We start from the raw sequence: 57,671 nt of genomic DNA, 5'->3' as shown, positions 1-57,671 counted from the left end.
GGTACACGTGTAATGGACTCGAGCGTGTCGGTGAGCAGTGTGTCGCCAGAAGATTTAGCCATTAGCTCACCTCGTTCATCAGCCGAAGCGTTCCGTATTATTCCGGGCATGAAGGTTGAATCGACTGGTGGTGAAGGTAACGCCAACATTGCGGTACGCGGTTTGCCTGTTGCCTCAGGTGGAGCTAAGTTCTTGCAAATTCAAGAAGATGGCTTACCTATTTTACAGTTTGGTGATATTGCATTTGGTAATGCGGATATTTTCTTACGTATTGATTCTACAACACAAACTATTGAATCAATCCGTGGTGGTTCAGCATCAACAGCTGCCAGTAATGCACCAGGCGGTATTATTAACGTCATCAGTAAAACAGGTACCAGTGATGCTGGCAGTATTTCGTCTACTGTGGGTCTAGATTACGATACTTTGCGTACTGATTTTGAATACGGCACCAGCATTAATGACTCGATGCGTTTTCACATCGGTGGCTTTGTGCGCACCGGTGATGGTCCGCGTGATCCTGGTTACACCGCAAACAAGGGTGGCCAAATTAAAGCTAACTTAACCAAAGAGTTTGATTCTGGTTATGTGCGTTTATATGTAAAGCACTTAAATGATAAAAGCATTGGTTATTTGCCGATGCCAATGTATTCCGATGGCAGCTCAATACCTGGATTTGATGCTCAATCTGATACGGTTCATTCAGCTAACATGTTATCAACCCTACGCTTGGATGCTAACGGCAATATTAGCCGTGGTGATATGCGTGATGGTATGAATCCGATTGTTAACTCGGTGGGACTAGAAGCCTCATTTGATTTAGGTGACGATTGGTTAGTGGAAAACCGTTTCCGTATCTCGGATGTGAGCGGTAATTTTATGTCGTTAATGCCAGCAGAAGTGGCTAACAGCTCAAGTATTGCTAGCAGTATTGGTGGCGCAGGTTCGACACTTATTTATGCTAACGGCGCTAAAGCAGGCCAAGCCTTTGACAGTGACCTAGCAATGCGGGTGCACAGTTTTGATGTGACCATGAATGACTTTGGCTCTATCGTCAATGACATGAAATTAACCAAGACGTTTGACGATTCTAACGTCACTTTTGGTTTTTATACTGCTACACAAAATATCAATATGACGTGGATGTGGAACTCTTACTTAATGGAAGTGCAAGGTGATAATGCCGCACTTTTAGATGTTGTTGCCGCTGATGGTACATCTTACTCTGATAATGGTTTATACGCTTATGGCGTGCCTTATTGGGGCAATTGTTGCCAACGTAATTATGATTCAGACTACACCATTAAAGCCCCGTATATTGCAGCGTCATCTAAGTTCGGCGATTTATCATTAGACGGTAGCGTGCGCTATGACTCTGGCGATGCCAGTGGTTACTATGCTGGCAATGTGCAATCACAAGTGGATATGAACCGTGATGGGGTGATTTCTCAGCCTGAGTTAAGTGTGTCGTCAATTGATAATGCTAACCCACAGTTAGTGAATTATGACTGGGGATACTTATCTTACTCATTAGGTGCTAACTACCAAGTGTCTGAAGATTTAGCTGCATTTGGTCGTATCAGCCATGGTGGTCGAGCTAATGCTGACCGTTTATTGTTTGGTAAAGTGAACCCTGATGGTTCAGTTTCAGACGAAGACTCAGTTGATGAAGTAGACCAGTACGAAGTGGGTGTGAAGTATCGTTACGATAATATGTCGGTATTTGCGACAGCATTTTACTCTGAAACCGAAGAGCAAAATTTTGAAGCCACGAGCCAAATATTCTTTGACCGTAAATATGAAGCCAAAGGGATTGAGCTAGAAGGTGCTTACTACGTTGGCGATTTCGACTTCCGCGGTAACGTAACCTGGACCGATGCTGAAATTGTTAAAGATGCACTTAACCCCAGCGTAATTGGCAACACTCCTCGTCGCCAAGCAGATTTTATTTACTCACTAATGGGCCGTTATAACTTTGATAAAGGCTCTGTTGGGGTCAATTTGATTGGTACTACTGATTCTTATGCTCAAGATAACAATGACCTAAGTTTTGATGGTTACACTCAAGTGAACGCGTTTGCGTCGTACCAGCTAACCGATGTGTTATCAGTCGCGCTTAACGTCAATAACTTGTTTGATACTGTTGGTATTACCGAAGCCGAAGAAGGTTCGGTACCCGACAACAATATTATTCGTGCCAGAACCATTAACGGTCGTACAACCAGTGCCACAATTAAGTACGAGTTTTAATCGTTCATTGTCATTGCCTGAGTTGTAATAAGTTAGTTGTAGTCATCTTATTTGCAATGGTATTGGTTGCATTAGTTTTTAGAAATCCCTGTTAACAAGCCCATGCAAATGGGCTTTTTTTTGGACATTTTATATGAGTACATTATTGAGTTTTGGTGAAGTATTAATTGATCTACTGCCAGTGGGCCATTCTGGTTTAGTGCACGAGCCGATCCCTGGCGGCGCGCCAGCTAATGTGGCCGTGGGTTACGCAAAGTTGGGTGGCAGGAGTTTTTTTGCTGGTGGCATTAGTGCTGATAATTATGGTGTGATGTTGCAAGATGCATTGGCAGCACAAGGTGTTGATGTGAGTTGTTTAACAATAGTGCCAGATGCTGCTACTGCCACAGTATTAGTCAGTTTAGATGCTCAAGGGGAAAGAGCGTTTAGCTTTAATCGGCAAAGCACTGCCGACATGCTATACCGTGAAGCTGATTTTGATGCTATCGATTGGTCTCAAATTGATATTTTTCATCTTTGTTCAAATACATTTACTGAAAAGGCCATTTTCACCGCGAGTCTCTATGGTGCTAAAAAAGCGCATAAAGAACAAACGTTAGTCAGTTTTGATGTTAATTTGCGCTTGTCACTATGGCAAGACACTCGGCTGCTATCAGCTCGAGTGGAGCAATGTTTTGGTTACACACACCTGTTGAAAATGAGTAAAGAAGAAGCACTCTATTTGGCTCTAGATCGTGGGGTATCATTTGACGATTATTTAGCATTCTGTATTGAGCAAGGGGTGAGGTTAATTTTAGTGACCAATGGTGCGGAGTCCGTTTTATGCCACAGTGCCGAGTTTTCCTTTGAGTTGCCGGTGCCTAAAATTGTTGCCATAGATACTACTGCCGCCGGAGATAGCTTTGTTGCAGGGTTTTTATTTGAACTCGGCCGTGATGAAGGATATTTTACTCCTGGGCCTTTAGTGCAAAAATTGCTTAATCGAGTGAACGTTCAAACTTCTGCCGAGTTTGCGATTAAGTGTGGTGCGATAACGTGTACGACAAAAGGCGCTTTCCCTGCTCTGCCCGTTTTGGAACAAGTGCAATCGTGAATCAAATTTGTGTAAATGAGTTATTTCGCAATAAAAAAGAGGTCACCTTAGGTGACCTCTTTTTTTGTTATCACTGAATCAATAACGTGGTTAATCGTGCGTTATGGCCTATTCGGCGAGCTCGGTTTTATTTTTCCCACGTTTTGCTAGGGCATAATAAAACAGTGGCGTTAAGATAAGGCCAAAAATAGTCACCCCAATCATGCCAGAGAATACCGCAACACCCATTGCTTGACGCATTTCTGAACCAGGTCCGCTAGAAAAAACCATAGGTACCACACCCATAATGAAGGCTATCGAGGTCATTAAAATAGGTCGTAAACGTAAGCGACCGGCTTCAAGTATGGCCTCCAATGGTTCCATGCCATCATCTTGTAACTCTTTGGCAAACTCAACAATTAGAATGGCATTTTTGGTTGCCAGCCCCACTAGTACAATTAACCCAATCTGGGTAAAGATATTGTTATCTCCACCGTAAATAAGTACCCCTGTTAATGCCGATAACAGCGTCATTGGGATAATCAGAATAATGGCTATTGGTAAGCTTAAGCTTTCATATTGCGCGGCTAAAACCATAAACACTAACAAGATAATTAATGGGTAAATATAGGCGCCTGCATTACCTGCCAAAATTTGTTGGTAGGTGATCTCAGTCCACTCGTAGGTCATGCCATTAGGTAGGGTTTCAGCTAAAATCTTTTCAATTGCAGCTTGCGCCTCACCGCTACTAAATCCAGGTGCAGCACCACCATTTAATTCCGCAGTGGTAAAACCGTTGTAATGCATGACTCGGTCTGGACCAGATGAATTGGTGACATTAATAAATGAACCAATAGGCACCATTTCACCTTGGTTGTTACGTACTTTTAGTTGGGCGATTTGTTCAGGCGTTTGTCTAAACTGTTCATCTGCCTGTACGTTCACTTGATAAGTACGGCCAAACTGGTTGAAGTCGTTGGCGTAAACCGAACCCATGTATCCCTGCAGGGTGGAAAACAATTCGTCTAACGACACCGATTGCTGTTTGGCTTTGGTGCGATCGATGTTCACGTCAAGTTGTGGCACATTGACTTGATAACTCGAGAATACTCCTGCTAGCTCTGGCGTTGTCCATGCTTTTTGCATCACTTGCATGGTCACTTTATACAACTCTTCGTAACCGTAATTAGCACGATCTTGAATTTGTAATCTAAAGCCACCAATGGTGCCTAAGCCTTGCACTGGCGGTGGCGGGAAAATCGCAATAAATGCGCCGTTAATCGAGGCAAATTTTTGATTTAACGCGGCAGCAATAGCACCTGCTGATAATGATGGATCTTTGCGATCGGCAAAGTCATCCAGCGGGGTAAACAAAATGGCGCTGTTAGTACTATTGGTAAAGCCATTAATGCTTAAACCAGGGAAGGCTACAGCATGGGCGACACCCGGTTGATCTAGTGCAATACGTGACATTTCTTTCACGATAGCTTCAGTGCGATCTAATGATGCAGCATCAGGTAGTTGGGCAAAGGCAATAAGATATTGTTTATCTTGCCCAGGCACATAACCTGTTGGGGTATTGGCAAACTGTAAGCCTGTTAAGCCGACTAAACCGATATACAAAATACCAATGACAGCACCAAAACGAATGATTTTCTTCACTAACCAGCCGTAACCGTTAGACATACGCGCAAACATGCGGTTAAACGGATTAAATAACCAGCCTCCGAGCAGCTTATCCATACCACGGGTCAGCATATCTTTTTTCTCGTGATGACCTTTAAGCAATAATGCCGATAATGCAGGGCTAAGGGTTAACGAGTTAATCGCCGAAATAAAGGTGGAGATGGTAATGGTTAACGCGAACTGCTTATAAAATTGCCCGGTTAAGCCTGACATAAATGCCGTTGGAATAAATACCGCCGCCAGTACCAAGGTGGTGGCAATAATCGGACCGGTCACTTCTTTCATTGCCTTTTGAGTGGCAGCAACGGGCGATAATCCGTCTGAGATATTTCGCTCAACGTTTTCAACCACAACAATCGCATCATCGACCACGATACCAATCGCGAGCACTAAGCCAAACAGTGATAAGGCATTCAGCGAAAAGCCCATTAGGTGCATAAAGGCGAATGTACCCACAAGTGATACTGGAACCGCCACTAATGGAATAATGGATGCGCGCCACGTTTGTAAAAACAGCACTACCACTAATACAACCAGCAATAATGCTTCAACCAGTGTTTGTACCACAGCTTTAATTGAGCCACGCACGAACACGGTTGGATCGTAGACGATGTCGTAGGTTAAGCCTTCTGGAAATGACTTAGACAACTCAGCCATTTTAGAACGGACATCATCAGATATTTGAATCGCGTTAGAGCCCGAGGCCTGGAACACAGGTAATGCAGCCGCGTCTTTATTGTCTAACATTGAGCGTAGGGCGTAAGTCGATGCACCTAATTCAACCCGGGCAACATCTTTTAAACGAGTGATCTGACCTTGATCACCCACTTTAACAATAATGTCTTCGAACTCTTCAACGTTGGATAAACGGCCTTTAACGTTAATCAGTAATTGGAAATCACTGTCTCCACTAGGTTGCGCGCCTAAACTGCCGGCTGCGGCTTGTTGGTTTTGCTCACGAATAGCGGCAACAATATTACTCGGTGATAATCCGATTGCTGCTACTTTATTAGGGTCTAGCCACACTCGCATGCTGTAGTCGCCAGCGCCAAACACTCGCACAGCACCCACACCAGTAATACGAGCTAATTCATCTTTTACTTTCAATACCGCATAGTTAGACAGGTATAACATGTCGTAACGGTCGTCGGGTGACGTTAAATGCACCACCATGGTTAAGCTAGGTGATGATTTTTCAGTGACAATACCTAAGCGTTGTACTTCTTCTGGTAAACGAGGTTTTGCTCGTTCGACCCGGCTTTGGACTTGGGTTTGAGCTAAATCAACATCAGTACCAATCGCAAAGGTGATGGTTAGCGTCATGCGGCCATCTGAAGTGGCTTGCGAAGACATGTACAACATGTTTTCTACGCCGTTAATCTCTTGCTCTAGCGGTGATGCAACGGTTTCAGCAATGATTTTAGGGTTAGCACCTGGGTAGTTTGCCGTCACCACTACCGTTGGCGGCACGACCTCTGGATACTCGGTAATCGGTAATTGCCATACTGCGATCGCGCCTGAAATAAAGAACAGTAGCGACAGCACCGCGGCAAAAATAGGTCTTTTAATAAAAAATTGAGACAACATTATGTGGTTTCCTTAACCCTGACTTGCGTCATCAGCAACGCGTGCTGTCAATGGCTGGTTATCGAGGAGGCGTTGTGCTTGATGTAATGCTTCTAATTTGTCGCTATCGGCCATATCTGTAAGGTTTGGCTCAATAGTAACGTTAGGGCGTACTTTCTGCAGACTGTTTACCACGATGGTATCGCTAGGGGATAAACCGGCAGTAATAATACGTAAACCGTGAAGCTTCTCACCTAGGCTAACGCTACGATACTCAAGGGTGTTTTTGTCATTTACCACCAGAACAAACTTGTTATTTAAGTCGGTAAAAATGGCTTTGTCGTCAATTAAAATACTGTCGTATGACTCGCTACCCGCAATGCTGATGCGGGCAAATAAGCCGGGTAATAATTGATTGTCTTGGTTGGCAAAATTAGCGCGAACGCGGATAGTACCTGTTTGCTGGTCAACCGTATTATCGACAAAGTCGATCACACCCTGATGATTAAAATTGGTTTCATTTGCTAGTGCCATAACCACTGCATTATTGCCCAACCGTGGACTTTGACGTTTGTTCTCGAACGATAACGCGGCATACTTTAAATAGGTTCGCTCGTCTATATCGAAGTAAGCGTACATATGCGATGTAGACACTAAGCTGGTGAGATGCGTTTGTCCGGCGGTGACATAATTACCTGCTGTTTCATTTGCGTATGAAACTCGACCCGTAATTGGGGCGGTAACATGAGTATATTCAACGTTAAGTTGGGCGCGGGTCAACGCGGCTTTAACTGATGCAACTGCGGCAGCAGTTTGGTGCATGTTAGAGCGACGAGTATCAATAAGCTCTTCTGAAACCGCTTTTTGATGGAACAGCTTATTGGCCCGTTCATAGTCATTTTCAGCAAGTTGGTTAGCAGATATTGCACTGGTTAATTCTGCTTTAAGACGCTCATATTCAGCCGTAAATACACTCGAGTCGATGGTAAATAACACATCGCCTTTTTGCACTAGCGCGCCTTCTTTAAAGTTAATCGATTCAATATAACCTGACACGCGAGGTACCAAAGTAACCTTTTCTGGTGCTTGTAAGCGTCCAGTAAATTGATCCCACTCGGTAATGCGTTCATAAAGTACGTTGGCAACATCCACCTTAGGCGCCGCGGGTGTATTCGCTTGTTGTGCTGGTTGCTTTCCGCACGCCACTAATAGCAATGCCGTTAGGCTTACTAACAAAGTGATTTTAATTGATTTTAACGTCTTCATGGTGCTGTCCTCTAATCCATAGCATTTACGTTATTTAACAAGCTATTGGGTGCGTTACTTTTGTCTTTGGCTATGTTTTTATACCAATCGGTACAATTTGTTCTGTACCGCATGGTAATATATAGATTAAAATACAACTGTCAATTAGTTTTGTACCGGTTGGTATTAAATTATTATGACAAGGTGATTAATAATCAGCATGATGAAATAGCTTCACGGCATATAACGTGGAGAGTCACGATGAAATAGCGTTAATCAATGCTTGATAAAGATGAAAAAAAGCGCTTAATCTACTTATTATTAACCCTTTCTATGATTTAGCGTTGTGCTAAGATGTACGAATTATCTATCGTAAATTAGTCAGTTAACGTGATGATAAATAATGATTCGTTAATATAAGAGGTACTATTGATGACAATAACTAAAGCAGCTTGCGTCGGACGCCCTCGTGGGTTTGATATCGACTTTGCATTAGAGCAAGCGCTACATGTTTTTTGGCGTAATGGCTATGAAGGTACCTCTATAAGCGAATTAACTGAGGTGATGGGAATTAAAAAGCCCAGCCTATATGCTGCATTTGGTAATAAAGAGCAGTTGTTCTTAAAAGCCATTGAGCTTTATGAAAATCGCCCAGATTCGCTATTTAATACCGCCTTTAAACATGAGCATATTGCCGATGTTATTCGAGCTTTATTAGTAGGCGCGGCGGCGCAGTTCACCGATTGTAGCCACCCGCAAGGTTGTGCGCTAATCAATAGTGCGTTGTCATGCAATGAAGCAAGCGAAGGGATTAAAGAAGCGGTTCATCTGCTGCAAACTAAACATCAATCTGAATTAATTGATCAGTTTGCTGAGGCTAAACAAAGAGGCGAATTAGCTGATGATTGTCAGCCGAAAGTGTTAGCAACCTTGATCGTGACATTATTTAAAGGCATGTCTATCCAAGCTGCTGATGGTGCGACACATGATGATTTACGTCATGTTGCTGAAATGGCGGTTACGGGGATTTTAGCTCAACATGTCAAAGGGTATTCACCCGTTAAATAAGCTTTAATGGACGCTGTCTTGCTGTCTTTTTAAAACAAGACGCGTCATCTTTCTGTGTTGGTGTTCGCGGCCAAGTGCAAATTAAACCAATTTATGTTTAGCTTATACAATTAACAGCCTGTGGTGGTTAGGGCATAAAATATTGGATCGGCCGGCTTAGTCCCATCTATAAAGTAACGCAAGCTGCAGTTGCCATTAATGTCATATCCCTTAGGGAAAATATACACGTTACCTCCTGACACATCATAGAGTCCCCAGTCTGCGGTAATCGCATCATTTGCATTCGTCATCACTTCAAAAGAACCGTCAATCGCAACTGCGACATTTGCACTCAGAGAGGTTATGTACCCCACAGTAGTACTAATAGTTGTGCCGTTGACCGTCACTGAACCGGGGTCTAGCTTTTCTTGACCCGACAATACCGCTTTTGAATAAACTAAGGTATTCGCTGACTTTAACGCTCCCTGGAATCCCTTCAAACTGGCAATAAGCGCATCACTTTTCAGATTAATAAACTTAGGCGCTGCAACTACGGCTAAAATGCCTAAAATAATAATGACTACCACCAATTCAATAAGGGTGAAACCACGTTGTTTGGTTGTATGCATAGAACTCACTCGCTTTATGTTGTTACGCTATACCGACGGGTTGCTAGGCCATATATTATGACGAATCTCATGGCATTCATCGTTTATCGCTGGGCATATTAAATAGCCGCCAAACCAGAACATTAACCCGCATTACTCAGCTCAATTATCCAAGTATAAATAACCCACTGACAGAAGTCATTGTTTGACTTAATCAATGGGAACCTAGATCAGTGATCCACCTATCAGTTTAAGATTTTGTAAATGCCGCTTTTTTTGTTAGATTGTCGGCATATATTTGCATTACTGCTTTTACCCCACATAAGGGAAAGATAACCATGAGCAAAGCTAAAATAGGCATCGTTACCGTTAGCGATCGTGCCAGTGCTGGCATATATGAAGATCTGTCTGGTAAGGCGATTATTGATGTATTGAATGAGTATTTAACCTCGGAATGGGAACCTGTTTACAAGGTGATCCCCGATGAGCGTGACGTTATTGAAGCCACATTGATTGATTTAGCTGACAATCAAGACTGCTGTTTAATCGTGACTACCGGTGGAACCGGCCCAGCAAAACGGGACGTAACGCCAGAAGCAACCGAAGCGGTGTGCGATAGAATGATGCCTGGTTTTGGTGAACTCATGCGCGCCGAATCATTAAAGTTTGTGCCAACCGCTATTTTGTCTCGTCAAACAGCTGGGCTACGTGCCGACTCATTAATTGTTAATCTACCTGGTAAACCTAAGTCTATCCGTGAATGTTTAGATGCTGTATTCCCTGCAATTCCTTATTGCATCGATTTAATGGATGGGCCGTTTTTAGTTTGTGATGAAGCGGTAATTAAGCCGTTTAGACCTAAAGCGAAGTAATATAGCTGGCTCTGTATTTGTTTGCTGTTGTTGCAAGCAAGTACAGTGCTAATGACCATCGCGACTCTTGATTAGTGTTTGTTTGATAATCAGGTTTATTTTGGTGATAGATGAGTTTTATGTCTGTCTCTGTTTGTGATTATTGATTACTTTGTAAAAAGTACTTTGAGTTATATTTAGTACTACACTGGCAATATATCTTCAGTCGGGCTGGTTCATTATGACGTTAAAACGTTTTTCGCTTTTATTGTTGTCTTCACTATTACTTACAATAACCATGTTGTTGGTGAGCATTTACTATTTTTTCTACCTCCCTGGAATAAAAACTGAGGTGTTAGATCAGCAACAACAAGAATATAATTTGTTGTATTCGGCATTATCGTTATCAAAAAATAGCTTAACCACCTTATGTTACGATTACGCCGTGTGGGATGAGCTAGTTGAGTATGTTGGTAATCCGACTGATGATTTTGTTCAAAGCAATATGCCTAATAATGCATTTGAAGCTGCAAATATTGATGCTGTTTTTGTCATCGATACTAATAATAAGTTAATTTGGGATTATCAGGATGACTCATTAAAATCATCCAGATCGTCACTCGTTCATTTATTTCATCAGCAAAATACGGAATCTTTTGCTATTTTGCCCACAGCAGCTGAAATTGCATCACAAACAGTGTCTAGCCGCAGTGGTTATCTCGTTTTTGACGGGGCTCTCATTTACTTTAGTAATACCACCATTTTACCATCGACTGGTCACGGTGAAATTGCTGGCAGTTTAACGATGGTTCGCTTAGTGGATAAAGCGTTAATTAACGATATTAGTCAGTTTTCTTTGGTGAAGTTTTCAATTGAGGATGCACAAACATCAACAAAAAACATGCAAGAGTTTTTTAGTTTAAAGAAAATTGAAACTATTGCGCCATCACACAATTGGCTAATCCGTAATACGTTTGATGACCAAGTGGTACAGGTGACTTTACACCATAAAAAAGTGTCGTTGCCTCAGTTAGATTGGGCATCGGCAATATCGATATTGTTGTCAATTGTGTTGATTGTTTCTCTCTCGTTGATGGCATTATCAAGACTGCTTATCAAGCCGCTTATTCGTTTTAACAAAAGCATTAATGATTCATCAGATGATAATTTCATCAGCAAAATGGCTTCAAATCATTTTATTGATGAACTTGAAAATGTGTCTTACTCATTTAATCAATTACTGCTTAAGTTTAATGCTCAACAAAATTACTTAGAGACATTAACGGTTCAAGATTCGCTCACAGGCATAACTAACCGTAGGGGTCTTGAAGCATTTACAAAGCGAATTATTGCGCGCTGGCATCTAGAAAATGTTGGTTTTAGTGTGATGATGATTGATGTCGATAATTTTAAGTATTTTAATGATAAACAAGGTCATCTTAAGGGGGATGATGCATTAACTGCCGTTGCGACCAGCCTGTTAGAGGTTATGGCTCAATATGATGGGCTTGCTGCACGATATGGTGGTGAGGAGTTCTGCATAATTTTGGCCGATAATCATCATCAAAATATATTGAACGTTGCGGAAGAGATTCGTGAGTCTATCGAGAAATTGCACATCTCTAATAATATTGATGATCGAGACTGGCTCACGGTTAGTATTGGTGTGGTGGTGGTTGACGATAAATTAGCCGACGTAGAAAAATATAACTTTAGCGATGTATTACAACATGCCGATGAGCAACTTTATTTGGCTAAACAAGCGGGGCGTAATACTGTCAGAGTGGCGAAGTTTGGCGACTAAATATGCCGAATACCGATGAGTTAACTCGATATTTGGCATTTTAGCGCAAACACTACAGCTGTTTAAACTGCTGCTTTAAATCAAAATCACTGTCAGTTACCAGTCTCTCTAATACTTGTACCCGTTCAATCAATGCTTGGTTTTGGGCTTGTAGATCGCTAACACAGCCCGTGTCAGTTTGCTGCTTATGCTTCATATAATACTTAAACATTTCAGATGCAGTGGTGCCAACCACAATAATGAAGACCAGCGCGATAATGGCGATATCGTTTTCCATAATGACTCCTTATTAATGCTCTTTTGTTAATAGATTTTTGACTTTCTTATCTGACTTACTCTTGTTAAAAGCGCTAGCTAATCTCTCTTGTTAATAGCCCTCAGCCTTATTTCAACTCGGTAAGGCTGGGGCTCGTCGTTATAAGCTAACTGTTATAAGCTAACGGTTATAAACCAAAGACGACTTTTTCACTTTTAAGCGACTTTTCTAAGCCTGCAGCCAACGCAATGGCAATGATCAGTGTGGTCACAGATGAAATAATTAACTGCATCATTGGTATTTCACGACCTTTAATAAAGTCCATTAATGCTTGCTGTTGGCCTGATACGGGTAACCACTGCAATATGTCTGGAGCGATGTTGTAACTAGCTGCCATTGAAAGGGCCAGTGGTACAAATAACACCATGGTTAAGTATGATTGTGCCTCTTTAAAAGTTTTAGCCATAAACGATACATATAGTTGTAAGGTTGCGGCCATCAAGGCGACTGGAATACCCACTAAGAACATTAAGCCCATAAAGTCTTGGCTAATGTTGATGGTAAAGCCAATTTCTTGCCACGGTACAAAGGGGTAAGCCACTTTTGATACCAGTAAAATCAAGATTAACCCGAGCAAAGCAAAACAGGTTACGGCAATAATTTTACCGATGACCAATTGGCGGGTGCTCATTGGGTGGCTTAACAATAGTGCTAGTGAGTTACGCTCACGCTCACCCGCACTGGTGTCGATCGCGAGGTTCATACCGGAAATAAATACCGAGTACATCATGGTGAAAATAGCGATGCCTAAAATCATCCCACCTTTAGAGTCTGGTGTGGCTTTGTCTTCGATATTGACCTTTAATGGCTGGGTTATCCGTGGATTAATACCGCGTGCAATTAAGCGAATGCTGCCCATTTCTGCACTATATGCTTGCAGTTGACGCTCTAGTCGACGAATTGATTTTTGCAGCTTCTCATCTGAATTGTCGGCTATTAATATCACTTCAGCTTGTTTAGCTTTGGCCATATTGGCGGCGTAATCGTCACTAATGGTTAAGATGATTTTATTCGCTTGTTCATCTTCACCGTGGTTAATGCCGTTATTACTTAAGTAGCGCACTAAATCTGGAGCGTTATCGGCATTGTTGATATTGATGTTTAAATCTTCTGGACTAGACAGCTGGCCAATTAACACCATAAACATGCCGCACATGATCAGCGGCGTACCAATGGCATAATATAAACCTGCCATAACAGATCGTTTATCTCGTGCGGCGTCGATGAGTTCTTTGCGCACCATTGCGAGTATCATTTTCATTATGCTGCAATCCCTTCGTCGGTACCGATAAGTTCGATAAATGCATCTTCTAGAGAGTCTTTACCTGTTTGCTGACACAGTTCATCAGGGCTACCGATGGCAACCACTTTGCCATTAGCCATCACGATAACGCGATCACACAAGGCGGCGACTTCTTGCATCACGTGGCTTGAAAACAGCACACAATGACCTTGGTCTTTGAGTTGCAATAAAATGTCGCGCAGTAAGCGGGTGCTCATCACATCAAGTCCGCGAGTAGGTTCGTCTAAAATGATGTTACTTGGCTTATGAACAATGGCTTGTGCTAATGCCGTTTTCATCCGCTGGCCTTGAGAAAAACCTTTGCAGCGACGATCACAAATGTCTTCCAGCTTTAATTGTGCAATCACATCAGCGGTGGCTTTTTTAGCTTGTTTGCGCGACATCCCGCTGAGTTCGGCAAAGAAACTAATGTATTCACGCGGGCTTAAGCGTTCATATAAACCAAAAGGGTCGGGGAATAAGCCTAATTGCTTTTTGGCCCCAATCGGATCAACTGCAACATCTATGTTATCAACGGTAGCTGTGCCTGAGTCTGGCTTAAGTAAACCAAATAAGGTGCGTAAACAGGTGGTTTTACCGGCACCATTTGGGCCAAGTAAACCGGTAATTTGGCCATTCTCAGCGCTAAAGCTTAAGTTATCTAAGGCCTGCACATCGCCAATTTTTTTGGTTAAGTTTGCAACAGTAATCATGACTATTCCTTATCCGCAGTGGTATTCGCTGGTGCTGTTGTTTCTATGTCAGTGGGCGTGTCGATAACCGGTAGCGCTTCAACGGTATTGGCATTAAGGTAAAAGCTACGACGAACATCTTTTTGTAAGCATTCACCGTTGATGTCTTTTACTGAACCTTGGTCAACTAACTGGGCGACGAGGTCATTGCCACAGCTTTGACCGGCCACGCCGTGAGTTGCATAAGGTGCAATGAAGTGCTTTGATTTTGTTAGTTTTTCTTGTGCCAGCGCGCCCCAGTTTGGTGGTGTTGCCGGGTCGAGTTCACCAGATAACAATAAGGTGGGGATATCACTGAGGATAGGTTCACTAAAGTTGTCATCTACTTGTGGTATCGGCCAGGCTTGGCAGGTTTTTTCTAATCCATCTAACATATTACCGCTGATGTACGACTCTTTTGCATCTTTCCGCATTTGATCGGTAATGCGGTGAATGTCTTCGCCACACACAACGGATGCGTGCATGCCCATCGCAATACCTGTGCTATCAGCAGTTAATGTGTAAATACCTAATATCGGTTGGTAATTACCTTGTGCCGCTTGATGAATAGCATGCGGGATAAGTGCACGGATGTTTGCCATGTACATCGCCATTCTAATAGCGCCGCTAAACTTGCCGCGGGTGAGTAAAAACTCGCTGAGTTCATCTGTTTGTGGGTCACGTACTTGTTGGCTTATCGGAGCGGTGGCGAGCAGTTGGTCGACTTTATTATATTCGTCAGCCAAGTCTGGAAATTGTTGCTGGCAAGCAGGAGTACTTTTACAGTCGCGCCATAACACATTTAAACCACGTTCTATTGAGTCACCAATCGCCACGACACTTTGTTGCATCGGCACCACGCCATCCAGTGTCACTGTTAATAAGGCTTCTGGGTAATGGCGCATATAAAGCTGTGCCATACGTGTTCCGTAGGAAATACCGTATAAATGCAGTTTTTGGTAGCCCAAATATTCGCGTACTGCTTCGAAGTCAGTTAACGCGGTATTACTACCATATTGGCTTACATCGGCATCAATTTGACCTAGGCATTTTTCTGTCATGGCAATGATATCGAGAGCGTCATCATTCATACTGAGTAATTCAGTGGTGTCATCGTCGCAAGATAAAATGTTCGATTTACCGGTACCACGTTGATCAATCAGTAAAATATCGCGCTGCTGGCGAACTTTGGTCAACATGCGATTAAAGAAAGCGGCATTTTCAATGGCTGACTGGCCTGGTCCGCCTGCGATTGCCAGTAATGCTTCATTTGGGTGAGTGTTTTTAATTGCTGGCAAAATAGCAAAATGAATGTCGATTTGCTTACCGTCAGGTAGCTGAGGGTTTTCCAGCACAGTTATTTTACCGCACTGTAATTGCTCGTCTAAACCGTCTAAGTAACAAGCACTGGTTTTAGCGGGTGCTGCCACATTGGTTTGCGATGTGTCGGCATGACTATTGTTGGCGAGTAAAATTGCAATAGCGACCGCGAGCCATCGGCTAGTACGTGTTGCCGATTGGCATAACCCAGAGCGGGTTGACCGCTTGGCTAAGACTGTGTTGATAAACTTCCTGTTGATCATCGGAACGTTTCCTTTTTGCATTTCATGACGATTATGATACCTTAGCACTTAGTGTATGAGTGTATCAATGTATTAATACAGTTGTTAAAGGCTAATGTTAGAATTAATAAATGTCAACCCCAGCAGTGGTGAACCCATCTATCGACAGTTGCACGATCAAATCGTGCGCTTAATTGTCGGCGGGCAATTGCACCCCGAAGATGTTCTGCCTTCGGTGCGCCAACTTGCCGAGCATTTAGCGGTAAACCCGATGACGGTATCACGTGCTATGCAGCAACTTGTCGACCAAGGTTGGGTTGAGCGCCGCCGTGGTCAGCCGTCACGCGTGGCTGCCAGAACCGCGGCCAATAATGATTCTGGCAGCAGTTTGTTGGCACCACAATTAACTGCATTAGTTGAGCAGGCACGGCAGCTAGGGGTCGATTATGACCAGTTACAAGTATTGTTGGAACAATTTTGGAATAAAGAATAGCCACAGTTGAGCTAATTTTTAAGGACATCATCTAGGAAGTCGATAATGGAAGCCGAAGAGAAGCCCGTTTTACGCTTTAATCATGTGAGCAAAACCTTTGCTGCAAAACACAAGTCTGCAGCAGGTCATGCGGTGTTGGTCGATCTATCGATGACACTCTATCCAGGTATGGTGGTCGGGTTATTAGGCCAAAATGGTGCGGGTAAATCGACGTTAATGCGTTGTGCATTAGGCATTGTGGGCATCGAACAAGGCGACATTTCAACCCTTGGCGAACCGCCTACCGCTTTATCTGTTCAAGCAAAAGAACGAATTGGTTACGTACCCCAGCAGCCTTTTGGTTATGAAGGCTTTACCATAGATAAAGCGTTAGAATTGCACCGCAGCTTCTATCCAAACTGGGATATGACACTCGAGCAAGATTGGCTTAAACGTTTTGATCTAGATGCTACTCAAGCGGTGCAAAAATTATCAGTGGGTCAGCGTCAATCATTAGCATTGATAATGGCCATGGCGTATCGGCCAACCTTATTATTACTCGACGAACCCGTTGCCAGTCTAGACCCTATCGCTCGTCGTCAGTTTATGAGCGACTTGTTCGATCTCGCGCTCGATTCAGGTTCTGCAGTGTTATTTTCATCGCATATCACCTCAGATTTAGAACGTGTTGCCAGTCATGTTGCCTTAATTAAAAAAGGCCAACTGATACTGTTTAAAGAAATCGACGCCTTGCGTGAAGAGGTTAAATTACTCAACTTAGCCGAAAACGCTCAGTTACCGTCACATTATAAAATATTGAGCCAAACCGGACAAAGTGTGCTGGTGGATACTCAAGGTAACCCATCGAATATTGCGGGTGTGCAGAGTGAAAAATCACTCAACCTAGAACAGTTATTTATGGAGCTGCATCGATGAATCAGACGTTGCAAAACAGTCAACTTTCAGCATGGCGTAAACCTTACCGTGGCATGCTGCGGTTGTGGTTATATGACTTAGGCAGTGTCGGTTTTATTGGTGCCGCAGGATTAGGCCTAATGTTGGGTTTTTTGTGTTTTATCACGGGTAAAACTGAGGTTGTTAGCCTCGTTTTTTCCATGGCAACACTGTCTACGGGGGCGGCAATTTCTTGGCAGTTTAATCGCTTAGCAGCAACCGAGGTGACCGGTCTAATACCAAATTATCAAAAGTACGTACTCATACAGGCGGCGACCATCGCAGTAGGTATGTTATTGATACAACTATTCGCCTGTATTGGTTTTGCTGCTTACGATGTCATCCCCAGACTACTGCTAGCCATTGTGGTCAGTTTGCTGTTTGTATGGGCCTGTTTATGGCGCAGTAGCAGTTTTCATTTATCGTTTTTATTATTCATAACAGTGCCATTTTTAGATAAATTAGCGCTCACGATACCGACGTGGATGATGCTAATACTGATTGCTGGGCTATTGTCTTGGGTGATCCATTTATGTCGCCAACTTAGCTGGAATAATGAGGCGCGTGTGGTGTACCTCAACGCCGTGCAAATGGGCTGGATGTGGCTGCCGAGCATAAAAGGATTCACCTGGATTACTCGTGTTGAGCGGTTGTTTCATCCGATGAACTTTTTTATCGGCCCGGTGTTAACTATGATGCTGCTTTGTTTACCGTTGATCACCCTTGGTTTAATACTGCTGTCGTGGCTATTTGATATTGATGTACCAGCATTATTTTTATTGGTGCAATTTACCGTGATCAGTTGTGCCATTGTTCATTGGAGCCGAATTCAGCGTTGGCGCGCGGCAGAAACGCTGTTTTTATTGCCTTGTTATAGCGGCTTGAGTGGATTGCGCGATGCATTTTACCGCAGCCAGTATCGTTTCATCGCTGTGTTAGTGGCTATGGTCAGCGTGCTAGGTTTTACCAATAGCTTGATTGACCCGCAATATGGCGGATTATTTGTACTGCACTTAGGTCTCAGCACTTTTTGGGGCTGTGCGATTATGCTGGGAATGGGTTCGGCAAGCCGTAATAGCCTGCAAGCCACAGCAGCAATGCTAATAGTGTTACTCCATTCGATATTGGTGTCGTTGAGCTTTGCTGCAGTGCGTGACGGTGACAGCTTATGGGTATGGTTGCTTATGGATGTGCCACTAATTATTGTTGGTGTTGGCGCATTAATTTGGGGTAAAAAACGTTTGTGGCAACATGGCGTTTTGGCCCCGTAAATCATCGAGCATAACTGACAAACGTGACCGTAAGCTCAAAAATAGAGCAAAAGCTCTTATGGTTTTTAGCGACTTCAGGTAGAATGTAAAAAGCGGAACACTTGTAAGCTAAAAGGCCACTATCATATGTCATTAGATCAATACCACGTAGTTCGACTCCTGCAACAGCAAGGTCAGTCATTAGGCAATAACATTGCCCTTGAAGGCTTTGATATGCCTGCACCTTGGCATACCGTAACGTGGGGCGCATTTGATACGGTTACAGACTCAGTCGCACAGTTGTTAATTGAGTTTGGCTTACAAGTGCAAGACAAAGTGGTGATTTTAGCGCAAAACTGTCCACAGTGGACCTGTGCAGATATTGGTGCCCTTAAAGCTCGTAATGTTGTGGTACCGGTATATCCAACCAGCACCATAGAGCAAGCGGTATTCATTGTTAACGACTCTCAAGCTAAATTAATTTTTGCTGGTAACCAACAGCAATACGACATGGCTTGCACAGTGGCAGCCCAAGCTGAGTGCGTGCAACACATTGTAGTCTTTGATGCTAACGTTCCCCTTAATGCCGATAATCATGTGTATTTTGATCAAGTATTAGCGGCGCAATTTAATCCGCTGATTACCAATGAGCTCAATACTAGGCTAGCCAATAGCAATTTAGACGACTTATTTACGCTTATTTATACCTCTGGCACCACCGGCAATCCTAAAGGTGTGATGCTCGACTACCGTAATTTTGCCTCGATGATTAAACAGCATGACAGTGAGTTGCCATTTACTGCGGGTGATGTGTCGCTGGCCTTTTTACCGCTTAGCCATGTATTCGAGCGTGGTTGGAGTATGTATGTATTATGTCGCGGTGGCCACAATGTGTATTTAAACGACACTAATCGAATTAAAGAAGCCCTTATTGCGGTTAAACCACATACCTTGTGTGCAGTGCCGCGATTTTTAGAAAAAATTTACAGCGCTGTGCACGATAAAGTCGGCCAAGCGCCTAAAGCGAGACAAGCATTATTTGCTTGGGCGATGCGAGTAGGTAAACGCCAATTTGAAGTTAGCCAAGGTCGTGCTTCAGGAAATTTGTGGTTAAGTACACAGTGGAAGCTGGCTAATAAGCTGGTTTACAGCAAGTTACAGCAAGTGTTGGGTGGCCGGTTAAAGTTCATGCCCGTGGGCGGTGCCGCACTCGATATTAATGTGGCCAGCTTTTTTCACAGTATAGGTGTACCGGTATTGTGTGGTTATGGCATGACAGAAACTTGCGCCACGGTAACCTGTAATACTTTGGATAATCGCGTACCAGGTTCAAACGGTAAGCCACTAGAAGCTATGCAAATCAAGCTTGGCAAAGACGATGAAATCTTAGTGCGTGGCGATACTGTGATGCGCGGTTATTACAATCGCCCACAAGATACCGCCGAAGCCTTTGAAGACGGTTGGTTAAAAACCGGTGATGCTGGGCATATCGATGAGCATGGTAACTTGTATATTACCGATCGCATTAAAGAGTTAATGAAAACTTCAAACGGTAAATACATTGCACCACAGCGGGTTGAAGGTAAGGTAGCTTGTTGCCCATTTATCGAACAAGTTGCCATTGTTGCCGATGCGCGCAATTATGTATCTGCTCTAATTGTGCCAGCATTTGAAGCATTAAATACTTGGGCTAAAGCGCAAGGCATACATGTTGAAAACCCAATTGAGTTGTTACGTCACTCACAAGTGGTGGCTCATTTCGAGCAGCGATTAATCGAGTTGCAACATGAGCTAGCTGGGTTTGAAAAAATAAAAAAATTCACCTTATTACATGAAGCATTTTCGATGGAATCTGGACTCATCACGCCGACATTAAAGCTGCGTCGTAAAATGATTTACAGCAAATATCACAGTGAAATTAATGCCATGTATGGCAAGTAATTAATCAGCAATCTTTATACAAAGGACGCATTAGCGTCCTTTTTGTTTTTTACAGAAATATCATCAATGTGTCTTATGTTCAGTACCATGCAGGTTGATTGACGGAGTTTATGTAAAAATATTAAATTTAATATTTTTCAATGTTATACGGTATTTTGTAGGTGGCGTGTTACCCCAGGCTGAGATTATATACCTTTACAATAAAGACATTTTTGATGACCTCGAGTGAGATGTGTCGTTAGAATGGGTTAATGACATTTGTTCATCGAGCAAAACGTCAATGGACTCAAAATAATAATAAAGGATTCTTTGTGACAGATACTCAATTTAGCATGCCCCTCAAACCGCGCTTTTGTGAAACCGATGCGTTAGGACACATTAATAACACGGTTATCCCAGTGTGGTTTGAAGCGGCTCGTGAGCCGATTTTTGAAATCGTAAATCCAGGGCAAGATTTAACCAAGTGGAACATGATCATTGCTGGTTTTACTATCGCCTTTACTGCTCCAACGTATTATGGCGAAGAAGTTATCGTTAAAACGCACATTAGTCGTTTAGGCAATAGCAGCTTTGATATATTACAAAGCTGTTGGCAGCACGGTAAAAGAACCGCTGAAGCGACCACAACTATGGTGCATTACAATTACCAAACTGAAAAAAGCGAGCCACTTGCTGAGTTTGTACGTCAGCAATTGGCTGCATTAACTGGCACAGCTTAGGACTAACACAAAAGAAGCGATTAACGTAAAAACTTGGCTACGTAACTACAACTGGCACTGATGTTAAGTTTTTCTGTTTTCGCCCAAGCCAGTCCAGTTCGGACTAGCTTTTCAGCAATACCTTGGCCGCGTAAAGCGGGTGGTACGAAGGTGCGACTAAAATCAATATTTTGACCCTCTAAGTGATATTCAAGTATTGCCTCAACACCTTGAGTGATAACCACAAAACGATGTTGGCTAGCTTGGTGTTGCACGGTTACTGCATCTTGATTGCTCATAGTGTGTTGTCCTATTACTTGTAATGCCGCTTGTTGATGTGGCTATTGATGTTATGGCTGATGCTGTTACTCATGTTCCAACAAGGCGCTGAGTAATTCTGGTGTGAGTTTGGCTTTTTTGCCGGTTTTAAAGTTAAACATCACCACTTTTGCCCAGCCGATAGTCGTCACTGCTTGCTGTGCTTTACTGAACACGGTGTAATGCATCACAAAGCGATCTTCATTGATATCGCTGATCTTTACCCCTACAACAATTGAGTCAGGGAAGGTTACTGGGCGCTTAAAGCGGGCATTGGTTTCACTTAGTACTGGGCCGACACCCGTTGTTTTTAGATCGTCGAGTAGGTTAATTTGGTTAAAGAAATCGAGACGAGCGGTTTCAAAATACTTAAAATACACCGAATTATTAACATGTTGTAGTGCATCCATTTCACCCCATGCTACTTGAATGTCTGTGCTGATAGAATGTTGAGCTAAAAAGTCATTCATGGCGGTTCTCGTTATGAATTAATAAATTAAACGCTTGTTTAAATTTCAACTGTTAATTTAACAGTCCGGACAATGAACAACAAGGGACAGTGGCTATTACTGTGAGTATATCCAGTGAACTTATAAGGATTTTTACCTTGCGAAAAGAGACTTTTTTAACAACATCGAATTTATGGATATCGTCTTGCTGGACGGTGTTTTGCAGCCGATTTACTGAATTACAAACCAAACTGAGTTTGCCGCAAAAATTGTATCTGGTGGCGATAGTCTTACTGTTTGCTACTGACTCGGTAGCGTGGGTGGCCATTATCAGCGTGATGGCGATGTCGATTGAGTTCTGGCATTTATTTGAACGTATGTGGCACAGCTTGGCTGGCAAAGCGGTGTTGTTATTGTTTTATGCGATAGTGGCCAATTTTGCCTTGGCTAGTTCAAGTTCAGTGGTTAACGATGTGGTTGGCGTTGCAGCCAGTAGCTTTAATTACACCCATAACTTCGCCATTTTGCTCTACATTCCGGCATGGAGTGTGGTGATGAGCTGTATTGTGCTGTTATTACTACAGCTTATTTTTCCGCTAATGTTTGGTGTGTCTTTTATACTCCGCCCCTTTGGTGTGACCAACTTTCGCTTGATTAATCATGTGCATTTTCATCGTACAACCTTTTGGGTGCGAGTGATTCTTGCTGCAGTGGTGTTGTATCACCTTGCCATGCTGATGGACCTTTATGGTCAGGTTGAAAAAGCGTTGGATGATCCACAAGTGGTGCAATTAGTTGAAGCAGAAACCGAAGAGGAAATACTTGCTGATGATGGCTTGTCGATCATTGTCAAAACAGACCCTGCTAAGAAAGAGCCACCCAAGTCTGAACCCAAAACAGCGAAACAAGTTGAACGCGAGCAAGAACTGGACGCCATTGATGAAATCGCCAAGCAGCCTTACAGTCATTTGCGTAGCCAGTATTTTACCAGTGTGCGTAAAGCAATTGCGTTGTTTGCGTTTCAGTTGGAGGCGAATGCCAAATCCCGTTGTCAAAAACTACCGTTGTCGCATGTGGTCGAGCTTAATGATTATGAGATCCTTGAGATAACACCCGATATCAATGCGGAATATGGTTATCATTTTGAAGTGAAAAAATGTATTTCACCTGCATTTCCCAGTTAACAGGCACTTTGCAGGCATAAAAAAACGACCTAGATGGTCGTTTTTTTATGCCTAATCAGTCAGTCTTAATCGAACACTAACTCACTAAAGCTGCTTATTTTTTTGCACTTAGCTTGGCGTTGGTCAGCAAAGCGGATCATTTGGCAAGTTGTCATGCCGGCGGCTTCAGCGGCTTTGAGCTCTTCTGCTACGTCCGATACAAATAAAATCTGTTTTGGCTTCAAGCTAATGGTGTTGCAAATATTGCAGTAGGCTTGTTTGTCTAACTTATTGCCCGTGCGGGTATCAAAGTGACCATTGAACGAACCGGTTAAGTCACCTGCTTCGGTGTGGCTAAATAACAGCTTTTGCGCTTCGACAGAGCCAGAAGAGAAGCTGTAAATACGAATGCCTTTTTCTTTAATGCGCTCAATGCTATCGATAAAGTCAGGGTAAATGTGGCCAGTAAACTCTACGCGGTTATAACCTTGTTTCCAGATTAATCCTTGTAGGGTTTTAAGTGGTGTTAGTTTACGGTCTTCATCGATCCATTGCTGTAAAATCTCAGTGACTCGTTCGAGTGTCGCGTCTGGTTCTAAGGCAATATCTTTAACATCGCTGATACAGTAATCAACCACAACGTTATGTTGGTTTTGCTCAAGAAATTCAGCCATCGCTTTTCTTGAGTAAGGAAATAACACATCCTGAATAAAGTTAAGATCGGTAGTGGTACCGGCGGTATCAACGATAATAGCTCTAATACTCATAAGATTTGTTACTCCAAAACAATAAATTAACGTAATGATGATCCTAAGCTTTATTGGCGATTAAGGCTAGTGCTATTCGTGATATTGCACCCTAGTTAGATGACTTTGAATGCAAGATGTGAGCTAAGTTTAGATATTGCTAAATTGCCTTGTGTGATGTGGTCTGGTAGCTTCGGGTTAACTTAACTGTCACGTTTCACCAGGAAGGTACCATGGTTACAATAGGGAAAAAACGTTATATCAAATGGCCTAGCTTATGGGCTAAAAGCCTGTCTATATGCGCATTATTACTGAGCTTTTTTCATGTTAGTGTGGTGTTTGCTACTGAAATGTTGCCGCCAACGACCGAAACCTTGAGTGTGAAGTCTGCTTTATTTAGCGAGCAAGCCGATTTTTTGGTGACCTTACCAAACAGTTATACCAAGCAAACCTATAAGCGCTACGTGGTGTTATTTGACTTACATCCTCGTAGCCATTTGTATTTAGCGGGTATGCATGACTGGATGAGCCATAACGGTGGCTGGCCGTGGTTAGAAACCATTATTGTTACCGCGCCCGACGGTCACCAAGGCTTGGGAAAGTTAAAACAGGGTGCGATAGAGCAGCAGGGCGATCAAGCACTACTGGACTTTTTTGAGCAAGATTTACTGCCCGCAATTGATAAACGCTATCGCACCAATGGCTTTCGTATTTTTAACGGCTTTACTGGCAATGCAGGTTTAGTGTTATACAGCTTAATTAATCGTCCTAGTTTATTTAATGCTTATATTGCTGCCAGCCCAGTGTTATCAACAGACTTTGCCTATGTGCTAAATGATGCGCCTAAAAAGCTCAAAAACATGCAAGGCAAACCAAGATTTCTATTTGTGAGCACCAGTGATAGCGACTTTGAACAAAGGCAGCTGGATTCGTTTGCTAGGCTTGAAGATATTATTCAAACCAATGCCAATGCTAAATTGAGCTATCAAATAAAGCGTTTTGACGGCAGCTATTATATGACTCAACCTATCTTGGCGACGGCATTAGGCATCGAGAAGATATTTAACGATGTTCATACTGTTCTAGCGGCGGATTCAGAGGTGTCACAACAGGGTGATAAAGCTATTCTAGCTTATTATAAGCGACTGTCTGATGAGGTTTATGGCTTTGATGTGCCAGCAATAGATTCGCTGTTAGCTTTAGGTAATAGTTTAGTTAAAGCAGCACCACAGCAAGCGATTGGGGTTTATCAAGATACGCTGAAAGCCTACCCTAAAGCGCATTCGGCCTACCATGAGTTAGCCAGTGTTTATGCTGCTACAGGTAAAATGACTCAGGCTATTGAAGCGGAACAACAAGCGTTAGCAAGTACCGACCATCCGTTCTATCAAAACAAATACACTAAGCAATTAGCCGCGTTTCAAAACCAAGCTAAATAAAACTGATCTAAGTTAAACCAAGCTGCAAAACGATAAATGACAATAAAGCCACAGCACGAGTATTCGCTCTGTGGCTTTATTGTGTAGCCTGCTCAAACAGTATTATTCTGAGCGGAAGCTTATTATTTCGAGCTGAGGTTGATTACGCAGCCGTTTCGCTGGCTAACCACTGATTAATTTTTTGCTCCATTAAATCTAAAGGCAATGCGCCATTTTCTAATAAGCGATCGTGGAATACTTTAATATCAAACTTGTCACCTAAGACTTGCTTGGCTTTGGTACGTAGTTCGATAATTTTCAGCTCACCTAACTTATAGCCAAGAGCTTGGCCTGGCCAAACGGTATAGCGCTCAATTTCTCCGGTGGCTTCAGATAAATGAATCCCTTCAGTTGCCACCGCGTAATCAATGGCTTGTTCACGGCTCCAACCTTTAGCGTGCATGCCGGTATCAACCACCAGGCGAACTGCACGATGTAACTCTGACTGCAAACGGCCAATGTTGTCGATAGGGTCATTAGCATAAATGCCCATTTCGGCAGCTAAACGTTCGGCATATAAAGCCCAACCTTCGCCAGCCGCATTGGAATAAAACACTGTACTTAGCAGCGGTAATTCATCAGATAAGCCAATAATGGTTTGTAAATGATGACCTGGATTAGTCTCGTGGTAGGTCAAGGTCTGTAATGAATAAGATGGCAGTGATGCTGTGTCATACAAGCTGATCCAGAAAGTGCCTTTGCGTGAACCGTCTTGTGATGGCGCATCATAAAATGCGCCACTAGTAGAAGCCGCACGGCTGTCTGGTACCGCTTCAATAGCCACTTCTTGATTAGGTAAACGCCCAAACCAGTCTGGTAATTTTGCATCAACCAAGGCTAAGTCGGCATCAATATCGGCCATTAGCTGTTGCTTACCTTCAGGGGTATTAGGGTAAAGATATTGTGGGTCGTTGAGTAACACCTGCATACGCTCACCGACGGCGCCATCAACATAACCGACTTCTTTGAGTAGCCCGTCCATTTCGGCAGTAATCCGGGCTACTTCAGCTAACCCGAGTTGATGAATTTCATCGGCAGTTTTGGTCGAATTGCCTAAATGCTGGATAAGCGTTTGATATAACTTCGCCCCTTGAGGTAAACGACCAATGCCAGCTTCATGAGTTGCTTTTGGGCGCACGGCTTCTAACGCGGCAATCAGTTGGCGGGTGGCGGCATAGTATTTAGTGTTAACTAACTCGGCCGCAGACTTTACCAAAGTATCGCTATTTTCTACTTTGGTTGCATTAAGTTTAGTGTTAAAGCTGGTCACTAAAGGATGGCTGTTTGCTGGGCCACTGATTTGAGCTTGTAACCCGCGTAGGGTGTTATCAATGACAAAGTCTGGTGGAATGACGCCCATCGATACATCGTGATTGAGTTTATCGACCAATGTGCCCATAGCGGCAGGGTACATGCTTAAGCGAGTTAAATAAGCCTCGGCTTCGGCGGTATTAGTTACGGCAAACTTGTCTTCCATGTAACCGGGGAATTCAATTTGTAACCCCGATAAGTGGTTAACGGCATAGGGTAAAAACCATACGCCATACTCGCCTAACACAGTGCCATAATTAACCACTTGAGCAGGTAATAAAGCGCCTTTTACTTCAGACTTTATCGCGTTTAAGCTGATTGTTTCTGAGGGAGTTAAGCTTGCTACATCAATATCGTTGAGTTGACTCAGTATTGATTTTAGTCCTTTACGACGGTGGGTTTCACCAGATGGACTGTAGTCGGTGAGTTTAGACATCACTTTGGCATTGATGCTGGCATCACTCACGCCGTAGTAAGTGGCTATTTCAGGTCTGAGAACAAAGTAATCTTTAGTGATCGACTCTACTTGCTGCTTAAGACTTAGCTTAGTGGCAGTCTCACTTGCTGTTGCTGAGTTTGAATTATTTTCCGGTGTAGCAGGATCTGAACATGCAGTGACGAGCAGGCTAATGATTAAGCCATTAAGAAGTTTTTTCATTGATTACTCATTAAGTTAATAGCGGCATTCAAGTACGAATATAAGCATATTCTAACAGTTATGGAGGTTAAGCTGTTGCAGTTTTTATGTGCTGGGTATTTGAAAGTACGAGGGTAAGTTTGACGATAAGGTGTAAATATGGTCTAACATTATTAGACATTGACATGAAAAGGAGAGAAGTATGTTAGGTGAAAGCCATGCGTTATTAGTTGATTTCCCTGAGTATCAAGACAAGATTTCATTGTTAACCGCCAACGATACTGAGTTTGCTGAAGATGCGAAGCGGTATCATAAATTAGATACTGAAATTCGAAAGCTGGAGTTACGCAATACTCCGACTAGTGATGAGTTTATTGAGCAAGCAAAGCTTGACCGGTTGGTGTTAAAAGATAAGTTATATCAGTTGTTTACCCAAGCTTAATTCGCTTATTCAGCTTTTGGCCATGTCGGTATTTAGGTTGTGATGACATGGTCAATTTCTCGCTGCAATCTCAGTAATTCTTATTTCGTTGTGTTTTATGGCCTGCGGCCACTAAGGTCGTGGCGCTTCGCCCATACCAGATTTTCAAACTTCGTTTGAATTAATATCGCAAGGTTCCACCCTGCAAGGGCCAATTCTACCGTCATTCCGGTAATGCTTTTGAGCCGGAATCCAGCTCTTTCTTTTATTTAGGTTTTATGGCCTGCGGCCACTAACGTCGTGGCGCTTCGCCCACACCAGACCAAGAGGAAACCAACGGCTGTTCCCTCTTGGAACTCCCAGCCGCCACATCAAAATTATCTGAAAAGCGATAATTTCGCGACGTGGTTGAATCCAGCTTTTGACTTCGTTTTGGTGTTCTTCGGTCCTATTCGAAAATGCTAACGCTTTCGGTGGTACATCCTGTACCTCGAAAGCTAGCCAGACATCCATGTCTGGACTCACGCTATTTTCTTCAACGTCCTCAATGTTATTGAATCCTGGTGGTTTTAGTCTGCTCACATATTCTTTTTGTTTGTAGTCTTAGTCGTCTATATGTAAAGGCAACATGAATAGATTTAATTGCTTTACACTAAATAGATAGCAAATGTAGGATGTATATTAATCAATAACTTAAATGTCCGACTTTATTTGGCTAGCAGTTCAATAAGTTGTTAACAGTAAAAGGAATCTACATCTCGTGAAGTATGCCATTATACCTCTAGTTCTTGTTTTAGCTGGTTGCGCTCAAAACTCAGGCATCATTCCAATGGGCGGTGAAACTTATATGGTTTCTCGTCAAGCTGCTACAGGTTTTACTGGTATGGGTACGCTAAAAGCAGAGGCTATGACAGAAGCGTATGCACAGTGTCAAAAGTCAAAAAAAATGGTTAAGGTTCTAGAAAATATCGATGCAAAACCGCCATTTATATTTGGTAATTTCCCTAAAACCGAAATTCGTTTTAAGTGTATTGAAGAATCATAATCTAGCAAATTACTGTTAACAATTTGATGAATCAGGACAAATAACAGTTGGATTTTGCTCCTACGTCACTTATTTTAGCCAACATATTATTTTCCTCTTAATGAGGTGTTGGCATTTCACTAATAAAGGAGTATTTCGTGGAATCAGAATTTCAGAACCAATTTTGTTATGTCTCTACGCTAGAGCATCAAAGTACTTTTTATGGAAAGTATATTTATTTATACACCGACAAAGGTCAGCTTTCACTTACAAATGATGGCTTAGAATACCTAGGTAAAAAAAATAATTATTCCATTACTCGTAGCTCAATAAAAAACATTGAAATATCTCACTATTCTCGGGTTGCAAAACCTTTTAAGTTAAACTGTATTAAGATACGTTATATAGTTGATTCAGTTGAAAATACTATTTATTTAACACCTACAGGTTCAGGTTTTACTCCTATTTATAAAACCAATCAGTTAGTAAAAAATTGGTTCTCTAAATTAATGGAAATTATGCCTGAGTTACAAAATACCTAACAAATATGAGCTCCCGCCATTCTTTAGGTATTAGCCTTAACGCGTTTCCCCTTAAAACGCGTTAGACCAATTCTACTTATCTTACTTATCAATAAACCATGCTCAATTCAGCTTACTCTTTTGCAAATACCTTGCGGCCGTTTACCCAGGTGGCGGTGACTTTGTTTTGCCAGATCTGTTGTGGGTCGATTGTAAAATAGTCATCTTCGACTAGGATAAAGTCTGCTTTTTTACCGGGTTCTAATGAGCCTAAAAGCTGCTCTTGATGGCCTGCGTAGGCGGCGTCGATGGTGAAGCTTTTGAGTGCTTCGATGCGTGATAGTTTTTCAGTAGCGAGCCAGCCGTCGAGTGGTTGGTTAACATGGTCTTGGCGGGTTACGGATGAGTGCAATCCAAAAAATGGGTTGGGCGATTCAATAGGGAAGTCAGAACCATTGGCGATGACGGCATTAGCGTTTAACAGCTTGCGCCACGCATAAGCACCGGCCAAGCGGGCTTTACCTAAACGGTTTTCGGCCATATTTTTGTCGCTGGTGGCGTGGGTTGCTTGAATCGATGCGATAACCCCAAGCTTGGAAAAACGCGGTATGTCGGCTAAATCGAGAATTTGTGCATGTTCAATACGATGGCGTAATGCTTTTGAGTCGGTTGCTGCAATGGCGGTTTGGTATTTATCGAGTACCACTTGATTAGCATTGTCGCCAATAGCGTGGGTGTTGACCTGAAAACCCGCTTTCATCGACTGTAAAATCAGTTTACCGAGTTGCTCGTCTGAATACAGCATTAAGCCTTTATGGCCGGGTTGGTCTGAATATTCGTTGATTAATGCTGCGCCGCGGCTGCCAAGCGCGCCATCGGCTGATATTTTAACGCTGTCGACTTTAAACATGTTATCGGCAGTGGTGATGTGGCCTTGTTTTAAAATGCTAGTAAAGCGAGGGTCTTCCACTGACAGCATGCCATTAACCCGCACGCTCATGGCATTGTTCGCTGCTAATTGTTGGTATGCCTTGATGTTGTCGATGCTGATACCTGCATCGTGCACACTGGTTAGCCCGTATGACGCTAGGCTATCCATCGCTAGGGTTAAGGTTGATTGTAATTGCTGCTGATTGAGATCGGGGATGATGTTAAACACTAAATTCATCGCATTGTCGATTAACACACCGGTAGGGTTACCTTGCTCGTCTTTGACAATTTCACCGCCTTCTGGCGCAACAGTGGTTGACGAAATTCCCGCGAGTGCTAACGCTTTGCTGTTAACCCAAATGGCATGACCGTCAACTCGGCCAAATGATACAGGATTAACTTTAAAGGCTTTATCTAGGCTTTCTTTAGTCGGGAATTGTTTGCTGTCCCATAACTCTTGGTTCCAACCGCGGCCCATTAGCCATCCGTCAGTTGGGTTGTTTTTACTAAATGCTTGCGCGCGTTCAACGGCTTGTTGTTCGCTACTGGTGTTGGTCAAGTCTGCGGTTAATAAACTCAAACCATAACCTAGCACATGACCGTGGGCGTCGATTAATCCAGGTAATAAGGTTTTACCTTTGCCATCAATTGAGGTGATATCAGTTGCACTCGGTAAGGCTTGGTTTAAGGTAAATAGTCGATCAATTTTGTCGTCAGTAAATTGGATAGCATTGAAGGTTTGCAGTTTTCCGTCGACGAGCGTGTAGCCATTAACGTGATGCATCAGTGTGGTTTGTGCCATGGTGTTTGCGCTTAAACTAGCCAAACATAATGCCACTGATAGCGCTAAATATTCCTTTCTCATCTGTTTTCCCTTTTTATGACGACGATTAATCAGCATTCATTAAATGTTAATTAATGGTTAATGGCAAGGGGCAGTGCAAGTCGTCTTAAGGGGGGGGGGAGATTGATGGGGCTATATAGAGGAAATACTCATTGCTGTGTAAATTTATCGCCCAGCTAATACTGGGCGATAATCGTTAAGGCTAGTTGAACTTAGCTAGGGTGCTGGCTAATTCGTTTACATCCAGTACGTTGTAGTCTGGTTGTGCTGCTAGTGGGAACAATACTTTACCTTGGCGACGAATAAAGGCGGTTTGTAAGCCTGCTTTATCTGCACCGGCAATATCCCAACCGTGTGCGGCAACCATTAACGCTTCATCTGCATTAACGCCTAAATCTTTAATGGCCCATTGGTACGTTTTTAAATGCGGCTTAAATACCCCAACAGATTCTATGCTTAAGTTGGCATCAAAATACTGGCTTAAATTAGCATTTTTAAGCTGTAAGATTACGCCTTCTAATGATGAGTTGGTTAAGGTGACTAGTTTGTAACCCTGAGCTTTTAATTTAGCTAAACCTTCTGCAACATCTGGGTGAGCGGGTAATGAACGAAGTGGCGTTAGAATGGCGGTTTTAGCTTGTTCTGGTGTGATGGCAATACCGTTGATTTCGGCGACCATTTGCAATGAAGCAACGCCAATGCTACCAAACGTTTGGTAATCACCTGTAGCTGAAACTACTGAAGAATGATGCAACATGGTTGAGAACCATAATGGCAGCAAATCTTCACGACCATTAAGCGCTTTACCCACAGAGGCGCGCATATTTTCAAGATCTAACAAGGTTTCATTCACATCAAAAATAATCACTTTAGGCTTAACCAATAGTGGCTGCACCGCAGTATCTGCTGGATCTTTAGCAAAAGCGCTACTGGTATTAAGCATAAAAAAAGCTGTCGCAAGCGATATTAAAACACGGATTTTCATAAAACCTCTGGCAATGTGATGTTGGTTAAAAGAACTTATCGAGTATTCATCTCACAGTTGTTGCCAGTGACACTGATATTAATAAATTGAACGATTGTTCATTAATGTAGTCAGCCTAAATGAAACTGACCTTAAAATCACGGTTTTATTGCCTAATAGTTTAATTAATCTGAAGTTGGGATTTGAGGTGACGTACATAGCAGTGCCACTGGAGATAGACATTATCGCCAGTGGTACTGCTATCAGTTATGAGTTTGAACTGAAGTTGTGGGTTATTTGATTGAGAAAAGTTGAGCCCAATTATTTAACTGTTTAATTGGGTAGCGCAACTACCTGACCATTTTTGACAACGGTTTTACACAGGTTCACTCCGTAAGCATAAGCTAATTGTGCTGGAGTGGTGATATCCCACAAACAAAAATCAGCTTGTTTACCTACGGTAATACTGCCGACATTATTGTCGATACCAAGTGCTTTTGCGGCATTAATGGTCACACCTTGTAAGGCTTCTTCTGGGGTGAGTCTGAATAAGGTGCAAGCCATATTGAGCATTAATAAGGTGGAGCAAATAGGCGATGACCCCGGATTAAAATCGCTGGCAATAACCATTGGCACCTTGTATTGGCGCAGTAAGTCGATTGGCGGTAATTGGGTTTCGCGTAAAAAGTAAAATGCGCCGGGTAATAAGGTTGCACAGGTACCACTTTCGCTTATGGCTTTAACACCTGCTTCATCTAGAAACTCAATATGATCGACCGATTTAGCCCCAAGCTTGGCCGCTAAGGCGCTGCCGCCCATATTGGTTAATTGCTCGGCATGCAGTTTAATTTGTAATCCCGCTTGCTTGGCCGCAGTTAATACTCGCTCAGTTTGCTCAAGATTAAAGGCGATATTTTCACAAAATACATCGACGGCGTCAGCAAGGTTTTCGGCGATTACCGCGGGGAGCATGTCATTAATGACGAGGTCGATATACGCATCTGCATTGTCTTTATATTCTGGCGGAATCGCATGGGCGCCCAAGAAGGTGGTGCTTACATCAATGTGATGATGTTCGCCTAGCTCACGTGCAACGCGCAATAATTTAAGCTCTGTTTCGGTGTTTAAACCGTAACCGGATTTAATTTCAACCGTGGTGACGCCTTCTCTGGCTAGGGCATTTAAGCGTTGTCGGCCTAGTTCAAATAGTTCAGCTTCATCGGCATCGCGACAAGCATTAACCGTTGAAATTATGCCGCCACCTGCGCGAGCTATTTCGGCGTAAGTCGCGCCTTGTAAACGTTGTTCAAATTCGTTGGCGCGATTACCAGCAAAGACTAAGTGGGTGTGTGCATCGATAAGCCCAGGTGTTATCCAGCCGCCTTTGCCTCTGTAAACTGGGGTTGCCAGTACATCAAATTCAGGTAGTTCACTGCGCGGGCCAACCCAAGCAATTTTGCCATCTTTTACTGCGATAGCCGCTTGAGGTATTACGCCGTAAGCCTCTTGGATATTGGTATCCATGGTGGCCACGTTTACATCAATCCACACTTGATCCCACGACATGAAAACTCCTAAAAATGCATTAATTATTGATTGCTAAACAATACTTGTTTTAACTTGTATATACAAGGTAGGATGAATGATGTGTTTTTAAACAGCAATGACATTATTGTCTAAAAAACCGAGAGCTGCTGATATGGCCCAAGCAAAGTTTGCCCAGATAAAACAATTCATTTTGAGCCGTATTGAAACGGGCGAATGGCAAGAAAACGACCGAGTGCCGTCTGAAAATCAGTTAACTGAATTGTTCGCCTGTAGCCGTATGACAGCAAGGCGGGCGTTAACTGAGCTGGTGGACTCGGGCGTGTTAGAGCGCACTCAGGGAGTGGGTACGTTTGTTGCGGGATTAAAGTCGCAATCGTCATTGCTGGCTATTCGTAATATTGCCGACGAGATAAAAGACCGTGGCCATGGCTACAGTGTTAACCAGCTTGAATTGACACAAATTGAGGCCAGCACTGCGGTGGCTAATGCACTGGGGCTGGAATTGGGCAGCCCTGTATTTTATTCGGTGTTGGTACATTGCGAACAAGGCTTACCATTACAAGTGGAAGAGCGTTATGTGAACCCACTGCTTGTGCCTGATTACCTACAACAAGATTTTAGCTCACATACTCCACATGAATATTTATCGGCGGTGGCACCACTGACAGAGGCTAAACATACCGTTGAAGCCATTATGGCTAACGAGCTGTTACAACAACGTTTAGCCATTGCGGCAACGGAACCTTGCTTACAAATTTTACGTCGTACCTGGTCACGCCAAGGTGTGGTCAGTTTTGCTCGTTTAGTTCATCCGGGCAGCAAATTTAAACTAGGCGGCCATTTAACCTTTGCGCGTTAAATGGTGGTATCGAAAATGAAAACCGTAAGACATTAAACATAAACAACAAGACCAATAAAAAACCAAACTGAATAAACTCAGTTGAAGAGGAACATATGGATAAACGACACGATCCAAGCCGTCGCATTATTGCGCCGCACGGTACTCAATTACAGTGTAAAAGTTGGCTAACCGAAGCCGCGATGCGCATGTTAATGAACAACTTACACCCTGATGTTGCCGAACGCCCAGAAGATTTAGTGGTGTACGGCGGCATTGGCCGCGCCGCGCGCGACTGGCAAAGTTACGACAAAATTATTGAAGTGCTTAAACGCCTTGAAGACGATCAAACCTTATTGGTGCAGTCTGGTAAACCTGTTGGGGTGTTTACCACTCATAGCAATGCGCCACGGGTCATTATTGCTAATTCAAACCTAGTGCCACATTGGGCTAACTGGGAACACTTTAACGAACTGGATAAGAAAGGTTTGGCCATGTATGGCCAAATGACTGCGGGTTCGTGGATTTATATTGGTTCGCAAGGCATTGTGCAAGGTACTTACGAAACGTTTGTCGCCATGGCTAAACAGCACTTTAATGGCTCGTCAGCGGGTAAGTGGATTTTAACCGGCGGTCTAGGCGGCATGGGCGGTGCACAACCACTGGCTGGTACTATGGCGGGTTATTCGGTATTAACCTGTGAAGTCGATGAAACTCGTATCGATTTTCGCATGCGCACTGGTTACGTCGACAAAAAAGCCACTTCATTAGATCAAGCATTAGCGATGATTTACGCAGCAAACCAAAGCGGTAAGCCTGTTTCGGTCGGTTTACTAGCGAATGCCGCCGATGTGTTTACAGAGCTAGTGACCCGCGGCATTGTGCCTGATGTGGTGACAGACCAAACCTCCGCGCACGACCCATTAAACGGTTATTTACCTCAAGGCTGGACTTTAGAATACGCCGCTAAAATGCGTAAAACTGACGAAGCGGCAGTCGTTAAAGCGGCGAAGCAATCAATGGCGGTGCAAGTTAGAGCAATGTTGGCATTGCAGGCAGCCGGTGCCGCAACCACAGATTATGGTAACAATATTCGCCAAATGGCCTTTGAAGAAGGCGTAACGAATGCGTTCGACTTCCCTGGGTTTGTGCCAGCATATGTACGGCCGTTATTTTGTGAAGGCATTGGACCATTCCGTTGGGTAGCCTTGTCTGGCGATCCGGAAGATATCTACAAAACAGATGCCAAAGTCAAAGAGCTGATTCCAGATAATCCACAGTTACATAATTGGCTCGACATGGCGCGTGAGCGTATTGCGTTTCAAGGCTTACCTGCACGTATTTGCTGGGTCGGACTTAAAGACCGTGCCCGCTTAGCGTTAGCTTTTAATGAAATGGTCAAAAACGGTGAGTTATCGGCACCAATTGTTATCGGTCGTGATCACTTAGATTCTGGCTCAGTTGCCAGCCCAAATCGAGAAACAGAAGCCATGTTAGACGGCTCTGATGCGGTGTCAGATTGGCCATTAATGAATGCCTTACTCAATACGGCTAGTGGTGCAACTTGGGTGTCATTGCATCATGGTGGCGGCGTTGGTATGGGCTTTAGTCAACATTCTGGAGTGGTGATAGTGGCCGACGGAACCGATGAAGCTGCGGTACGTTTAGGCAGAGTATTGTGGAACGACCCTGCTACAGGAGTAATGCGCCATGCAGATGCTGGCTATGACATTGCAAAAAATTGTGCCAAAGAGCAAGGCTTAGACCTGCCAATGTTAGGAGCTTAATCCATGTCGACTTATTCATTTGAACTTATTCCAGGTACGCTGACATTAGCGCAGACTCGTGCGATCAGCCGTAATAGTGTCAAGCTGACCCTTGCGAAAGAAGCGATTAAAGACATTAATCAAAGTGCTGAAATCGTCCAGCAAGTATTACGTGAAGGCCGTACTGTTTACGGTATCAATACTGGCTTTGGCTTGTTAGCCAACACTAAAATTGTTCCAGAAGATCTGCAATTATTGCAACGCTCTATTGTATTGTCCCACGCAGCTGGCATTGGTAAATACATGCAAGATGCTACCGTGCGCTTAATGATGGTTTTAAAAATTAACTCATTAAGCCGCGGTTTTTCAGGTATTCGTTTAGAGGTTATCGAGTTTCTCATTCAGCTAGTGAATGCCGGAGTGTATCCGTGTGTGCCAGAAAAAGGCTCAGTCGGGGCATCGGGTGACTTAGCGCCATTAGCTCACATGTGTTTACCTTTGTTAGGTGAAGGCGAAATGAGCTATCAGGGGCTGATTATCTCAGCAGTGGAAGGTCTTGAGATTGCTGGGCTAAAACCTATTGAATTAGCAGCCAAAGAAGGGTTAGCGTTACTGAATGGTACCCAGGCATCAACAGCGCTGGCGCTTGAAGGTTTGTTTAATGCAGAAGACTTGTTTGCCGCCAGTTCAATTATTGGCGCCATGAGTGTTGAAGCCGCTATGGGCAGTCGTAGTCCGTTTGATGCGCGCATTCATGCTGCGCGTGGACAAAAAGGCCAAATTGACTCAGCAGCCATTTTCCGTCATTTGCTCACTAACGAATCGGAAATTAGCCTAAGTCATACCAATTGCGAAAAAGTGCAAGACCCATATTCACTGCGCTGTCAGCCACAGGTATTAGGTGCGTGCTTAACCCAAATTCGTCAAGCAGCAGAAGTGCTTGGCGCTGAGGCAAACGGCGTTACTGATAATCCATTGGTGTTCCAAGATACGGGCGATATTATTTCGGGCGGTAACTTCCATGCCGAACCCGTTGCGATGGCGGCTGATAACCTCGCCATTGCGATTGCTGAAATGGGCTCTATTTCGGAACGTAGAATGGCGTTGTTGATTGATTCTAGTTTGTCTAAGCTACCGCCATTTTTAGTCGATAACGGTGGGGTAAATTCTGGCTTTATGATTGCTCAGGTCACCGCGGCTGCACTTGCATCGGAAAACAAAACCTATGCACACCCTGCCTCGGTAGACAGTTTGCCGACGTCGGCAAACCAAGAAGATCACGTGTCGATGGCGACGTTTGCTGCACGACGTTTACGCTACATGAGCGAAAATACCCGTGGAGTATTAGCTATTGAGTTGTTAGCTGCTGCACAAGGGTTGGACTTTAGAAAGCCTTTGCAACCAAGCGCTGCAGTAGCAATGGCCAAAGCCGAGCTTCGTGAAATAGTGACGTTTTATGATAAAGACCGTTATTTTTCACCTGATATAGAGAACTCTGTCGACTTATTGTATAGCGCCAGTTTTAACCGATTACTACCGCAAGGCATGCTGCCGAGTTTTTAGCTGAGCTGAGCAACATACCATGAGCATGATATGGCTATGGTAGTTTGGTAAAGGACCGCAAGGTCCTTTTTTATTATCTTTTATTACTTATAGGTAAAAGGTAATTTTTGTTTAATCTTGTTTGGGTATACTCACATTCATCGCAACTGTTAACATAATCGTGAAAATAGTAACTTGCATTAAATTTATCATCTTGACTGATAGGGTCGATGTTTCGTTAACGTTATACATCAACACCATGCATAATGAGTATATTGATAAGCCTGCGAATGTTTGATTTTTTATGCGGTTTAATTTAAGTCTTTTGATTGAGTAAAGGGCAAACGTGGCTAAGGATTTGTTTGTGAATACAGAAGTGCGGATTGAAATTGCGGCTTGGTTAACCCGTTTGGGTATTAATAGCCAACCATCGGATGGTGTCGCGACATCGATATTAATTTTGGCTTGTGTGATTGTGGCAGGTTTAAGTTATTACATTACCCATCGATTTGTAGTTCACGGTGTGAATGCAGTGATCCGCCGGTCTTCGGTCACTTGGGACGATATTTTCATGCGCTTTAATGTGTTTGAACGTCTCGCTATTTTGATCCCCATTTTAATCCTCGATTTATTGATCCCTATTGTGCTCACCGAGCATGAGTTGATCAGCGCTTTTATTGATCGTTTCCTTAGCGCTTTGTTAGTGTTTTTTATTATTCGAGCTGTGTATAGCGGGTTAAATGCGATTGATGAAATTGCTGATATTAATCATGTTAATCGCCGTTTACCGGTAAAAAGTTTTGTTCAGTTGACTAAGTTATTCCTATTTTTTATTGGGTTAATTGTTGTTTTTGCTATTCTAGCCGACCAGTCGCCTATTTATTTCTTTAGTGGTTTAGGTGTTGCTACCGGTTTGGTCATGTTGGTGTTTCGAGACACCATTTTGGGCTTCGTTGCTGGGATTCAGCTTGCTGCTAACCGCATGGTGAGTAAAGGCGATTGGATCCAAATGGATAAATACGCTGCAGACGGCGCAGTTGAAGATGTAACGTTGACCACCGTTAAAGTACGAAACTGGGACAATACCATCACCATGATCCCAGCTTATGCATTAGTGTCAGATGCATTTAAGAACTGGCGCGGCATGTCCGAGTCGGGTGGTCGACGGATTAAGCGATCAATCAATATCGACGTAAATAGCATTCAGTTTTTGACCGATGACGAACGTATCCGCTTAGGCAAAGTCAATTATTTGAAAGAGTATTTACCACAAGTGTTCAGTGAAATCAGTGTTGCTAATGCCAACGTGAGCGATATTGATATGAAGGTGAATGGCCGCCGCTTAACTAATATCGGAACATTCAGAGCATACTTACAAGAGTATTTACGTCGTCATGACAAAGTACATAAAGACATGACCTTAATGGTAAGGCAGCTAGCACCAACCACTGAAGGTTTGCCGATAGAGCTGTATATTTTTACCAATGACATTCGCTGGACCTACTATGAAGCAATTCAGGCAGACATTTTTGACCACATTTTTGCCGTGCTACCTGAGTTTGGTTTACGTGCATTCCAAAACCCGACAGGTACAGACCTTCGCAGTATAAAGCAATGGACCGAACAGCATTGATAAGCTGTCTGATAGGCGATATCTGCAGTGGTTAAATTATTGGTATTAGTATCATTGCTGTTGCTGTGGTCGGCGATGCCCGTGCAAGCTAATTGGTTTAATGACATCAATAGGCAAGTTCGCTCAATAGGCGCTGCAAAACCAGTGACAGCCGAACCGTTAACCGCCGCAGAGTTAGCTGATTACCCAACAAGCTATCACTTTGAACGTGTAATAGTACCAAGCCATCAAACCCCGCTGTTTGTGCTACAAGCAGGGCTTGAGCACCGTGACACCGTTGTTCTTATTCACGGCTTAGGGGAGTTGGCTTCTAAAGACTGGTTAACGGTGATTCCTGCGTTAGCAACGCAGTATCATGTAGTTGCTATCGATTTACCTGGTTTTGGTCTATCGCAAGGTGCTGTATTTACCTATTCACCTAAAGAATATGCCAAGGTGATCTATTGGGTTATTAGCCATTATCGCCATCCCAATGCTCAGGTACATCTTGTGGGACATTCGATGGGGGCGGCGATTAGCTTATACTATGCTAGCCAGTACCCCGGCAAAATTGAACAACTTGTGCTGGTAGATGCTGCTGGTATTTTGGACCGGACTGCCTACTTAAAACAGATTTCGAAGCGAGATATAGCTAATAGCGAATTACCACAAGGCTTACGCCGAGTGTTAGCGCGGGTTGATAATTTTGCAGATAAGATACTTGAGAAAACCGGAACGGGGTTAGATCCAACGAAATGGTTAAGTCGTAATGAGTCTATTCGTAATATTACCATTGGCGAACAAACCAACACTAATGCGGCATTAGCATTAATGGAACAAAACTTCTCAGTGCTTAATTACCAACAGATGCCCGCGACGCAGTTAATTTGGGGTGCCGATGATCAAGTTGCGCCACTGCGGACCGCTGAAGCACTGCTGCATGTATTACCTACTGCACAGCTAAAGGTTATTGCTGGTGCAGGGCATGTACCGATGAAGTCTCACCAACACATCTTTAATCAAATGTTATTAACGGGTCTAGCATCGACTTCTCCTTCTAATGCTAAAGCTTTGGCTCGTGATCAACATTCAGAAAATAGCAGTCAGCGTATTGGCAAATGCTATCAAGATAGCCAACAATATTTTTCTGGGCATTATGATCAGCTCTTTATTGAAGACTGTAAATTGGTGTTCATTGACAATGTTGATGTCAACCAACTCACGATGAGTGATTCGATTGTAACAATCAAGTCTAGTCGCATAGGCATGCAGCAGAAAATGATGAAGGTCACCCGCAGTACTATTAGCGCCACAGACACTGAATTTTTGGGTGAGATTAACAGTACTCGCAGTAGGTTTGATTTAGCTGGGGTAACCTTTTGGGGTGAGTCTCCGGTGTTCATCTCGCAAGAGTCGACTCGGCTAGTGCTATCTTTAGTGCGGATCCATACGCCAACGCACGTTATACGTTTAGGCGGCAGCTACGTGTTAGCCGCTGAGAGTTTAGAAAGCGTGTTATAAAAAACGCTGAATACTGTGTAAGACACTTCTTGTATATCCAACACTGTCGCACTTCTGATTAATCAATATAAGCTAATTGAGCGTTAATTATTTCAGTGCTATCTCTGCTGATAATCAGGAACCATTTTTGGATGATAACCTTTGATTGAACGGTAAAAATCCATTAACTGATTTATTTCGTGTTCAATATCTCCCGTCGGTCTTAACGGTTTGGCAATCACAACCGCTTTGCGGCCAAAATCTAATCCGATTGGCACTATATCAACATCCGCTTTGGCTGCAATATGGTAAAAACCACTTTTCCAGCGGGTTACTGGGCTACGTGTCCCTTCAGGTGCTAAGGCCAGTTTATACAGTGGATCTTGTTGGAATAACAGCACCACACCGTCAACTAAGTTATTGTATTTACGTCTATCGACAGGGCTGCCGCCCATGGCGCGAAAAAGCCATCCCCAAGGTGGAATAAACAGCTGATGCTTACCTAAAAAGTGGATTTTGGTGCCTAAGGCACTGCGGGCGATAATACCAATGATGAAATCCCAGTTACTGGTATGTGGGCCAACAATAATGACGCATGGCTTAGTTTTGTCGAGTTGGCCATCAAATTTCCAACCCAGTATTTTGAGTAATCCTAAGCAAAGTGAACTGAACATAGTGTGACCCCAATCATTGAGCTTTATAAAGCTTCTTGTTGTTATTATTCGATTTATCAGCTAGTTGATGTGGTTAATCGACGTTGATTCGTTTGTGATATGCATTATCAGCATAGTCTGTAATCGTGCTAATTTCATGCTTAACCTCAATTTGGCTAAGGTATGAGATAAATGTTGTTAGTTACTTTGTTTAAACTTGCCATTGGCTTTGTGAGTAAGGTAAACGTATGCAGCAGTAGTTACTTATCATCAATGAATGCAGAGCAAAAGGTCGCAGGTGCATCGTTTTCTATGTCGTTCTAAAGTTATTAACTAATATGTTGTCTAGTGAGTGATGGGCTTATCAAACTCAGCGATGTGTTTTGCTTCGTCTAGAATAACCTGCTCTAACTCTGCTTCTGATTTCATCCGTTCAAAATCAAACTTCATCCGTTGTTGTTTCGGCAACTCTTTACGTGCTTCCATGATGGGATGGTTTCTAATTAGTTCATAATGGGTAAACAGGTTAGGGAAGTCTGCCATAACTTGTTCTGATAAGGATAATGCATCAAATAGTTTACCTATGCGCATAACGCCTTCAGACAGTTCACAACGGTCTTCTAGCATTGCTGCTGCAATGTAACGGATATCAGTCAGTATTTGCTGTCTACGCTCGTCGGCTTTAGCCTTACGTTCAGAAAGTGCTTGTTGGTTAGCTTGTGTTTTACGTTTAAGCGTTAACAGTAAGTGTGCTGCGTAGGTAGCAAGGGCAACAATAATGAGTAAAGCAATAACGATGGCGGTTGTAGACACAATTTATCCTTTTTTGAATACAAAACTGGCGCGATATGCGCCAGTTTTCTGATATCAAACCAAGAAATAGCTTGGTATTACTTTCATCGAGCAGATTAATCTTTCTGCTGATAATCTTTAAGCAGGTCGGCACCTGATTCAAAACGATTTAATAGTTCATCATCGCTCAGTTGCTTTTTAGGGCTTTGTGTTGGTGTATCATCACCTTCAGTAAGGCCTAAGCTCAACATCAGTTGCTCAATTTTGTCTAACTGAACATTCAACCACTTTTGATCAGTGTCAGATAAATCACGACCTTCTTCAAGTTGGTCAAGTAACTGATTTAGTCTTGGATCGTCTTCAAGTTTCAATAACTTCTGTTCGTCAGTCAGTTTAGGCTGCTTAGGCTTAACCACTAATGGCGCAGTAACTGCTGTTGGTAAAGTGAGTGCCACCGGCTTTTTGCTGCCATGACGTACATCTTTACTCTTAACCGAAGTGTTACCAGATGCTTGTTTAAGCAACGTTTCATTGTGACGGCTGCCTGATTTACGGCCGGTTTCAGATTTTTTACCATCGACCGCGTTGCGATCAACTTTTTTTACTCTAGGTGCAAACTTAGCGCCGTTTTCGCCGCCTTTGCGAGTTTTTTTACTGCGAGCCATGATGTTCTCGTTAGGTTTTCTAAACACGTCCTTGCAGAGCAATTTCTACAAGGCACTAAATAAGGATGCGCTTTATATCAGATTTTGATGATTTTTGCATCAAAACCAGATCTTTCGATGCAAATAATAGCTCAAAATCACTATTTAATGCTAAATATTCGAATGTCTGCTGCTGATAAAAGCTTACATGAGTTGGATTGTTTTTGTAATGCCATTTAGCAAAATGGTCTTGATCGGTCAATAAAGGTGTACTTATAGCTAACCAGCCATTGGGCTTAACCAGCTGATTGAGTAACTTCCATTCACGGTGTGGATGACGAAAGTGTTCGAATACCCGGTAACAACATACAAAATCATAGCTATGTTTCAGTACCGACTGATCTGCAGCAAAAAACGGGTCGTACTGATTAACAAGATGACCAGCATCAACAATGGATTGCCTGCTCTGTTCGTCAAGTAAGCGGCCAAAATTAAGGCCAGTTAACGCGCCGCTCTGTTGCTGAGATATTTGGCCTAATAGTGGCAGTATAAATTGCGATAATGGCTTTTGATTCGATGACTTTTGTGCTCGACCGTAACGCTGACGCTCAATATCGGGCATAAGATGTGATTTTGGGTTAGCAAAGACTAAGCCACAGCGTTCGCAGATGTAGAAAGCTCTTTTTTTGTCTTGAACAAAAAATTGAGCACAATGATTACAGAGCGGGCATACATTCATCAAATACAGCAGTACCTAAGTATTGACTTAATAAACGATTATATAGCGTATACGGTTAATTTAAAGTAAGTATTTGAAATGAAGTTGATATTGAGGCCATTTAAGCATAAAAAAAGGCGGCAGTATAAACTGCCGCCTCGTAAAATAGTGCTTAACGCACTTTATTCTGATTCCAAGTATCCGTACTTGCTATGTGACTATCCCGGTCAGATCTTTATTTATTTTGCTTTCCATGCCGTTTTTAATTGTTATTGGTCATCAATGACGCTTTTTTATATTCTGTTGCCGTCCTGACTACAGCTTCCGTAGATGGTCTTCAATGACGCATCATTATCCTAATTGCCTTCAATGACATTAGTTAACCATCCTTGTTACTTTATACCTTCGAGCGATAAAGCTTCCAGCGGGTGCATCCTCAGCAATAAGCTTTGTTTGCTATTATTTGAATCCTTCAAATAATACTCTGGGCTATCAGTCACTCTGTTGTGTAAGGCAGTGCTAAATAGCATGTCGACCAATCGGTCTATTCCTTACAAATTTTACGACCTGTATTTCAAAATGAAATCTCGACTCATATTTTTATTATTAGTGAGTGGTCTTAAATTATTATTATTATGAATTATCTTTATTCTTATATCTTAAATGTATCTGTCCGAAACCTGCTTGATGTTATTAGATTTATATTACAAACAGCTGGGTTTACCTCGGTACGGGGTGTATTTAACGCTAAAAGTGTGAACGCTGTCAAGTAATAATCGATGAAGTTGACGTCAACGTAAACTTTGAAGTGTAAAAAATGGGCTCGAAAGCCCATTTTTTATTGTCTCATATTCCGTAGTATTAGTTCTTAATGCTTGAAATATATTTAGATAATGCATCGATATCGGCATCTGATAGCTTTTTAGCTACATCTTGCATCATGCCGTTTAAATCATTGTGACGACTAGCATCACGGAATTTTGTTAGCTGAATTTTGATATAGTTAGCATGTTGACCACCAACAGCAGGGAAACCAGCAGCTTCTGCACCCTCACCTTCAGGTCCATGACATGCAACACATGCAGTAATACCACGGGCAGCATCACCGCCTTTGTACAGTTTTTCACCTGCGGCAGGTACATCGGCAACGTCGGCGACAACTTTTACTTGGCTAGCGAAGAATGCTGAGATGTCAGCAATGTCTTCATCGCTTAGACCCATTGACATCCCGATCATGATTGGGTCCATACGACCTTCAGCACCACCGGTTTTAGCTGCTAATCGGAATTCAGTTAATTGTTTTTCAAGATATGCAGGGTGTTGGCCTGCTAATTTAGGATACATATCAATCATGCTATTGCCGTCAACACCGTGACAGGCAGAACATACGATTGCTTTAGTTTTGCCTACTTCAGCATTACCTTCAGCCATAACTGGTGATGACATAGCGGCGACTACAGACAGCGCAAGAGCTAACTTTTTCATGGCGTTCCAACTTCTAGTTAATTTATTGTCCTGAGCTTACTAGGAAGACCCGCAAGCGTGGTAAAATGTTTTTCCAAGCGCTTTGATGTAGTTTACGATGCTCGTGAAGAGCTAGATCATTTATGACTACATCACACATATTAGCGTTGCTTGGGTATATAATGTGATCAGGCTAATATTTTACACGAAAACGTGCAAAAGTAAGCAATTGTTAAAAATTTATGGTAATGCGTTTACTAGAAGTAATTTAATTGGAGTTAAGAGTGACAGATTCTCGTATCGATTTCCGTAGGGCTAAGTTTTTAATCAGTGCGCCAGATATTGCGCATTTAGATCAGTATCTTCCTGGGGATATCGGGGTGGAGATTGCGTTCGCTGGGCGCTCTAATGCCGGTAAGTCCAGCGCGTTAAATGCGCTTACTGAACAAAAAAGTTTAGCTCGAACCAGTAAAACACCGGGTCGAACCCAATTGATCAACGTGTTTCAGCTAGATGATGATCGCCGTTTAGTCGATTTACCTGGCTATGGTTTTGCGCAAGTCCCTTTAGCATTAAAACATAAGTGGCAAGAGGCGCTTGGCGAGTACCTACAAAAGCGCGCTTGTTTAAGTGGCGTGGTGGTATTGATGGATATCCGTCATCCATTGAAAGATCTCGATATGCAAATGATTGAATGGGCAGTATTAAGCAACATTCCAGTTTTAGCATTATTAACCAAATCGGATAAATTGACTCAAAGCGTCAAAATGAAAACCGTTAATGATGTGCGTGCAGCCTTAAAAGAGTTTGGTGATAAAGTGCAAGTTGAGACGTTGTCATCGCTAAAAGGCACCGGTAAACCCAAAGTGCTGAGCATCTTAAACGATTGGTGTCATCCTGAATGGTTAGCTGAACAGAAGGCTGAGCAAGCGTCAGCGTCGGAGTTAGCACCAGAGTAGTGGTCGAGTAGTATGATATAGATTAGCAAAACTAAGAGCCGGCAGCGATGTCGGCTTTTTTGCGTCTGTGTTTTCTATATTGTAACAATGGTGATTTTTAAGCAAAAAAAACCGATAACCAAACGGCCATCGGTACAAATAAATTAGCTCTTTTGGGGAGAAGCTAAATTCAACAAGACTCAAGTGCCATCAACTCAATTTGATGACGCTCAATGACGACATAATAACTGTTTTTTAATCAACATTAAAGTATTTACTCTAAATATTTTTAATGATGAAAAAAATCAAAAAAAAGCCCCAGCAACCTAAGTTGCTGGGGCGCCGAATTTGGCTGGTCACTATCGCTAGTGAAATAAAGGTTTGAAAGATTGAACATCTTAACCTCTGTACCCTACGACGAATATAATAGCTTATTCGCCTTAAAATGAAAAACTGTTTTTCATAAAAAGATACAATAACTGTGACTACAAACCCAAAATAGTCTTTATTTGCCGCTTAGAACGATGAAACTGCGTCATTATTTATCGTTAAATTAGTCATTGATACATCGATTGAGTCATAGTTGGCGGCTTAGAGGATAGGGGGTTTATTGCGCTAAACGTTCATTTCAGTCCATTTTTGTTCAGTTTAGCCATAGTTACAATGTCCAAATAAAAATACCGCATTCTAATGAATACGGTATTTATGTTTTAGCTACTGACGTTTATTTTACCAACATAACCTAAGTCAATGACTAGTGGGCTTCATCCCAATTGTCGCCAATGCCAGCCTCTGCTAATAAGGTCACATCTAATGATGCTGCTTGTGCCATTAAGTCACACACTTTTGTTTTGAGGGTTTCTGCTTGGGCCTCATCTACTTCAAACACTAATTCATCGTGTACTTGCATAATCAGGGTAATTTCACCTTGAGTATCTTGGTTAATCCACTGGTGAATGGCGATCATGGCTTTTTTGATGATGTCTGCTGCAGTTCCTTGCATGGGAGCGTTAATCGCTGCACGTTCAGCTGCCTGACGACGCATTGCATTACGGTCGTTGATTTCAGGCAAGTATAAACGACGTCCGAATAATGTAGATACATAACCTAATTCAGCTGCGATGGCTCGGGTTTCTTCCATGTATTTGAGTACACCGGGATAGCGAGCAAAATAAGTATCGATATACTTTTGTGCTTCATTGCGTGGAATATCTAGCTGTTTGGCTAAACCAAACGCAGACATACCATAAATTAAGCCAAAGTTAACCGCTTTGGCGCGGCGACGTTGCTCGGTGGTGACTTCTTCAAAGTGCACCCCAAATACTTCTGCTGCGGTAGCTTTATGAATATCTTTGCCTTCTGCGAATGCGGTTAGCAAGCCTGCATCTTGAGACAAATGAGCCATGATCCGCAGTTCTATTTGCGAGTAATCGGCAGCTAAAATTTTACGACCTGCAGGGGCAATAAAAGCTTGGCGAATACGACGACCTTCTTCTGTGCGGATCGGAATATTCTGTAAGTTTGGCTCACTTGATGACAACCGACCCGTTGCAGCATTAGCTTGGTGATAACTAGTATGCACTCTGCCTGTTGTGGCATTAACCATAAGTGGCAGTTTGTCGGTATAAGTGCTCTTTAATTTGGCTAGGCTACGATGTTCAAGAATAACTTTAGGTAGAGGGTAATCAAGAGCTAGTTCGATTAACACATCTTCTGCTGTTGATGGTGCACCTTTAGGGGTTTTCTTCTTTATTGGATAACCTAGTTTTTCAAAAAATAGCGTTTGTAGTTGCTTTGGTGAAGCTAGGTTAAATTTTTCCTCGGCAATTTCGTAGGCTTTATTTTCTAGGTCATCAAGCTTTTTGGCTAACTCACCACTTTGCTGGCTAAGTAGCATTGAATCAATCAATACGCCTTGACGTTCTACATCAGACAATACTTTAATTAACGGTAATTCTAGCTCATTAAATACACTGGCCAGTTCTGGTTCTTTTTCAAGCCTTGGCCATAGATGTTGATGTAAACGCAGGGTGATATCGGCATCTTCAGCGGCGTATGGCCCAGCAATATCCAAATGAACTTGATTAAAAGTCAGTTGCTTTGCGCCTTTGCCAGCGACTTCTTCAAAACTAATATTTTTATGGCCAAGGTATTTTAACGCTAAACCGTCCATGTCGTGACGCGATGCGATTGAATTAAACACATAGGATTCGAGCATAGTGTCAAAGCGTATACCTTTGAGGCTAATACCTGCGTTGGCTAAAATACTCATATCATACTTGAGGTTTTGACCTACTTTTTGCGGTGTATCGCCTTCAAGGATCGGACGTAGTTTTTCAAGCGCGCTGGCTTTATCAATTTGCTGCGGCGCATCAAGGTAATCATGCGCTAAAGGTACATAGGCTGCTTTGCCTGCTTCGGTAGCAAATGATAAACCAACAAGTTCCGCTTCCATGTAGTTGAGACTGGTGGTTTCGGTATCAATCGCTATCAGTTCGGCTCTGTTAAGCTTTTCAATCCATTTATCAAGCGCTTCCATGGTCAGAATCGTTTCATACTCAGCTTCAATGGTTGGCGATACGATGACTTCTTCTTCGCTATCTTGGCTGATGGTACCGCGGGGTTGCTTATTATCGAGTACTTCCGCTAACCAACGTTTGAATTCCATTTCACCGAAGCATTTAATGAGTTCATCACGGTCTTGAGGCTTGACCGTCATTTGATGCCAGTCTAGTGCTAATTCTACGTCGGTTTTAATGGTTGCCAGTGCATATGACAACTTTAGCATGTCGGCGTTTTCGATGATTTTAGCCGGCATGGTTTTTGAGCCTCTAAAGCCAACTTCAACGACGCTTTGTGGGTCCGCTAAAATATTTTCTACACTTCCCATGCCAAGCAACATCGCCAGCGCGGTTTTCTCACCAACCCCAGGTAAGCCTGGAATGTTATCGGACTTGTCGCCCATGAGAGCTAAGAAATCGATTATTCTATCGGGACCGACACCATATTTCGTTTTGACCTCTTCAGGGCCCATAATGGTATCTGTCATGGTATTGATTAACGTGACATGCTCATTCACTAGCTGTGCCATGTCTTTATCGCCGGTACTGATTAATGTCGCCCGGCCTTCTTTACTGGCTTGAAGAGCGATGGTTCCGATCACATCATCGGCTTCCACACCAGAAATACTGATCAAAGGTAAACCCATTGCGTGAATGATTCTGTGTAATGGTTCTATTTGATTACGCAGATCATCGGGCATAGGTGGGCGCTGGGCTTTGTATTCACCGTACATATCGTTGCGGAAAGTTTTGCCTTTAGCATCAAAAACAACAGCGATATGGCTAGGGCTGTAACGGCTTAATAAACTACGAAGCATGTTAATAACACCGTAAACCGCGCCTGTTGCTTCACCTTTTGAATTGGTTAAATGAGGCGGCGCATAATAAGCGCGATAAAGATAAGATGAACCATCAACTAAGATGAGCGGGTTATTGGGAATCGTTGGCATAATTAATATTCGTGTTCAGTATTTTGCGAGACTAATAGGATGACATTATACCCACAGCACCTCAAGATGCTTGTGAGATTGTCAGTTATTTACCCAAGATAGTGATCAATAACCGTAACGTTTGACTCGTTGTGCATCTAGTGAGGTTTTGTGGGCAATTTTATAGAGAAAAGCCAACAATCAGCCACGCCAAAAGACTCTCAGCCTGTGGATAAGTCTGTGAGTGAATTAATCAACGTTGTTGGATAGATTTTCTTACGGCTTGAATAGAAATCAGTAACTAGTTGAGTTATATGTTCTTTTTTTATTTTTGTGAGCTAAATATTATTTCTAATAAATATTACTAATTTGTGGACTTTTTTATTGATGTCAGTTAAGTCACAATCGAATTCAGTGATGTTTTATGACTAAAAAAAAGGCATCTAGCAAATTCGACGTTCTAAGTTAGCATGATTTTTAATCAGATCAATCGTTTTGTTGGTTTTTTGTTGTAAATTTTACATTATCAATTAAAAGTTGAAGGAAGATGTCATGAAAAAGATTGCTGTTTTACTGAGTGGCTGTGGGGTATTTGATGGAACTGAAATTCACGAGGCTGTATTAACCCTACTGGCGATAACGCGAGCGGGGGCGCAATATCAATGTTTTGCTCCAGATATAACTCAAATGCATGTGGTGAATCATTTAACCGGTGAGGTCAACACCGACGAAACCCGTAATGTATTGGTTGAGTCTGCGCGGATCGCTCGTGGTGAAGTACTTAATGCCAGTACATTAGAGGTAAGTCAATTTGATGGTTTGGTGATCCCTGGCGGTTTTGGCGCGGCTAAAAACTTATCTAATTTTGCAACTACAGGCAGTAATTGCCATATTCAGCCAATTGTAGAAAACTTTATTCGTGAGTTTGCTTTAGCGCATAAACCTGTCGGCTTTGTGTGTATTTCACCGGTGATGATCCCGAATATTTATGGCGCAGGCGCTATAGGTACAATTGGAACCGATTCTGAAACGGCTCATGCATTTACTGAAATGGGCGGTAAGCATAAAAATGTGCAAGTTGAAGATATTGTTGTGGATGAGGTCAATAAAATCGTCAGTACACCTGCGTATATGCTAGCAACGTCGATTTTAGAGGCACATATTGGTATTGAGAAGCTGGTTAATAAAGTACTCGAAATGGCTTAGTGATTTGTGCTGAGCTGTATTGTGACTATAAGCGGATTAATGATAAAAGAGTGCCACCTAAAGTGGCATTTTTATTTATGGTTAGCTGGTTTTAGTTGTTGGTGAGGTTCTACTATCAAATAATGCTTGAGCTAACCCAACACAAAGCCCTGCAATGTGGGCGCCATTCGCAATTGGCATGCCTAACACATCAGTAAAGCCGAGAACCAACCAAACGAGCATAAATCCCATATAAGATTGCGGCAAACTAATACCGCAGCTAGGTTTACGAATACCCATTAGCCAAGTGTAACCTACCACAGCGTACACGACGCCAGACAAGCCACCAAAATTAGGCCCTGTCATGTAAAACTGCACAATATTAGGCAAAGTACCCGCGACAACTAATAAAAACAGTAACGGTCTAGTCCCCAAATTGGTTTCAATTTTACCGCCTAAGTACCACCACCACAGCAAATTAAAGATAATATGCATAGCAGAAAAGTGCATTAAGCTTGGGGTGAATACACGCCACACTTGGTTTACATCACTGTCCGCAACGGCGCTAAAAAAAGATAACTTAGTGAAGATGGCATCGGCAAAACCAAGGTTCATGCCCGCGAAAACGGCAACACAAGCAAAAAAGCACACTAATGTCAGTGGGCCTGCACCTGTCATAAACTGTTGAATTAAGCCTTTAGTTCCTGGGCCATAGTCAAATTTGGTATCCGTTGCACCGTTGTCCCAAGAGGCTTGCAAGTATTTACTATCGTATGGGTTTTTAGCAAACTCAATTAACTCGGCGCGAGCTTGGTTTTCGTCGGCGGGGTTAGTGATTATTAGGCCAACACCTTGAGAATGAGTCACGGCATGGCATTGAATATTTAACCCTTTTAGGTAGTCAATAAATGCCTGTGCTGCACGTGCATTAGGTAATTGGCCGATTTCTATCATGCGTGAGCCAAGCTCCAGGCACTATAACCACCATCTAAACTGTAGATGTCGTCAAAACCTTGTTCGTTTAAATAACTGGCTGCGCTTTGGCTGCTCATTCCATGGTAGCAGACAACAACTACAGGCTTGTCCATATCAGCACCACCAATGAAGTCAGCTAGGTTTTCGTTGGTTAAATGGGTCGCACCTTCAATATGGCCAGCAGCAAAACTCGCTGCGTCGCGAATATCAACAACTTGTATGTCGTTAGATTCAGTCGACATATGGATAAGCTCATTGATAGACAAATGTTTAAAACCAGACATGATATTACCTATAAAAATGTACAAATAGCGATGTGCTTAGCGCCAGTTTGCAACAAGGGGTTGTATAAATACAACCCCTTGTTGGTGTACTGACTCATTAAGCCACAATACTGAGGTATTAAAGCTTAATCCCAGTTCAATATAACTTTACCTGACTGACCTGAACGCATTGCATCGAAGCCTTTCTGGAAATCATCAATACTAAAGTGATGAGTAATGATGGGTGACAAGTCTAAGCCAGATTGGATTAAGCTTGCCATTTTGTACCAAGTTTCGAACATTTCACGGCCATAAATGCCTTTGATGATCAACCCTTTAAAAATGATTTTGCTCCAATCAATGGCCATTTCGCCACCAGGAATACCTAGCATGGCAATTTTACCACCGTGGTTCATGGTGTCTAACATCGCGTGGAATGCCGATGGTACGCCTGACATTTCTAAACCGACGTCAAAGCCTTCTGTCATGCCAAGTTCTTTCATGACATCTTTAAGGTTTTCTGTTGCAACATTTACTGCGCGAGTCGCACCCATTTTTCGGGCAAGATCAAGTCGGTATTCGTTTACGTCAGTAATTACAACATGACGAGCCCCAACGTGTTTACAAACCGCAGCAGCCATAATACCAATAGGGCCTGCACCGGTAATTAACACGTCTTCACCGACTAAATCAAACGACAATGCAGTATGTACCGCATTACCGAATGGATCGAATATAGCCGCTAAATCATCTGGAATATCCGCAGGGATTTTAAAGGCGTTAAACGCTGGTAGCACTAAATATTCGGCGAACGCACCGTCACGATTCACACCAACGCCTGAAGTATTACGGCATAAGTGGGTACGGCCAGCACGACAGTTACGGCAGTGACCACAGGTGATGTGACCTTCTCCAGATACACGATCACCAATACTAAATCCACGTACTTCCTGGCCAACATCGACCACTTCACCGACATATTCATGACCGGCAATCATCGGAACTGGAATGGTTTTTTGCGACCATTCGTCCCAGTTGTAGATATGCACGTCAGTACCACAAATAGCTGTTTTACGAATTTTAATTAGCAGGTCGTTGTGACCCATTTCTGGTTTTGGTGCATCGACCATCCAGATGCCTTCTTCAGGCTTTAACTTACTTAATGCTTTCATGTTGATGACCTATTTTAGTCTGAGCTATCTTTAGCGATTACTACGCGATGCTGTTATTAATCTATGCTTTCATTAACCAAGTTAGATTAGATAATGCCCATATCTTTACCAATACGGGTAAAGGCACCAATAGCATGATCAAGTTGCTCGCGAGTGTGCGCAGCAGACATTTGGGTTCGAATACGCGCTTGGCCTTTTGGTACCACTGGGAACGAAAAACCGACCACGTAAATATGCTCTTGTAATAAACGGTTAGCAAAATCGCCGGCCAATTTAGCATCGCCAATCATGACAGGGATAATGGCATGGTCTGCACCACCTAAGGTGAAACCAACAGCAGACATTTGCTCACGGAAATAACGACTGTTTTCCCATACTGCTTCACGCAAGTCTTGACCCGTTTTTAGCATTTCAAGCACACGGATAGACGCACTAACAATAGAAGGTGCTAATGAGTTTGAAAACAGGTAAGGGCGAGAGCGCTGACGTAACCATTCAACGACTTCTTTTTTCGCTGCAGTAAAACCACCCGAGGCGCCACCTAACGCTTTACCTAATGTACCGGTAATAATATCGACACGATCCATGACATTACAGTATTCATGGGTTCCACGACCATTTTGACCGATAAAGCCAACTGCGTGAGAGTCATCGACCATCACTAATGCGCCGTACTTATCTGCTAGATCACATACACCTTGAAGGTTAGCGATTACACCATCCATTGAGAATACACCGTCAGTGGCGATCAAAATGTTACGTGCACCAGCAGCTTGGGCTGCAATGAGCTGAGTTTCCAAGTCGGCCATGTCATTGTTGGCATAACGAAAACGCTTAGCTTTACATAAACGCACGCCATCAATAATTGAAGCATGGTTAAGCGCGTCGGAGACAATTGCGTCTTCTGCATCTAATAAGGTTTCAAAAAGACCCGCATTAGCGTCGAAGCAAGACGAGTACAAAATGGTGTCTTCCATACCTAAAAAAGCACTTAGGCTAGCTTCTAATTGCTTATGTATGTCTTGAGTACCACAAATGAATCGTACCGATGCCATACCAAAACCGTGACTGTCTAAACCGGCTTTTGCTGCTTTGATAAGTTCAGGATGATTCGCTAAACCTAAATAGTTATTGGCGCAGAAGTTAATCACTTCTTCACTGTTAACTTGAATAGCCGTTTGTTGAGCGGAAGCGATGACGCGCTCACTTTTATATAAACCATCGGCTTTCACATCGATAATTTGCTGATTAATTCGGTCGTAAAAAGAGGTAGATGCCACCTGTGTTCTCCTAAATATGGTTATTATGCTTATCCAAATCACGCAGTAAAACACCGCGATAAATGACAGGGTGTTTTGGAGTTATTGGCATTCTAACCTTTATTTTTGCCGCTCTACAGCGTTTTTTTTAGTCGTCAGACCAACATGAGTTAGATTAGGGGTATCGAATTATTCACATTAAAAAAACTAATCATTAACATGTAGGTGGCGGGATTTGAAAGGCGGGTGATAACCCTAAATTAATCCGCTAACAACCGATTCAATTGTAGTTGGTTATTAGCAGATTGGAAATTCTGTAATCGATGCGAGATAAACGAAATACTTCGCTTATATTTGCGCGACGCTATGACGTTCTTGGCTGGCTATGTCTAAGTAGTGTTGCTCTAAACGACAAAATGTTGCGGTTGAAGTGGGAGTTGAGTAAGCCTGAAAAATCATCAATACTCTTAATAACCCATCGTATAGCGTGGCTTTAGTGATGGTTGATGTACTAGATTGAGTTAATTGGTAGCTAATCCAGAAACTGACCATCATTTTAATGGTGTCGGCAAGCGCGGTCACTTTATTATCATCGACGTCTAGGAAACCGTCTTTTTTGAGTTTGCGCAGTACATCACTTGAGCGAGTCAGTACTTGTTGTTGAGCATGTAAGTAGCGTTTCTTTAGCGCATCATCACGGCTTAAAATATCGGCTAAGTTGGCATACATAAACCTAAACTGCCATAAGGTATAGAACATGGCGTCAAAATAACCCATTAATAATTCAATCGTAATAGGCACATCATCATAAGGCTTAAAGCCTGACTCTAAATGACTTTCATATAGACTGAAAATTGAATTGATGATGTCTTCTTTATTGCGGAAGTGATAGTACAAATTGCCCGGACTAATGCCTAAATGCGCTGCAATATGGTTGGTGGTAATACTACGCTCACCGTGTTCATTGAATAGTTCTAAGCTGGCAAAAATGATTTTATCGCGGGTTTTCATGTGATTTCCATATTCATTATTGACTTATTGTCGCTCAAATAATTCGTTAAGCCGACTTAATATGAGTATGTTAACATTGTGCTTATCTGACAAGCAAAATCGATGACCCATCTTACATGAACCGTATTGTTTATTCTTTGTTCCTATATTTGTTGTTTCCGCTGGTGATTCTTTATTTAGCATTTCGTGCCATAAAAAGTGTCGACTATCGTAGCCGTTGGTCTGAACGTTTTGGTTTTGCTAAGTTAACCAAAACTGATGTGTTGATCCACAGTGTGTCGATGGGAGAAACGTTAGCGGCGATTCCGTTGATTAAGCAGCTGATGACTGCGCACCCAGATTACGTATTTACCGTTACTACAACCAGTCCAACAGGGTCTGCAGAAGTGACTAAAGCATTTGGCGATACAGTCCAGCATTGCTATTTACCGTTTGATTTTTCATATGCAATTAAACGTTTTTTACGCCAATTACAGCCCAAAGTGTGCATTATCATGGAGACCGAGTTGTGGCCAAACTTAGTCCACTTTGCAGAGCAGCAACAAGTGACTCTGATTTTAGCCAATGCACGCTTATCGCAAAAGTCCGCTGATAAATACGCCAAAAAGCGTCGTTTGGCTGTGCCGATGTTAAACAAACTCAACTTGATTACCGTACAAACTAAAGCTGAAGCCGAACGGTTTATTACCCTAGGAGTGATTAGTCAGCGCATACATGTGTGTGGCAGTTTGAAGTTTGATCTCACTATTGATCCCATCAAAAAACAGCAAGCCAACACGCTTCGAGCCAAGTGGGATCGGGTTAATTCACCTATTTGGGTTGCAGGGAGTGTTCACCCTGGCGAGTTTGAGGCCATTTTGAGTGCTCATAAACAGCTATTAGCTTGTTTCCCTAATGCATTATTGATTATGGCGCCCCGACATCCTGAGCAATTTAATTTAGCCGCTATTACCATTACCCAATCTGGATTGGTGTTAGCGAGACGTAGTATGAATGATGAGGTTAATAGCCAGACTCAAGTATTACTTGGCGACACTATGGGGGAGCTAGTGATGCTATACGGTACAGCGGATCAGGCATTTGTTGGTGGGACATTGATTAATAATGGTGGTCATAATCCGCTAGAGCCTGCTGCTATGGGGCTACCTGTGTATGTTGGCCCCAACCATTGGGATTTTGCTGAAATTACCCAATTACTTGCCGATGCCGGCGCATTGATCTGTATTAGCTCTGCGGATGAATTGGCGCAAGAATTACAAAATAAGTTTACCGATAGCCATATGTATCAATCCGCGTCCTTTGCTGGATTAGCTGTAGTTGAGCAAAATCGGGGCGCGCTTTTAAAGCAGTTTACCTTCATTAATGAACTCATCGTGTAACCTTTTACTGTTAGTCATTTGAACATAAACGTATAAAAATAGACGCAAGTTAGCGTCTATTTTTATCACTACCCCATACAGAGTTAGCTTTAGATTGGGTTGATGCTTTGATAACCGGCAAGTAATTGCAGCCAATGCTGTTGACTAAATTGCAGCGTAGTCAGTTTAGCGTGCTCTTTGTTAAAAGAACGTAGCAAGCGGTCTAAATTGGCTTGTTGCCATGTAGGCTGTGGTGTACGTAATTCGCCTCGATCAAAATCAATCAAATAGAATTTCCCATGTGCCAGTAAGATGTTTTTGGCATTTAAATCGGCGTGATATACCCCACGCTGATGAAATTTGGCAATGGTTTCGCCTAATACATACCATTGCGATTCTGTCATTGGGTTATGGCTTAAGTAAGCCACTAAATCATTTGCACCAGCAACATGTTCAATAATAATGTCGGCTCGATACCATAAACCAAAACGTTCAACATTCGCCGCAATAGGGCGTGGAACCGCAAATCCTTCTTGATACAAAACTTCAAGGATCGCTAACTCTGCTACAGCACGGGTTCGTTGTAGGCCGGTATAGAAGTAGGCATCTCGGCTGAATTTTTCCATCATTCCACCGCGCCAATAATGGCGTAACACCCATGTTTGCGGGCTGTCCGAGTTATCGGTTTTGACAAACCATGTGGTGTAACGGCCTTTGGACTGACCCACCACTGCATTTTTTTCTCGCCAACCATCAACCGCGAAGTCTTGCGGTGCTATGTGTTGGGCAGTGGTTTCACACC

Annotated in this window: 50 protein-coding genes (2 of these 50 only partly in view); 24 read left to right on the top strand and 26 right to left on the bottom strand. The window is 42.8% G+C overall.

The window, feature by feature from the left end; all coding sequences use genetic code 11:
* Together EGC86_RS15950 and EGC86_RS15945 are read left to right on the top strand one after the other, a co-directional pair.
* On the top strand, positions 1-2,250 hold the 3' portion of the coding sequence (locus tag EGC86_RS15950; RefSeq protein ID WP_123778196.1) for a TonB-dependent siderophore receptor. 147 nt of this gene lie to the left of the window's left edge; the window shows 2,250 of its 2,397 coding nt (coding positions 148-2,397); the start codon falls outside the window, past its left edge; its stop codon occupies positions 2,248-2,250.
* Between the two features lie 133 nt (positions 2,251-2,383).
* Positions 2,384-3,343, top strand: a complete 960-nt coding sequence (locus tag EGC86_RS15945; RefSeq protein ID WP_123778195.1) for a carbohydrate kinase family protein — start codon at positions 2,384-2,386, stop codon at positions 3,341-3,343.
* 108 nt (positions 3,344-3,451) lie between these two features.
* On the opposite strand, the gene EGC86_RS15940 is transcribed toward EGC86_RS15945, so the two are convergent.
* Both EGC86_RS15940 and EGC86_RS15935 read right to left on the bottom strand, forming a co-directional pair.
* Positions 3,452-6,598, bottom strand: coding sequence for an efflux RND transporter permease subunit (locus tag EGC86_RS15940; RefSeq protein WP_207893051.1), 3,147 nt, complete (start codon positions 6,596-6,598; stop codon positions 3,452-3,454).
* Between the two features lie 9 nt (positions 6,599-6,607).
* Positions 6,608-7,840 carry an efflux RND transporter periplasmic adaptor subunit gene (locus tag EGC86_RS15935; RefSeq protein ID WP_123778193.1) on the bottom strand — a complete coding sequence of 411 codons (1,233 nt, stop codon included), beginning with the start codon at positions 7,838-7,840 and terminating at the stop codon, positions 6,608-6,610.
* A 411-nt stretch (positions 7,841-8,251) separates the two neighbouring features.
* On the opposite strand from EGC86_RS15935, the gene EGC86_RS15930 reads away from it, so the two are divergent.
* On the top strand, positions 8,252-8,887 hold the full coding sequence (locus EGC86_RS15930; RefSeq protein WP_011639391.1) for a TetR/AcrR family transcriptional regulator: 636 nt from the start codon (positions 8,252-8,254) through the stop codon (positions 8,885-8,887).
* Positions 8,888-8,997: 110 nt separating this feature from the next.
* Here EGC86_RS15930 and EGC86_RS15925 read toward each other — a convergent pair whose 3' ends face one another.
* Positions 8,998-9,495, bottom strand: a complete 498-nt coding sequence (locus tag EGC86_RS15925; RefSeq protein ID WP_123778192.1) for a prepilin-type N-terminal cleavage/methylation domain-containing protein — start codon at positions 9,493-9,495, stop codon at positions 8,998-9,000.
* A gap of 317 nt (positions 9,496-9,812) precedes the next feature.
* On the opposite strand from EGC86_RS15925, the gene mog reads away from it, so the two are divergent.
* Entirely contained in the window at positions 9,813-10,346 is a 534-nt protein-coding gene (mog, locus tag EGC86_RS15920; protein ID WP_011639389.1) for a molybdopterin adenylyltransferase, read from the top strand.
* Between the two features lie 220 nt (positions 10,347-10,566).
* Positions 10,567-12,129, top strand: a complete 1,563-nt coding sequence (locus tag EGC86_RS15915; RefSeq protein ID WP_011639388.1) for a diguanylate cyclase — start codon at positions 10,567-10,569, stop codon at positions 12,127-12,129.
* Positions 12,130-12,181: 52 nt separating this feature from the next.
* Here EGC86_RS15915 and EGC86_RS15910 read toward each other — a convergent pair whose 3' ends face one another.
* The 4 genes from EGC86_RS15910 to EGC86_RS15895 form a co-directional block, all read right to left on the bottom strand.
* A complete protein-coding gene (locus EGC86_RS15910) occupies positions 12,182-12,406 on the bottom strand; it encodes a hypothetical protein (protein WP_011639387.1) in 225 nt (74 codons plus the stop codon).
* A 166-nt stretch (positions 12,407-12,572) separates the two neighbouring features.
* Complete coding sequence (locus EGC86_RS15905; RefSeq protein ID WP_011639386.1) at positions 12,573-13,706, bottom strand: ABC transporter permease; 1,134 nt, start codon at positions 13,704-13,706, stop codon at positions 12,573-12,575.
* Positions 13,706-14,440 (bottom strand): ABC transporter ATP-binding protein, encoded by a 735-nt coding sequence (locus EGC86_RS15900; protein WP_101088642.1) that lies wholly within the window; start codon positions 14,438-14,440, stop codon positions 13,706-13,708. The genes EGC86_RS15905 and EGC86_RS15900 overlap by 1 nt, the downstream gene beginning before the upstream one ends.
* A 2-nt stretch (positions 14,441-14,442) precedes the next feature.
* On the bottom strand, positions 14,443-16,041 hold the full coding sequence (locus tag EGC86_RS15895; RefSeq protein WP_123778191.1) for an alpha/beta hydrolase: 1,599 nt from the start codon (positions 16,039-16,041) through the stop codon (positions 14,443-14,445).
* A 94-nt stretch (positions 16,042-16,135) separates the two neighbouring features.
* Between EGC86_RS15895 and EGC86_RS15890 the strand changes: the two genes are divergently transcribed.
* From EGC86_RS15890 to EGC86_RS15870, 5 genes are all read left to right on the top strand, one after another.
* On the top strand, positions 16,136-16,513 hold the full coding sequence (locus tag EGC86_RS15890) for a GntR family transcriptional regulator (RefSeq protein ID WP_011639383.1): 378 nt from the start codon (positions 16,136-16,138) through the stop codon (positions 16,511-16,513).
* 45 nt (positions 16,514-16,558) lie between these two features.
* A complete protein-coding gene (locus tag EGC86_RS15885; RefSeq protein WP_123778190.1) occupies positions 16,559-17,428 on the top strand; it encodes an ABC transporter ATP-binding protein in 870 nt (289 codons plus the stop codon).
* Positions 17,425-18,717: an ABC transporter permease gene (locus tag EGC86_RS15880; protein WP_123778189.1), complete on the top strand. Its 1,293-nt coding sequence runs from the start codon at positions 17,425-17,427 to the stop codon at positions 18,715-18,717. The genes EGC86_RS15885 and EGC86_RS15880 overlap by 4 nt, the downstream gene beginning before the upstream one ends.
* Positions 18,718-18,843: 126 nt before the next feature.
* A complete protein-coding gene (locus EGC86_RS15875; RefSeq protein ID WP_123778188.1) occupies positions 18,844-20,637 on the top strand; it encodes an AMP-dependent synthetase/ligase in 1,794 nt (597 codons plus the stop codon).
* A 332-nt stretch (positions 20,638-20,969) separates the two neighbouring features.
* Positions 20,970-21,356, top strand: a complete 387-nt coding sequence (locus EGC86_RS15870) for an acyl-CoA thioesterase (protein WP_425376049.1) — start codon at positions 20,970-20,972, stop codon at positions 21,354-21,356.
* Positions 21,357-21,376: 20 nt separating this feature from the next.
* Here the strand turns inward: EGC86_RS15870 and EGC86_RS15865 are convergent, their stop codons facing one another.
* The gene (locus EGC86_RS15865; protein ID WP_123778186.1) at positions 21,377-21,634 is read right to left on the bottom strand and encodes a GNAT family N-acetyltransferase; all 258 of its coding nucleotides are present in this window, start codon (positions 21,632-21,634) and stop codon (positions 21,377-21,379) included.
* A 66-nt stretch (positions 21,635-21,700) separates the two neighbouring features.
* Positions 21,701-22,123, bottom strand: coding sequence for an acyl-CoA thioesterase (locus tag EGC86_RS15860; RefSeq protein WP_011639375.1), 423 nt, complete (start codon positions 22,121-22,123; stop codon positions 21,701-21,703).
* A gap of 137 nt (positions 22,124-22,260) precedes the next feature.
* On the opposite strand from EGC86_RS15860, the gene EGC86_RS15855 reads away from it, so the two are divergent.
* On the top strand, positions 22,261-23,286 hold the full coding sequence (locus EGC86_RS15855) for a hypothetical protein (RefSeq protein ID WP_011639374.1): 1,026 nt from the start codon (positions 22,261-22,263) through the stop codon (positions 23,284-23,286).
* A gap of 65 nt (positions 23,287-23,351) precedes the next feature.
* Here EGC86_RS15855 and mtnC read toward each other — a convergent pair whose 3' ends face one another.
* A complete protein-coding gene (gene mtnC, locus EGC86_RS15850; RefSeq protein ID WP_011639373.1) occupies positions 23,352-24,032 on the bottom strand; it encodes an acireductone synthase in 681 nt (226 codons plus the stop codon).
* A 212-nt stretch (positions 24,033-24,244) separates the two neighbouring features.
* Between mtnC and EGC86_RS15845 the strand changes: the two genes are divergently transcribed.
* On the top strand, positions 24,245-25,450 hold the full coding sequence (locus tag EGC86_RS15845) for an alpha/beta hydrolase-fold protein (RefSeq protein WP_123778185.1): 1,206 nt from the start codon (positions 24,245-24,247) through the stop codon (positions 25,448-25,450).
* Between the two features lie 142 nt (positions 25,451-25,592).
* Here EGC86_RS15845 and EGC86_RS15840 read toward each other — a convergent pair whose 3' ends face one another.
* Entirely contained in the window at positions 25,593-27,458 is a 1,866-nt protein-coding gene (locus EGC86_RS15840; RefSeq protein ID WP_123778184.1) for a DUF885 domain-containing protein, read from the bottom strand.
* A gap of 181 nt (positions 27,459-27,639) precedes the next feature.
* On the opposite strand from EGC86_RS15840, the gene EGC86_RS15835 reads away from it, so the two are divergent.
* From EGC86_RS15835 to EGC86_RS15825, 3 genes are all read left to right on the top strand, one after another.
* Positions 27,640-27,879 (top strand): HP1242/YdcH family protein, encoded by a 240-nt coding sequence (locus tag EGC86_RS15835; protein ID WP_059746063.1) that lies wholly within the window; start codon positions 27,640-27,642, stop codon positions 27,877-27,879.
* 739 nt (positions 27,880-28,618) lie between these two features.
* Entirely contained in the window at positions 28,619-28,903 is a 285-nt protein-coding gene (locus EGC86_RS15830) for a hypothetical protein (RefSeq protein WP_245423171.1), read from the top strand.
* 137 nt (positions 28,904-29,040) lie between these two features.
* Positions 29,041-29,424, top strand: coding sequence for a hypothetical protein (locus tag EGC86_RS15825; RefSeq protein WP_123778183.1), 384 nt, complete (start codon positions 29,041-29,043; stop codon positions 29,422-29,424).
* Positions 29,425-29,536: 112 nt separating this feature from the next.
* On the opposite strand, the gene EGC86_RS15820 is transcribed toward EGC86_RS15825, so the two are convergent.
* The 3 genes from EGC86_RS15820 to hutI all read right to left on the bottom strand — a co-directional run bounded on the left by EGC86_RS15820 (position 29,537) and on the right by hutI (position 33,707).
* Positions 29,537-31,198, bottom strand: coding sequence for an amidohydrolase (locus EGC86_RS15820; protein ID WP_123778182.1), 1,662 nt, complete (start codon positions 31,196-31,198; stop codon positions 29,537-29,539).
* Positions 31,199-31,379: 181 nt separating this feature from the next.
* Positions 31,380-32,156 carry a haloacid dehalogenase type II gene (locus EGC86_RS15815; RefSeq protein ID WP_425376048.1) on the bottom strand — a complete coding sequence of 259 codons (777 nt, stop codon included), beginning with the start codon at positions 32,154-32,156 and terminating at the stop codon, positions 31,380-31,382.
* Positions 32,157-32,474: 318 nt separating this feature from the next.
* Positions 32,475-33,707: an imidazolonepropionase gene (hutI, locus tag EGC86_RS15810; RefSeq protein WP_123778180.1), complete on the bottom strand. Its 1,233-nt coding sequence runs from the start codon at positions 33,705-33,707 to the stop codon at positions 32,475-32,477.
* A gap of 133 nt (positions 33,708-33,840) precedes the next feature.
* Here hutI and hutC point away from each other — a divergent pair, with 133 nt between their 5' ends.
* The 5 genes from hutC to EGC86_RS15785 all read left to right on the top strand — a co-directional run bounded on the left by hutC (position 33,841) and on the right by EGC86_RS15785 (position 40,968).
* Entirely contained in the window at positions 33,841-34,548 is a 708-nt protein-coding gene (hutC, locus tag EGC86_RS15805) for a histidine utilization transcriptional repressor HutC (RefSeq protein WP_123778179.1), read from the top strand.
* 95 nt (positions 34,549-34,643) lie between these two features.
* Complete coding sequence (hutU, locus tag EGC86_RS15800; protein WP_123778178.1) at positions 34,644-36,314, top strand: urocanate hydratase; 1,671 nt, start codon at positions 34,644-34,646, stop codon at positions 36,312-36,314.
* A 3-nt stretch (positions 36,315-36,317) separates the two neighbouring features.
* Entirely contained in the window at positions 36,318-37,856 is a 1,539-nt protein-coding gene (hutH, locus tag EGC86_RS15795) for a histidine ammonia-lyase (protein WP_011639361.1), read from the top strand.
* Between the two features lie 343 nt (positions 37,857-38,199).
* Positions 38,200-39,468: a mechanosensitive ion channel family protein gene (locus EGC86_RS15790; protein ID WP_011639360.1), complete on the top strand. Its 1,269-nt coding sequence runs from the start codon at positions 38,200-38,202 to the stop codon at positions 39,466-39,468.
* A 27-nt stretch (positions 39,469-39,495) separates the two neighbouring features.
* The gene (locus tag EGC86_RS15785) at positions 39,496-40,968 is read left to right on the top strand and encodes an alpha/beta fold hydrolase (protein WP_123778177.1); all 1,473 of its coding nucleotides are present in this window, start codon (positions 39,496-39,498) and stop codon (positions 40,966-40,968) included.
* A 98-nt stretch (positions 40,969-41,066) separates the two neighbouring features.
* Here the strand turns inward: EGC86_RS15785 and EGC86_RS15780 are convergent, their stop codons facing one another.
* Positions 41,067-41,621: a lysophospholipid acyltransferase family protein gene (locus EGC86_RS15780; RefSeq protein ID WP_123778176.1), complete on the bottom strand. Its 555-nt coding sequence runs from the start codon at positions 41,619-41,621 to the stop codon at positions 41,067-41,069.
* 171 nt (positions 41,622-41,792) lie between these two features.
* On the opposite strand from EGC86_RS15780, the gene EGC86_RS21155 reads away from it, so the two are divergent.
* Positions 41,793-41,924: a hypothetical protein gene (locus tag EGC86_RS21155; RefSeq protein ID WP_281047857.1), complete on the top strand. Its 132-nt coding sequence runs from the start codon at positions 41,793-41,795 to the stop codon at positions 41,922-41,924.
* A 21-nt stretch (positions 41,925-41,945) separates the two neighbouring features.
* Here EGC86_RS21155 and EGC86_RS15775 read toward each other — a convergent pair whose 3' ends face one another.
* The 4 genes from EGC86_RS15775 to EGC86_RS15760 form a co-directional block, all read right to left on the bottom strand.
* The gene (locus EGC86_RS15775; RefSeq protein ID WP_059746073.1) at positions 41,946-42,413 is read right to left on the bottom strand and encodes a DUF2489 domain-containing protein; all 468 of its coding nucleotides are present in this window, start codon (positions 42,411-42,413) and stop codon (positions 41,946-41,948) included.
* A 95-nt stretch (positions 42,414-42,508) separates the two neighbouring features.
* Positions 42,509-43,057 carry a Der GTPase-activating protein YihI gene (gene yihI / locus EGC86_RS15770; RefSeq protein ID WP_102037641.1) on the bottom strand — a complete coding sequence of 183 codons (549 nt, stop codon included), beginning with the start codon at positions 43,055-43,057 and terminating at the stop codon, positions 42,509-42,511.
* A gap of 55 nt (positions 43,058-43,112) precedes the next feature.
* Positions 43,113-43,775 (bottom strand): methyltransferase domain-containing protein, encoded by a 663-nt coding sequence (locus EGC86_RS15765; protein WP_011639355.1) that lies wholly within the window; start codon positions 43,773-43,775, stop codon positions 43,113-43,115.
* A gap of 840 nt (positions 43,776-44,615) precedes the next feature.
* A complete protein-coding gene (locus EGC86_RS15760) occupies positions 44,616-45,239 on the bottom strand; it encodes a c-type cytochrome (protein ID WP_011639354.1) in 624 nt (207 codons plus the stop codon).
* Positions 45,240-45,502: 263 nt separating this feature from the next.
* Between EGC86_RS15760 and yihA the strand changes: the two genes are divergently transcribed.
* Positions 45,503-46,177 carry a ribosome biogenesis GTP-binding protein YihA/YsxC gene (gene yihA, locus EGC86_RS15755; RefSeq protein WP_011639353.1) on the top strand — a complete coding sequence of 225 codons (675 nt, stop codon included), beginning with the start codon at positions 45,503-45,505 and terminating at the stop codon, positions 46,175-46,177.
* A gap of 733 nt (positions 46,178-46,910) precedes the next feature.
* Here the strand turns inward: yihA and polA are convergent.
* Positions 46,911-49,667 (bottom strand): DNA polymerase I, encoded by a 2,757-nt coding sequence (gene polA / locus EGC86_RS15750; protein ID WP_123778175.1) that lies wholly within the window; start codon positions 49,665-49,667, stop codon positions 46,911-46,913.
* A 531-nt stretch (positions 49,668-50,198) separates the two neighbouring features.
* Between polA and elbB the strand changes: the two genes are divergently transcribed.
* Positions 50,199-50,852 carry an isoprenoid biosynthesis glyoxalase ElbB gene (elbB, locus tag EGC86_RS15745; RefSeq protein WP_011639351.1) on the top strand — a complete coding sequence of 218 codons (654 nt, stop codon included), beginning with the start codon at positions 50,199-50,201 and terminating at the stop codon, positions 50,850-50,852.
* A gap of 81 nt (positions 50,853-50,933) precedes the next feature.
* Here elbB and glpG read toward each other — a convergent pair whose 3' ends face one another.
* The 5 genes from glpG to EGC86_RS15720 all read right to left on the bottom strand — a co-directional run bounded on the left by glpG (position 50,934) and on the right by EGC86_RS15720 (position 55,511).
* On the bottom strand, positions 50,934-51,785 hold the full coding sequence (gene glpG, locus EGC86_RS15740; RefSeq protein WP_011639350.1) for a rhomboid family intramembrane serine protease GlpG: 852 nt from the start codon (positions 51,783-51,785) through the stop codon (positions 50,934-50,936).
* Positions 51,782-52,090, bottom strand: coding sequence for a thiosulfate sulfurtransferase GlpE (gene glpE / locus EGC86_RS15735; RefSeq protein ID WP_123778174.1), 309 nt, complete (start codon positions 52,088-52,090; stop codon positions 51,782-51,784). The genes glpG and glpE overlap by 4 nt, the downstream gene beginning before the upstream one ends.
* Positions 52,091-52,215: 125 nt before the next feature.
* Positions 52,216-53,241, bottom strand: a complete 1,026-nt coding sequence (tdh, locus tag EGC86_RS15730) for an L-threonine 3-dehydrogenase (RefSeq protein WP_011639348.1) — start codon at positions 53,239-53,241, stop codon at positions 52,216-52,218.
* A gap of 86 nt (positions 53,242-53,327) precedes the next feature.
* Positions 53,328-54,521, bottom strand: coding sequence for a glycine C-acetyltransferase (locus EGC86_RS15725; RefSeq protein ID WP_011639347.1), 1,194 nt, complete (start codon positions 54,519-54,521; stop codon positions 53,328-53,330).
* Positions 54,522-54,848: 327 nt separating this feature from the next.
* Positions 54,849-55,511, bottom strand: coding sequence for a TetR/AcrR family transcriptional regulator (locus EGC86_RS15720; protein ID WP_123778173.1), 663 nt, complete (start codon positions 55,509-55,511; stop codon positions 54,849-54,851).
* 116 nt (positions 55,512-55,627) lie between these two features.
* On the opposite strand from EGC86_RS15720, the gene waaA reads away from it, so the two are divergent.
* Positions 55,628-56,890: a lipid IV(A) 3-deoxy-D-manno-octulosonic acid transferase gene (gene waaA / locus EGC86_RS15715; protein ID WP_123778172.1), complete on the top strand. Its 1,263-nt coding sequence runs from the start codon at positions 55,628-55,630 to the stop codon at positions 56,888-56,890.
* 89 nt (positions 56,891-56,979) lie between these two features.
* Here waaA and EGC86_RS15710 read toward each other — a convergent pair whose 3' ends face one another.
* Positions 56,980-57,671: the 3' portion of a 3-deoxy-D-manno-octulosonic acid kinase gene (locus EGC86_RS15710; protein WP_123778171.1), read on the bottom strand. The gene runs 37 nt beyond the window's last position; 692 of the gene's 729 nt are visible here — the last part of the coding sequence; the start codon falls outside the window, past its right edge; its stop codon occupies positions 56,980-56,982.

The sequence above is a fragment of the Shewanella frigidimarina genome (genome assembly GCF_003797125.1).
GTDB lineage: Bacteria > Pseudomonadota > Gammaproteobacteria > Enterobacterales > Shewanellaceae > Shewanella > Shewanella frigidimarina.
Note: the sequence above shows the minus strand (reverse complement) of the source record. Positions and strands in the feature narration are given on the sequence as shown.

Coding starts and splice junctions, on each gene's coding strand:
- EGC86_RS15945 (WP_123778195.1), top strand. CDS start 2,384: ATGAGTACATTATTGAGTTTTGGTGAAGTATTAATTGATCTACTGCCA.
- EGC86_RS15935 (WP_123778193.1), bottom strand. CDS start 7,840: ATGAAGACGTTAAAATCAATTAAAATCACTTTGTTAGTAAGCCTAACG.
- EGC86_RS15930 (WP_011639391.1), top strand. CDS start 8,252: ATGACAATAACTAAAGCAGCTTGCGTCGGACGCCCTCGTGGGTTTGAT.
- EGC86_RS15925 (WP_123778192.1), bottom strand. CDS start 9,495: ATGCATACAACCAAACAACGTGGTTTCACCCTTATTGAATTGGTGGTA.
- mog (WP_011639389.1), top strand. CDS start 9,813: ATGAGCAAAGCTAAAATAGGCATCGTTACCGTTAGCGATCGTGCCAGT.
- EGC86_RS15915 (WP_011639388.1), top strand. CDS start 10,567: ATGACGTTAAAACGTTTTTCGCTTTTATTGTTGTCTTCACTATTACTT.
- EGC86_RS15910 (WP_011639387.1), bottom strand. CDS start 12,406: ATGGAAAACGATATCGCCATTATCGCGCTGGTCTTCATTATTGTGGTT.
- EGC86_RS15905 (WP_011639386.1), bottom strand. CDS start 13,706: ATGAAAATGATACTCGCAATGGTGCGCAAAGAACTCATCGACGCCGCA.
- EGC86_RS15900 (WP_101088642.1), bottom strand. CDS start 14,440: ATGATTACTGTTGCAAACTTAACCAAAAAAATTGGCGATGTGCAGGCC.
- EGC86_RS15895 (WP_123778191.1), bottom strand. CDS start 16,041: ATGATCAACAGGAAGTTTATCAACACAGTCTTAGCCAAGCGGTCAACC.
- EGC86_RS15890 (WP_011639383.1), top strand. CDS start 16,136: ATGTTAGAATTAATAAATGTCAACCCCAGCAGTGGTGAACCCATCTAT.
- EGC86_RS15885 (WP_123778190.1), top strand. CDS start 16,559: ATGGAAGCCGAAGAGAAGCCCGTTTTACGCTTTAATCATGTGAGCAAA.
- EGC86_RS15880 (WP_123778189.1), top strand. CDS start 17,425: ATGAATCAGACGTTGCAAAACAGTCAACTTTCAGCATGGCGTAAACCT.
- EGC86_RS15875 (WP_123778188.1), top strand. CDS start 18,844: ATGTCATTAGATCAATACCACGTAGTTCGACTCCTGCAACAGCAAGGT.
- EGC86_RS15870 (WP_425376049.1), top strand. CDS start 20,970: ATGCCCCTCAAACCGCGCTTTTGTGAAACCGATGCGTTAGGACACATT.
- EGC86_RS15865 (WP_123778186.1), bottom strand. CDS start 21,634: ATGAGCAATCAAGATGCAGTAACCGTGCAACACCAAGCTAGCCAACAT.
- EGC86_RS15860 (WP_011639375.1), bottom strand. CDS start 22,123: ATGAATGACTTTTTAGCTCAACATTCTATCAGCACAGACATTCAAGTA.
- mtnC (WP_011639373.1), bottom strand. CDS start 24,032: ATGAGTATTAGAGCTATTATCGTTGATACCGCCGGTACCACTACCGAT.
- EGC86_RS15845 (WP_123778185.1), top strand. CDS start 24,245: ATGGTTACAATAGGGAAAAAACGTTATATCAAATGGCCTAGCTTATGG.
- EGC86_RS15840 (WP_123778184.1), bottom strand. CDS start 27,458: ATGAAAAAACTTCTTAATGGCTTAATCATTAGCCTGCTCGTCACTGCA.
- EGC86_RS15835 (WP_059746063.1), top strand. CDS start 27,640: ATGTTAGGTGAAAGCCATGCGTTATTAGTTGATTTCCCTGAGTATCAA.
- EGC86_RS15820 (WP_123778182.1), bottom strand. CDS start 31,198: ATGAGAAAGGAATATTTAGCGCTATCAGTGGCATTATGTTTGGCTAGT.
- hutI (WP_123778180.1), bottom strand. CDS start 33,707: ATGTCGTGGGATCAAGTGTGGATTGATGTAAACGTGGCCACCATGGAT.
- hutC (WP_123778179.1), top strand. CDS start 33,841: ATGGCCCAAGCAAAGTTTGCCCAGATAAAACAATTCATTTTGAGCCGT.
- hutU (WP_123778178.1), top strand. CDS start 34,644: ATGGATAAACGACACGATCCAAGCCGTCGCATTATTGCGCCGCACGGT.
- hutH (WP_011639361.1), top strand. CDS start 36,318: ATGTCGACTTATTCATTTGAACTTATTCCAGGTACGCTGACATTAGCG.
- EGC86_RS15780 (WP_123778176.1), bottom strand. CDS start 41,621: ATGTTCAGTTCACTTTGCTTAGGATTACTCAAAATACTGGGTTGGAAA.
- EGC86_RS21155 (WP_281047857.1), top strand. CDS start 41,793: ATGTTGTTAGTTACTTTGTTTAAACTTGCCATTGGCTTTGTGAGTAAG.
- yihI (WP_102037641.1), bottom strand. CDS start 43,057: ATGGCTCGCAGTAAAAAAACTCGCAAAGGCGGCGAAAACGGCGCTAAG.
- EGC86_RS15765 (WP_011639355.1), bottom strand. CDS start 43,775: ATGAATGTATGCCCGCTCTGTAATCATTGTGCTCAATTTTTTGTTCAA.
- EGC86_RS15760 (WP_011639354.1), bottom strand. CDS start 45,239: ATGAAAAAGTTAGCTCTTGCGCTGTCTGTAGTCGCCGCTATGTCATCA.
- polA (WP_123778175.1), bottom strand. CDS start 49,667: ATGCCAACGATTCCCAATAACCCGCTCATCTTAGTTGATGGTTCATCT.
- elbB (WP_011639351.1), top strand. CDS start 50,199: ATGAAAAAGATTGCTGTTTTACTGAGTGGCTGTGGGGTATTTGATGGA.
- glpG (WP_011639350.1), bottom strand. CDS start 51,785: ATGATAGAAATCGGCCAATTACCTAATGCACGTGCAGCACAGGCATTT.
- glpE (WP_123778174.1), bottom strand. CDS start 52,090: ATGTCTGGTTTTAAACATTTGTCTATCAATGAGCTTATCCATATGTCG.
- tdh (WP_011639348.1), bottom strand. CDS start 53,241: ATGAAAGCATTAAGTAAGTTAAAGCCTGAAGAAGGCATCTGGATGGTC.
- EGC86_RS15720 (WP_123778173.1), bottom strand. CDS start 55,511: ATGAAAACCCGCGATAAAATCATTTTTGCCAGCTTAGAACTATTCAAT.
- waaA (WP_123778172.1), top strand. CDS start 55,628: ATGAACCGTATTGTTTATTCTTTGTTCCTATATTTGTTGTTTCCGCTG.